At 43.0% G+C, this 56,330-nt stretch carries 62 protein-coding genes and 3 pseudogenes (1 of these 65 running past the window's edge); 44 read left to right on the top strand and 21 right to left on the bottom strand.

Features of this window, described 5'->3' with window-relative positions; genetic code table 11:
• Together ACIPUG_RS13390 and ACIPUG_RS13385 are read right to left on the bottom strand one after the other, a co-directional pair.
• Positions 1-306: the 5' portion of a helix-turn-helix domain-containing protein gene (locus tag ACIPUG_RS13390; protein ID WP_025918867.1), read on the bottom strand. The gene continues 9 nt to the left of window position 1, outside the view; the window shows 306 of its 315 coding nt (coding positions 1-306); its start codon is at positions 304-306; its stop codon lies off the left edge, out of view.
• Between the two features lie 184 nt (positions 307-490).
• Complete coding sequence (locus tag ACIPUG_RS13385; RefSeq protein WP_025918866.1) at positions 491-805, bottom strand: helix-turn-helix domain-containing protein; 315 nt, start codon at positions 803-805, stop codon at positions 491-493.
• Positions 806-951: 146 nt separating this feature from the next.
• Between ACIPUG_RS13385 and ACIPUG_RS13380 the strand changes: the two genes are divergently transcribed.
• Positions 952-1,224 (top strand): helix-turn-helix transcriptional regulator, encoded by a 273-nt coding sequence (locus tag ACIPUG_RS13380; protein ID WP_039468625.1) that lies wholly within the window; start codon positions 952-954, stop codon positions 1,222-1,224.
• Between the two features lie 120 nt (positions 1,225-1,344).
• On the opposite strand, the gene ACIPUG_RS13375 is transcribed toward ACIPUG_RS13380, so the two are convergent.
• Entirely contained in the window at positions 1,345-1,533 is a 189-nt protein-coding gene (locus tag ACIPUG_RS13375; protein ID WP_121268848.1) for a hypothetical protein, read from the bottom strand.
• A gap of 103 nt (positions 1,534-1,636) precedes the next feature.
• Here ACIPUG_RS13375 and ACIPUG_RS13370 point away from each other — a divergent pair, with 103 nt between their 5' ends.
• From ACIPUG_RS13370 to ACIPUG_RS13355, 4 genes are all read left to right on the top strand, one after another.
• Positions 1,637-2,551 (top strand): hypothetical protein, encoded by a 915-nt coding sequence (locus ACIPUG_RS13370; RefSeq protein ID WP_400338758.1) that lies wholly within the window; start codon positions 1,637-1,639, stop codon positions 2,549-2,551.
• Between the two features lie 153 nt (positions 2,552-2,704).
• Positions 2,705-2,899: an AlpA family transcriptional regulator gene (locus tag ACIPUG_RS13365; RefSeq protein ID WP_039285716.1), complete on the top strand. Its 195-nt coding sequence runs from the start codon at positions 2,705-2,707 to the stop codon at positions 2,897-2,899.
• A 15-nt stretch (positions 2,900-2,914) separates the two neighbouring features.
• Complete coding sequence (locus tag ACIPUG_RS13360; protein WP_400338755.1) at positions 2,915-3,499, top strand: DUF2857 domain-containing protein; 585 nt, start codon at positions 2,915-2,917, stop codon at positions 3,497-3,499.
• The gene (locus ACIPUG_RS13355) at positions 3,489-3,698 is read left to right on the top strand and encodes a TraR/DksA family transcriptional regulator (RefSeq protein WP_044203170.1); all 210 of its coding nucleotides are present in this window, start codon (positions 3,489-3,491) and stop codon (positions 3,696-3,698) included. Before ACIPUG_RS13360 ends, ACIPUG_RS13355 begins: the two co-directional genes overlap by 11 nt.
• Positions 3,699-3,969: 271 nt before the next feature.
• On the opposite strand, the gene ACIPUG_RS13350 is transcribed toward ACIPUG_RS13355, so the two are convergent.
• The 3 genes from ACIPUG_RS13350 to ACIPUG_RS13340 all read right to left on the bottom strand — a co-directional run bounded on the left by ACIPUG_RS13350 (position 3,970) and on the right by ACIPUG_RS13340 (position 5,086).
• The gene (locus tag ACIPUG_RS13350) at positions 3,970-4,143 is read right to left on the bottom strand and encodes a hypothetical protein (RefSeq protein ID WP_400338752.1); all 174 of its coding nucleotides are present in this window, start codon (positions 4,141-4,143) and stop codon (positions 3,970-3,972) included.
• A gap of 33 nt (positions 4,144-4,176) precedes the next feature.
• Positions 4,177-4,530 carry a winged helix-turn-helix transcriptional regulator gene (locus ACIPUG_RS13345; protein ID WP_400338750.1) on the bottom strand — a complete coding sequence of 118 codons (354 nt, stop codon included), beginning with the start codon at positions 4,528-4,530 and terminating at the stop codon, positions 4,177-4,179.
• Between the two features lie 130 nt (positions 4,531-4,660).
• The gene (locus tag ACIPUG_RS13340; protein WP_336254793.1) at positions 4,661-5,086 is read right to left on the bottom strand and encodes an ester cyclase; all 426 of its coding nucleotides are present in this window, start codon (positions 5,084-5,086) and stop codon (positions 4,661-4,663) included.
• 448 nt (positions 5,087-5,534) lie between these two features.
• Between ACIPUG_RS13340 and ACIPUG_RS13335 the strand changes: the two are divergent.
• From ACIPUG_RS13335 to mobC, 21 genes and pseudogenes are all read left to right on the top strand, one after another.
• Positions 5,535-5,645 (top strand): annotated as a pseudogene (locus ACIPUG_RS13335) (IS30 family transposase); the annotation flags it as partial.
• A gap of 244 nt (positions 5,646-5,889) precedes the next feature.
• Positions 5,890-6,240 (top strand): As(III)-sensing metalloregulatory transcriptional repressor ArsR, encoded by a 351-nt coding sequence (arsR, locus tag ACIPUG_RS13330; RefSeq protein ID WP_400338748.1) that lies wholly within the window; start codon positions 5,890-5,892, stop codon positions 6,238-6,240.
• 47 nt (positions 6,241-6,287) lie between these two features.
• Positions 6,288-6,650: an arsenite efflux transporter metallochaperone ArsD gene (gene arsD, locus ACIPUG_RS13325; RefSeq protein ID WP_400338849.1), complete on the top strand. Its 363-nt coding sequence runs from the start codon at positions 6,288-6,290 to the stop codon at positions 6,648-6,650.
• Positions 6,651-6,667: 17 nt separating this feature from the next.
• A complete protein-coding gene (arsA, locus tag ACIPUG_RS13320) occupies positions 6,668-8,419 on the top strand; it encodes an arsenite efflux transporter ATPase subunit ArsA (protein ID WP_400338747.1) in 1,752 nt (583 codons plus the stop codon).
• Positions 8,420-8,466: 47 nt separating this feature from the next.
• Positions 8,467-9,756 (top strand): arsenite efflux transporter membrane subunit ArsB, encoded by a 1,290-nt coding sequence (gene arsB, locus ACIPUG_RS13315; RefSeq protein ID WP_400338745.1) that lies wholly within the window; start codon positions 8,467-8,469, stop codon positions 9,754-9,756.
• Positions 9,757-9,768: 12 nt separating this feature from the next.
• Positions 9,769-10,194 (top strand): glutaredoxin-dependent arsenate reductase, encoded by a 426-nt coding sequence (arsC, locus tag ACIPUG_RS13310; protein WP_400338743.1) that lies wholly within the window; start codon positions 9,769-9,771, stop codon positions 10,192-10,194.
• A gap of 477 nt (positions 10,195-10,671) precedes the next feature.
• A complete protein-coding gene (locus ACIPUG_RS13305) occupies positions 10,672-10,893 on the top strand; it encodes a hypothetical protein (protein WP_038667668.1) in 222 nt (73 codons plus the stop codon).
• A gap of 78 nt (positions 10,894-10,971) precedes the next feature.
• The gene (locus ACIPUG_RS13300) at positions 10,972-11,637 is read left to right on the top strand and encodes a lytic transglycosylase domain-containing protein (RefSeq protein WP_400338741.1); all 666 of its coding nucleotides are present in this window, start codon (positions 10,972-10,974) and stop codon (positions 11,635-11,637) included.
• A complete protein-coding gene (locus tag ACIPUG_RS13295; RefSeq protein ID WP_107332632.1) occupies positions 11,634-11,915 on the top strand; it encodes a TrbC/VirB2 family protein in 282 nt (93 codons plus the stop codon). The genes ACIPUG_RS13300 and ACIPUG_RS13295 overlap by 4 nt, the downstream gene beginning before the upstream one ends.
• 9 nt (positions 11,916-11,924) lie before the next feature.
• Complete coding sequence (locus ACIPUG_RS13290; RefSeq protein WP_400338739.1) at positions 11,925-14,672, top strand: VirB3 family type IV secretion system protein; 2,748 nt, start codon at positions 11,925-11,927, stop codon at positions 14,670-14,672.
• Positions 14,673-14,695: 23 nt separating this feature from the next.
• A complete protein-coding gene (locus tag ACIPUG_RS13285) occupies positions 14,696-15,412 on the top strand; it encodes a type IV secretion system protein (protein ID WP_400338738.1) in 717 nt (238 codons plus the stop codon).
• A 10-nt stretch (positions 15,413-15,422) separates the two neighbouring features.
• Positions 15,423-15,647: an EexN family lipoprotein gene (locus ACIPUG_RS13280; RefSeq protein ID WP_205947876.1), complete on the top strand. Its 225-nt coding sequence runs from the start codon at positions 15,423-15,425 to the stop codon at positions 15,645-15,647.
• Positions 15,648-15,658: 11 nt separating this feature from the next.
• The gene (locus ACIPUG_RS13275) at positions 15,659-16,699 is read left to right on the top strand and encodes a type IV secretion system protein (RefSeq protein WP_400338736.1); all 1,041 of its coding nucleotides are present in this window, start codon (positions 15,659-15,661) and stop codon (positions 16,697-16,699) included.
• A gap of 88 nt (positions 16,700-16,787) precedes the next feature.
• Positions 16,788-16,928 (top strand): hypothetical protein, encoded by a 141-nt coding sequence (locus ACIPUG_RS13270; RefSeq protein WP_025918851.1) that lies wholly within the window; start codon positions 16,788-16,790, stop codon positions 16,926-16,928.
• The gene (locus ACIPUG_RS13265; protein ID WP_400338734.1) at positions 16,921-17,604 is read left to right on the top strand and encodes a virB8 family protein; all 684 of its coding nucleotides are present in this window, start codon (positions 16,921-16,923) and stop codon (positions 17,602-17,604) included. Before ACIPUG_RS13270 ends, ACIPUG_RS13265 begins: the two co-directional genes overlap by 8 nt.
• Positions 17,601-18,494 (top strand): P-type conjugative transfer protein VirB9, encoded by an 894-nt coding sequence (gene virB9 / locus ACIPUG_RS13260; protein ID WP_400338732.1) that lies wholly within the window; start codon positions 17,601-17,603, stop codon positions 18,492-18,494. The genes ACIPUG_RS13265 and virB9 overlap by 4 nt, the downstream gene beginning before the upstream one ends.
• Positions 18,491-19,714 (top strand): VirB10/TraB/TrbI family type IV secretion system protein, encoded by a 1,224-nt coding sequence (virB10, locus tag ACIPUG_RS13255; RefSeq protein ID WP_400338730.1) that lies wholly within the window; start codon positions 18,491-18,493, stop codon positions 19,712-19,714. Before virB9 ends, virB10 begins: the two co-directional genes overlap by 4 nt.
• Positions 19,704-20,720: a P-type DNA transfer ATPase VirB11 gene (gene virB11, locus ACIPUG_RS13250; RefSeq protein WP_400338728.1), complete on the top strand. Its 1,017-nt coding sequence runs from the start codon at positions 19,704-19,706 to the stop codon at positions 20,718-20,720. The genes virB10 and virB11 overlap by 11 nt, the downstream gene beginning before the upstream one ends.
• A 42-nt stretch (positions 20,721-20,762) precedes the next feature.
• Entirely contained in the window at positions 20,763-21,065 is a 303-nt protein-coding gene (locus tag ACIPUG_RS13245) for a conjugal transfer protein (RefSeq protein ID WP_400338727.1), read from the top strand.
• Positions 21,066-21,789: 724 nt separating this feature from the next.
• Positions 21,790-23,652, top strand: a complete 1,863-nt coding sequence (locus tag ACIPUG_RS13240; RefSeq protein ID WP_400338725.1) for a type IV secretory system conjugative DNA transfer family protein — start codon at positions 21,790-21,792, stop codon at positions 23,650-23,652.
• A gap of 8 nt (positions 23,653-23,660) precedes the next feature.
• The gene (gene mobC / locus ACIPUG_RS13235; protein WP_400338724.1) at positions 23,661-24,407 is read left to right on the top strand and encodes a MobC family replication-relaxation protein; all 747 of its coding nucleotides are present in this window, start codon (positions 23,661-23,663) and stop codon (positions 24,405-24,407) included.
• Positions 24,408-24,570: 163 nt separating this feature from the next.
• Here mobC and ACIPUG_RS13230 read toward each other — a convergent pair whose 3' ends face one another.
• On the bottom strand, positions 24,571-25,290 hold the full coding sequence (locus ACIPUG_RS13230) for a hypothetical protein (RefSeq protein WP_049264894.1): 720 nt from the start codon (positions 25,288-25,290) through the stop codon (positions 24,571-24,573).
• Between the two features lie 18 nt (positions 25,291-25,308).
• On the bottom strand, positions 25,309-25,986 hold the full coding sequence (locus ACIPUG_RS13225) for a hypothetical protein (RefSeq protein ID WP_205536959.1): 678 nt from the start codon (positions 25,984-25,986) through the stop codon (positions 25,309-25,311).
• A gap of 289 nt (positions 25,987-26,275) precedes the next feature.
• On the opposite strand from ACIPUG_RS13225, the pseudogene ACIPUG_RS13220 reads away from it, so the two are divergent.
• Positions 26,276-26,422, top strand: a pseudogene (locus ACIPUG_RS13220) (mobilization protein mobC); the annotation flags it as partial.
• 93 nt (positions 26,423-26,515) lie between these two features.
• Here ACIPUG_RS13220 and ACIPUG_RS13215 read toward each other — a convergent pair.
• The 3 genes from ACIPUG_RS13215 to ACIPUG_RS13205 all read right to left on the bottom strand — a co-directional run bounded on the left by ACIPUG_RS13215 (position 26,516) and on the right by ACIPUG_RS13205 (position 28,341).
• The gene (locus ACIPUG_RS13215; RefSeq protein WP_400338848.1) at positions 26,516-26,848 is read right to left on the bottom strand and encodes a CcdB family protein; all 333 of its coding nucleotides are present in this window, start codon (positions 26,846-26,848) and stop codon (positions 26,516-26,518) included.
• A complete protein-coding gene (locus ACIPUG_RS13210) occupies positions 26,833-27,069 on the bottom strand; it encodes a type II toxin-antitoxin system CcdA family antitoxin (RefSeq protein ID WP_012769207.1) in 237 nt (78 codons plus the stop codon). Before ACIPUG_RS13210 ends, ACIPUG_RS13215 begins: the two co-directional genes overlap by 16 nt.
• 327 nt (positions 27,070-27,396) lie before the next feature.
• Positions 27,397-28,341, bottom strand: coding sequence for an ArdC family protein (locus ACIPUG_RS13205; protein WP_039558369.1), 945 nt, complete (start codon positions 28,339-28,341; stop codon positions 27,397-27,399).
• A 385-nt stretch (positions 28,342-28,726) separates the two neighbouring features.
• Here ACIPUG_RS13205 and ACIPUG_RS13200 point away from each other — a divergent pair, with 385 nt between their 5' ends.
• The 9 genes and pseudogenes from ACIPUG_RS13200 (at position 28,727) to ACIPUG_RS13160 (ending at position 38,971) form a co-directional block, all read left to right on the top strand.
• Positions 28,727-29,449 (top strand): MurR/RpiR family transcriptional regulator, encoded by a 723-nt coding sequence (locus ACIPUG_RS13200; protein ID WP_400338722.1) that lies wholly within the window; start codon positions 28,727-28,729, stop codon positions 29,447-29,449.
• Positions 29,450-29,626: 177 nt separating this feature from the next.
• On the top strand, positions 29,627-31,054 hold the full coding sequence (locus tag ACIPUG_RS13195; protein WP_010284508.1) for a glycoside hydrolase family 1 protein: 1,428 nt from the start codon (positions 29,627-29,629) through the stop codon (positions 31,052-31,054).
• Positions 31,055-31,098: 44 nt separating this feature from the next.
• On the top strand, positions 31,099-32,460 hold the full coding sequence (locus ACIPUG_RS13190; protein WP_400338721.1) for a PTS transporter subunit EIIC: 1,362 nt from the start codon (positions 31,099-31,101) through the stop codon (positions 32,458-32,460).
• Positions 32,461-33,083: 623 nt separating this feature from the next.
• A complete protein-coding gene (locus ACIPUG_RS13185; protein WP_052051620.1) occupies positions 33,084-33,650 on the top strand; it encodes a TetR/AcrR family transcriptional regulator in 567 nt (188 codons plus the stop codon).
• Between the two features lie 80 nt (positions 33,651-33,730).
• Positions 33,731-34,927: an MFS transporter gene (locus ACIPUG_RS13180; protein WP_039320401.1), complete on the top strand. Its 1,197-nt coding sequence runs from the start codon at positions 33,731-33,733 to the stop codon at positions 34,925-34,927.
• 283 nt (positions 34,928-35,210) lie between these two features.
• Positions 35,211-35,399: pseudogene (locus tag ACIPUG_RS13175) on the top strand (IS30 family transposase); the annotation flags it as partial.
• 1,007 nt (positions 35,400-36,406) lie between these two features.
• The gene (locus ACIPUG_RS13170) at positions 36,407-37,687 is read left to right on the top strand and encodes a tyrosine-type recombinase/integrase (protein WP_400338719.1); all 1,281 of its coding nucleotides are present in this window, start codon (positions 36,407-36,409) and stop codon (positions 37,685-37,687) included.
• 442 nt (positions 37,688-38,129) lie between these two features.
• Positions 38,130-38,444 (top strand): hypothetical protein, encoded by a 315-nt coding sequence (locus tag ACIPUG_RS13165; protein ID WP_400338717.1) that lies wholly within the window; start codon positions 38,130-38,132, stop codon positions 38,442-38,444.
• Positions 38,441-38,971 (top strand): hypothetical protein, encoded by a 531-nt coding sequence (locus tag ACIPUG_RS13160; protein WP_400338715.1) that lies wholly within the window; start codon positions 38,441-38,443, stop codon positions 38,969-38,971. The genes ACIPUG_RS13165 and ACIPUG_RS13160 overlap by 4 nt, the downstream gene beginning before the upstream one ends.
• 506 nt (positions 38,972-39,477) lie before the next feature.
• Here the strand turns inward: ACIPUG_RS13160 and ACIPUG_RS13155 are convergent.
• The 4 genes from ACIPUG_RS13155 to ACIPUG_RS13140 form a co-directional block, all read right to left on the bottom strand.
• Complete coding sequence (locus ACIPUG_RS13155; protein WP_400338714.1) at positions 39,478-41,241, bottom strand: hypothetical protein; 1,764 nt, start codon at positions 41,239-41,241, stop codon at positions 39,478-39,480.
• A gap of 8 nt (positions 41,242-41,249) precedes the next feature.
• A complete protein-coding gene (locus tag ACIPUG_RS13150) occupies positions 41,250-42,359 on the bottom strand; it encodes a dsDNA nuclease domain-containing protein (RefSeq protein ID WP_400338712.1) in 1,110 nt (369 codons plus the stop codon).
• A gap of 491 nt (positions 42,360-42,850) precedes the next feature.
• Positions 42,851-43,060: a hypothetical protein gene (locus ACIPUG_RS13145; protein ID WP_400338710.1), complete on the bottom strand. Its 210-nt coding sequence runs from the start codon at positions 43,058-43,060 to the stop codon at positions 42,851-42,853.
• Between the two features lie 41 nt (positions 43,061-43,101).
• Positions 43,102-43,296, bottom strand: coding sequence for a toxin-antitoxin system HicB family antitoxin (locus tag ACIPUG_RS13140; RefSeq protein WP_400338709.1), 195 nt, complete (start codon positions 43,294-43,296; stop codon positions 43,102-43,104).
• A 242-nt stretch (positions 43,297-43,538) separates the two neighbouring features.
• Between ACIPUG_RS13140 and ACIPUG_RS13135 the strand changes: the two genes are divergently transcribed.
• Positions 43,539-43,715 (top strand): hypothetical protein, encoded by a 177-nt coding sequence (locus ACIPUG_RS13135; protein ID WP_015730165.1) that lies wholly within the window; start codon positions 43,539-43,541, stop codon positions 43,713-43,715.
• Between the two features lie 116 nt (positions 43,716-43,831).
• Here the strand turns inward: ACIPUG_RS13135 and hxsA are convergent, their stop codons facing one another.
• The 4 genes from hxsA to hxsD are packed head-to-tail and all read right to left on the bottom strand — an operon-like array spanning position 43,832 to position 47,256.
• Entirely contained in the window at positions 43,832-44,488 is a 657-nt protein-coding gene (gene hxsA, locus ACIPUG_RS13130) for a His-Xaa-Ser repeat protein HxsA (protein WP_015839878.1), read from the bottom strand.
• Entirely contained in the window at positions 44,485-45,597 is a 1,113-nt protein-coding gene (hxsC, locus tag ACIPUG_RS13125; RefSeq protein WP_400338706.1) for a His-Xaa-Ser system radical SAM maturase HxsC, read from the bottom strand. Before hxsC ends, hxsA begins: the two co-directional genes overlap by 4 nt.
• Positions 45,590-46,984, bottom strand: a complete 1,395-nt coding sequence (gene hxsB, locus ACIPUG_RS13120) for a His-Xaa-Ser system radical SAM maturase HxsB (protein ID WP_400338704.1) — start codon at positions 46,982-46,984, stop codon at positions 45,590-45,592. Before hxsB ends, hxsC begins: the two co-directional genes overlap by 8 nt.
• Positions 46,981-47,256, bottom strand: coding sequence for a His-Xaa-Ser system protein HxsD (gene hxsD / locus ACIPUG_RS13115; RefSeq protein ID WP_015730161.1), 276 nt, complete (start codon positions 47,254-47,256; stop codon positions 46,981-46,983). The genes hxsB and hxsD overlap by 4 nt, the downstream gene beginning before the upstream one ends.
• A gap of 942 nt (positions 47,257-48,198) precedes the next feature.
• Here hxsD and ACIPUG_RS13110 point away from each other — a divergent pair.
• Positions 48,199-48,783 (top strand): hypothetical protein, encoded by a 585-nt coding sequence (locus ACIPUG_RS13110; protein ID WP_400338702.1) that lies wholly within the window; start codon positions 48,199-48,201, stop codon positions 48,781-48,783.
• 5 nt (positions 48,784-48,788) lie between these two features.
• Here ACIPUG_RS13110 and ACIPUG_RS13105 read toward each other — a convergent pair whose 3' ends face one another.
• Complete coding sequence (locus tag ACIPUG_RS13105; protein ID WP_205535866.1) at positions 48,789-48,989, bottom strand: hypothetical protein; 201 nt, start codon at positions 48,987-48,989, stop codon at positions 48,789-48,791.
• 184 nt (positions 48,990-49,173) lie between these two features.
• Complete coding sequence (locus tag ACIPUG_RS13100; RefSeq protein WP_400338700.1) at positions 49,174-50,550, bottom strand: hypothetical protein; 1,377 nt, start codon at positions 50,548-50,550, stop codon at positions 49,174-49,176.
• 148 nt (positions 50,551-50,698) lie between these two features.
• Here ACIPUG_RS13100 and ACIPUG_RS13095 point away from each other — a divergent pair, with 148 nt between their 5' ends.
• The 6 genes from ACIPUG_RS13095 to ACIPUG_RS13070 all read left to right on the top strand — a co-directional run bounded on the left by ACIPUG_RS13095 (position 50,699) and on the right by ACIPUG_RS13070 (position 55,801).
• On the top strand, positions 50,699-51,214 hold the full coding sequence (locus ACIPUG_RS13095) for a hypothetical protein (protein ID WP_400338698.1): 516 nt from the start codon (positions 50,699-50,701) through the stop codon (positions 51,212-51,214).
• Positions 51,183-52,442 (top strand): relaxase/mobilization nuclease domain-containing protein, encoded by a 1,260-nt coding sequence (locus ACIPUG_RS13090; RefSeq protein WP_400338696.1) that lies wholly within the window; start codon positions 51,183-51,185, stop codon positions 52,440-52,442. The genes ACIPUG_RS13095 and ACIPUG_RS13090 overlap by 32 nt, the downstream gene beginning before the upstream one ends.
• Before the next feature lie 320 nt (positions 52,443-52,762).
• Positions 52,763-53,560: a hypothetical protein gene (locus ACIPUG_RS13085; RefSeq protein ID WP_400338695.1), complete on the top strand. Its 798-nt coding sequence runs from the start codon at positions 52,763-52,765 to the stop codon at positions 53,558-53,560.
• A 35-nt stretch (positions 53,561-53,595) separates the two neighbouring features.
• Positions 53,596-53,970, top strand: a complete 375-nt coding sequence (locus ACIPUG_RS13080) for a hypothetical protein (RefSeq protein WP_400338694.1) — start codon at positions 53,596-53,598, stop codon at positions 53,968-53,970.
• 25 nt (positions 53,971-53,995) lie between these two features.
• Positions 53,996-54,253 (top strand): hypothetical protein, encoded by a 258-nt coding sequence (locus ACIPUG_RS13075; protein ID WP_400338693.1) that lies wholly within the window; start codon positions 53,996-53,998, stop codon positions 54,251-54,253.
• A 666-nt stretch (positions 54,254-54,919) separates the two neighbouring features.
• On the top strand, positions 54,920-55,801 hold the full coding sequence (locus tag ACIPUG_RS13070; protein WP_400338691.1) for a hypothetical protein: 882 nt from the start codon (positions 54,920-54,922) through the stop codon (positions 55,799-55,801).
• Positions 55,802-56,330: the final 529 nt, after the last annotated feature.

Below are 56,330 nucleotides of genomic sequence, written 5' to 3'. Positions count from 1 at the left end.
GGTAATCAATAACGTAGAATTAGGGTTACTTTTCTTATAACGATGGTATTGCAAGATTAGCGTTGCGAGATCCTCATCGACAGCATAGAAATACGCTTCTGGCACATCCAACACCGCCGCAAACCGGCAAACCAGACCAAAATCCGGCGAACTGACTTCCCTTTCATATTGGCTTACGCGGGAACTCGACGTCTCTTCATCCAGACCAGCGAGACAACCGAGCTCGACCTGTTTTAATCCTGCATTCACTCGCGCCAGTCTTAATCGTTTACCAATCACGGCATTACCTGCTTCGCAGATTAACATAAGCCGATTATCGCCGTTCCCGCTATGCCTCTCTTAAAGTAGTTCTTCACCTAATAAATTTAAAATTTATTTTTGGTTATTTTAAACCCAAAAATGAAGATTTGATTTATTGAGAGTAGGAATAATTAAATTTAGAAGAGTAAATACACAGGAATTGAACACCAGACGCATTAGGGCACCAACCTTACTGAGGTGTGATGAGCAGCGTGGAGTTTGGGTTGGCTTTCTTGAAACGGTGATACTGTAAGATCAAGGTGGCGAGATCGTCATCGACGGCATAGAAATACGCTTCAGGAACATCCAGCACTGTAGCGAACCGAGAAACCAGCCCAAAATCTGGTGCACTGACTTCTCTTTCATATTGGCTCACACGAGAGCTTGCCGTTTCCTCATCCAGACCAGCTAGGCAACCGAGCTCTGCCTGCTTTAATCCCTTGTTCACTCGAGCTAGTCTTAATCGCTTACCAATCACGGTGTTATCCACGGTACTGATCAACATAGACTGATTATCGCTTCTCTCGGCAAGCTCTTCTTAAATCATTTCTTTCCTAAATAAATTTTATCTTTATTTTTGATTGTTTTTTACACCATAATAAAGATATAGTTTACTGGAAGAAGTAAAGTTTCAATCCAAGAGGAGGACGTATGAACATTGAACAACAGAAACAACGAATGGACTGGCATCCTGCCGATATCATTGCAGCCCTGCGTAAACGAAAGACGACGTTAGCAGCCGTATCACGTGAGGCGGGTCTTAGTTCATCAACGCTTGCAAATGCACTAAACCGACCCTGGCCGAAAGGTGAACGACTGATCGCAGACGCACTGGGCATTCCAGCGAGTGAAATCTGGCCGAATCGTTATTTCGATTCACAAGGGCAGCGCATTCCGCGAGAAATTCGTCATAAAAACAATTAGATCACTTGCTGGGCTTAATCGCCAACAATCAGGGAATAACATTCTGGTCGCCACTCGATTCAACCATTCCGCATCATCAATTGGTTCGTTAACTACCTCGAACCAATTGATATGCCTGATTCAGGGTATTTTCATTCCTTTTTGATGCGGAGCTTTGTCGTATTGCTCTGAATAAAACCAGCAACACACAGAATAAAAATCGACATGAGGAAGTTGACCCATCTGCTGATAGCGTCCCAGTTGGAACATTTTTGTGACCGCCAGCGAAAAGCGATTAATAACACCATCGTTATAATAACAACCGCTCATTAATCCTATTCCTCATTTTTAGAATCCTATCTATACGTCATGGCTGCATAAGGGAATGTTAGACACCTATGCATATATCATTTTCATATAAAGGAGATGAATCATGATAATGAAAAATAGGATGTTCGATACCAAAAGTGATGCATTTAACTGGATTACGATACCAGAAGCTATTGCGATAGCGACTCAGATAAGAAACTCACCGTTAACAGAAGCTGATATTTATCGCCATGCCTTATATGGTGACATCAACCTTTCGATCTACTTCCAATCTCCAGTCATCTTACGAAGAATCAAAACATCAAATGCTAAGGCAAAACTTAAGCCTATAGGCAATCATTTGATTAACCAGCTATGCATTCTCGAAAAAAACTGTTTCATCAATAACAGAAACTTAATCGTCACCACCGAGGGGAAATATACTTACCCCACTCAACAAGTGATTGATACAACGCTTATCGGCTATGAATATGTACTGGTTCAACGTTTATTAGCGAGATCTCTGGGTATTCCACTACCTGTAATCGGAGAAAATCACGTTAACTATGGTCTTACTGTCAATATCGGTGACGATCACTTTCAAATATTTGAGAAAATCAGGTATCGCGAAAGGATAAAACAGCAAATCATGAGACTTCCCAAAAATATCGCATCACACATTACTGAAAAAATCCCATACCAGAAAACAAGGCAGTATAGCCATAGAGAATATTTTCCGATTCATGATTTACCTAAGGATGCCTGTTTCGTCATAAAACATACCGAACTTGAGAAATTAATTAGCATGCCTGCCAAAAATGATACCTCTCAGCCCTCCTCGACACGTATATCCACGCCATTATCCAGACTGTTCTGGCTTGCTTGTAAAAACAATGAGTCTATCAGACCATTAATCAGGCAACCTTATAAGCTTCTGTCCATCTTTGAACAGTGGGCCTCAGATGAAGGCATGACCGATCGATTCAGCGGCGATACGTTAAAAACGGCGCTTGAACGTGGTTCACCGACGTCTGTTTAGGCCCCCAATTAAAATGACATTACACGCTTCAATCTAAAAACCCGTATTAAGGATTGCGGTGTCCGTAATACGGGCTCTTCAACTTTCACTCCTTTCCTCACTGTGTTTTTTTGTCATCTCCGGGCATATCCCATTTCTGCACTGGAGGTATTTATGACAGCTCATCAGTTATTACGCCTGAAACAAGTGGAAGTAAAAACCGGTCTGAAACGCTCGCAAATCTACCTGTACATGAAAGAAGGTACCTTTCCCTCTTCAATAAAGATTGGACCTGCCAGCGTCGCCTGGCTGGAATCTGAAATTGACGAATGGATTAACTTCAAATTAGCTAACCGCTTAACGCGCTGAAGGGAGATACAGCATATGTTCCCCTCACTGAATTACGTAGTGTTAACAAACGCACTTGCCGCGCTCAAGGAAGGCAATTTTCGTTATTGTGAAACGCTAGGATTCACATTCGACGAGTTGAATACCCTCAATCAGCTATCCCTCGACGAACTGTTTATCGTCAGCCGGGCATCGGCACAGTTTATGTCGATCACTGTCCGTCACGACGTTCTACAACAGATCCTGACGTTGTCCCACCAGGAAGCGCAACGCCAGCAGCAGATAAATCGCGCCGTCAGATTGGGAGGATCTATAGCACTCCTTAATCATTTTTTTGGCCTTACCTCGAATGAAGTCTGCGCTCGTCGCCGGTTGCTGGGTGTCACCATCCCTTATGGCCGAACACCTATCCCAGATGAACTCATTGATGCAGAAATTTGGCTGTCATGGAAAAAGAACCGCGCTGAAAACCTTGATACACCTGACGCGCTGGAAGCAATGATGCAGGTGACTGAATCATTGTCTTCCCGCGAAAAAGGGCTTTCCCTGACCGCCGTCTGGAACCGTATCACCCTTTGTGAGAAAGAAGCACTGAACAGGAGGACATCGCATGCCAGATGAGATCGATCGCGATCAGGAATTTAATGAGCAACGTCTGGAAGAGATGATTGAACAGAACCGTTTCAAGCCAGCAACTACCCCCTCATTACATTACTGTCGCTTGTGCGGTGAACCCATTCCCGAGCAGAGAAGACAAACCCTGCCGGGCGTGACAACCTGTACGGAATGTCAAACCATACTTGAGCACAGACAACGCTGATAAAGGGATGACCTACGCGCAGAGAAGTTACCTTCTCTGCGCATTTTTTATTATTAGGATAAATACCATTTGTATCGCAGGCAGTGAAATATTGAACAGGAAGCTACAACCATTATTATTTATCTGTGTTGGCTCAAACTTGCTCTGGAAGTGTTCTGTATTGTTCACGATTAAACCTGACAGTCGGCAATGAGAAAATAACAGATTCCAGAAATACCAAATGGAACTCCGGAATATAAAATCCATTGACTGGGCTACATTATTATGCACTCTATTTTTTATTATCTGCTGCTGAATTTGTGCCATTATGATTTAGTATGAATATCGTCCTGCTGCGTGGTCTGCGCCCGGGGAGTTCTTTAGCCGCCGTTTTCCATTTATCCGGCCAGTCCTTGTCGAGTCGCATTTCAGAAACAATTTTCTGCGCGATACTAATTAATTTCATCTTCTCTCGCCATAAAGAATATCAATTTATTCTTCATGGTTCGTTGTTATCAGTGAGCGTTGACAAAAGCATCTCATCCGGTAAATTTTGTCCCCATGTATTCATCGTCAGTAATATTGGCTCTAAAGACCCTCCTAACGCTGTCAGTTCATAAACAACCCTCGGAGGGGTTTCCGCAAACGCAGTACGCATGACCAGTCCGCTTTTTTCAAAGCGCCGTAACCGATGCGTCAGTGTATGTGCGCTGATGCCAGGGAGCGCTTTTCGAAGCTCACTGAAGCGCTGAGGACCGCGAAGCAATTCCCTCACAATCAATGTTGCCCAGGGGCCATCCAGCAATAAAAGAAATCTCGCAACGCCACATGATGGCAGGTCATAGCCGCCCATATATATCCAGTTTAGTTGGTTAAGCCGACACACGTTGTGTATCACATAATACATGGTCGTTCTGTTCTGAGGTAGCCTACCTAGGTCCGGGCGCGCGAAATCTCTCCTAAGCACTAATCACATCATTTTCTTACTTTCCAAAAGTCGGAATGATGTCGAGAGCCTGTAGCATAGCGAGTTGATCGAATTGCTCCCAGTGCCCGGTAATTTTACCGTCCGAAAGCGAATAGGCCGTAATGCCGTTCAGAGAAAAATGTTTGCCCGTCGCTGGCACATGAAGGAATTGTCCTACATGCTCCACTTCTGCATGCCAGATGGCGACCACAATGTCCCCCTGCTCGATCATCCGATCAACATGGTAGACCTGTTTAAAAGCAGTGTTGATGAACCGCACACTTGCTTCAAACCCGGCTTTACTGGGTTCGGCGCCAAATACTGGTGAATGGTCTTTAAATGAACCGGAAAGCCGTTGTTCAACCAACTGCGAAGCGATCTCGGCATCATTTGAATTATAGAAAGCGGTGAAAAGATCCGTGCCGTAAGGATTGATACTCATTGGTTTTACCTCTGCAAGTAAAAAGGAAGAAATAACATGCCGTTAACGGGTTTCTTTATCTAAAAACATAAGGTTGTTCAGGAATGCTCCCGGCGAACAGCATATCCATACAGGCCGGAATCATAACGAACACACGCTATGCACTGACAACAACGCCCTGCGCTACACTTTGTTTATCGTTTACATCAACTAATTTCACTCCGTGAGTGGTAACTGATGCATTCAATAGTTCATTAAATGCATCAGTTACGTCAAATGCACTATTAGGATTTTTTCATCTTTTTTTAAATTCTGCTAAAACCATAAATGCTCAAATCAGGGGGCGTTATATTCCTTTACGTCAGCAAACTGACTTTATCTGCGGCTCAAGCTCTTGGTGTACATTTTCACTCACCATTCGTTGTGTAATTGTTTGCTTCCTTCTCACCTGGCACAGGCAGATCTGTGCCAGCAAAGACTAAACAGTGTTGCCAGGCAACTCAACGAGAGGCCAAGAAAAACGCTAGACTATGAATCACCCGCAGAGCGTTTTAACCAATGTGTTGCATCCATCGGTTGAACTCACAGAGGGGAGCGGACGTAGAAGATACCTTTTGTTCCCAAGTTACAATTCACGTGGCAAGTATCGTTGGTTAACTTTTAGGCTTATGGGTTCGTACAAGGTCCATTTCCTGATCGGCTATCGCCACAAGAACCGGGTCATATTGTCGATAACTGAAACATTAACATATTCGAATTATCGTATGTGTTCTTGATTTTATTAAGCCAGAGAGTACCATATGCCTAAATGAGAGGGAGGAATCATGTCTCTGACAGCCCTGCAGCTTTTCAAAAACCTGTCCGATGAAACTCGTTTGGGTATCGTCCTACTGCTCAGTGAAATGGGCGAGCTGTGCGTGTGCGATCTCTGCACGGCGCTGGAACAGTCCCAGCCTAAGATCTCCCGTCATCTGGCGATGCTTCGGGAAAGTGGATTATTGCTGGATCGCAAGCAAGGGAAATGGGTTCATTATCGCTTATCCCCGCATACTCCTTCCTGGGCTGCCCAGGTAATTGAGCAGGCCCGGCTAAGCAAACAGGACGACGTACAGGCCATCGCCCGTAAGCTGGCATTAGCCAATTGCTCTGGCAACGGTAGGGCTGTTTGTATCTAAAAAATTTGCCTGAATATATATGTTTTTTCGAATGTGAGGTATTCAGAATCAAAACGTTAACAGTGTTTGACCCGGCAATGTGCTGCAGTACCGGCGTATGTAGTTCAGATGTCGATCAGGTTCTGGTTGATTTCTCTACTGATGTGCAGTGGCTGAAAGGACGTGGCGTACAGGTTGAACGTTACAACCTTGCACAGCAGCCCATGAGCTTTGTTCAGAACGAGAAAGTGAAAGCATTCCTCGAAGCATCTGGAGCAGAAGGGCTTCCTTTGTTGCTGCTGGACGGTGAAACGGTGAAGGCTGGGAGATACCCAATACGCGCTGAGCTGGCTCGTTGGTTCGGTATTCCGTTGGAGAAGGTAGGGTTAGCTCCCACCAGCAGTTGTGGTGGTAATACTTCCTGTTGCTGAGTATGTAAGGAGGACATATGAAATTCTTACAGAATATCCCGCCTTACCTGTTTTTTACCGGTAAGGGAGGAGTAGGAAAAACGTCCATTTCCTGTGCGACGGCCATCCGCCTTGCCGAACAGGGTAAGCGGGTTTTGTTGGTTAGTACCGATCCAGCATCCAATGTCGGCCAGGTATTCGATCAGACTATCGGTAACACTATCCAGCTTGTGGCTGCGGTCCCTGGCCTTTCGGCGCTGGAAATCGATCCACAAGAAGCAGCTCAGCAATACCGTGCCAGAATCGTTGACCCTATTAAAGGTCTTTTGCCTGATGACGTTGTTAACAGTATCAGCGAACAGCTTTCAGGAGCATGTACGACTGAGATTGCTGCGTTCGATGAATTCACTGGCTTGCTGACTGATGCTTCCCTGCTTATCCGCTTCGATCACATCATTTTTGATACAGCGCCGACGGGCCACACGATTCGCCTGCTCCAGCTTCCCGGTGCCTGGAGTAGCTTCATTGAGAGTAACCCGGATGGTGCTTCCTGTCTTGGCCCAATGGCCGGGCTGGAAAAGCAGCGTGAACAGTATGCTCATGCGGTAGAGGCGTTATCCGATCCTGAACATACCCGCCTGGTTCTGGTTGCACGACTGCAAAAATCAACGCTGCAGGAAGTCTCCCGCACTCATGAAGAACTGGCTGCAATTGGCCTGAAAAGCCAGTACCTGGTTATTAATGGTGTGCTGCCTGCAGCCGAAGCTGAACATGATGCCCTGGCCGCTGCGATATGGCAACGAGAGCAGGAAGCACTGGCAAATCTTCCTGCCGGTTTATCTGAGCTACCGACAGATACCTTATTACTACAGCCAGTCAACATGGTTGGCGTGTCTGCATTGAAGGGACTACTGGACACCCGTTCAGGGGCATTACCGCTCCCTGCAACGAACGCCCTGTACACGTCTGAAAACTTATCGCTTTCTGACCTGGTCAATGATATCGCCCCCAGTGAACACGGTCTGATTATGCTGATGGGCAAAGGTGGTGTGGGTAAAACCACGATGGCTGCTGCCATCGCAGTAAGGCTGGCGGATATGGGTTTTGATGTGCATCTCACCACCTCAGATCCCGCCGCACATCTCAGTAACACGCTGAACGGTAGCCTGAATAACCTGCAGGTCAGCCGGATCAATCCACACGATGAAACTGAACGTTATCGCCAGCATGTCCTTGAGACGAAGGGGAGAGATCTGGACGAAGCAGGGAAACGGCTACTGGAAGAGGATTTACGCTCTCCCTGTACTGAGGAAATTGCTGTGTTTCAGGCTTTTTCCCGGGTGATTCGTGAAGCGGGTAAGCGGTTTGTTGTCATGGATACCGCGCCTACGGGACACACGCTTTTGCTGCTGGATGCGACCGGGGCTTACCACCGCGAAATTGCCAAAAAAATGGGGAATAAAGGTCATTTCACTACCCCAATGATGCAGCTTCAGGATCCAGATAGAACCAAAGTTCTGCTTGTTACGCTTCCTGAAACAACACCGGTGCTGGAAGCGGCAAACCTACAGGCTGACCTTGAAAGAGCGGGGATTCACCCGTGGGGCTGGATTATCAATAACAGCCTTTCTATTGCACAGACGCATTCACCACTGCTTTGCCAGCGTGCTCGACAAGAGCTTCCTCAAATCGAGGCTGTGAAAAACCAGCATGCAAGCCGCATAGCGTTAGTACCAGTAATGGCTTCTGAGCTCACTGGCATCAAGAAACTTAGAGAGCTGGCAGTTTAATTTTTTTGTATACACAGGGCGGCAGAGCCGTCCTGTCTGGAGGATTTATGTTACTGGCAGGCGCTATTTTTGTCCTGACCATTATTTTGGTTATCTGGCAACCGAAGGGATTAGGGATCGGCTGGAGTGCGATACTAGGCGCGGTACTGGCGTTGATTTCTGGCGTTGTCCATTTTGGTGATATCCCTGTTGTCTGGAATATCGTCTGGAATGCGACGGCGACTTTTATTGCCGTGATTATTATCAGCCTGTTGCTCGATGAATCCGGCTTTTTCGAATGGGCGGCGCTACACGTTTCACGTTGGGGCAATGGTCGTGGACGTTTGTTATTTACCTATATCGTTCTGCTCGGTGCAGCGGTGGCGGCACTGTTTGCCAACGATGGTGCGGCGCTTATTCTGACGCCGATCGTAATCGCAATGCTATTGGCATTAGGGTTTAGCAAAGGCACGACACTGGCATTTGTCATGGCCGCCGGGTTTATTGCCGATACGGCCAGTCTGCCGCTAATCGTGTCGAACCTGGTTAACATCGTTTCTGCAGACTTCTTTGGGCTGGGTTTTACTGAGTATGCGTCGGTAATGGTGCCGGTTGATATCGCAGCCATTATCGCCACACTGGTGATGCTGCATCTGTTCTTCCGCAAAGATATTCCGCCGACTTACGATCTGGCTCTCCTGAAAATACCGGCAAAAGCGATTAAAGATCTGGCAACCTTCAGAACCGGCTGGATAGTGTTGATCCTTCTTCTGGTTGGCTTTTTCGTCCTTGAGCCGTTGGGTATCCCGGTCAGCGCGATTGCTGCTGTAGGGGCTGTCATTCTGTTTGCGGTGGCGAAAAGAGGCCATGCCATTAACACTCGCAAAGTGCTGCGCGGTGCGCCATGGCAGATCGTCATCTTCTCGCTGGGGATGTATCTGGTGGTCTATGGCCTGCGTAACGCCGGACTAACAGAATATCTCTCTGGCGTGCTGAACGTGCTGGCAGATAAAGGACTTTGGGCCGCGACGTTTGGTACTGGCTTCCTGACGGCTTTTCTGTCTTCCATCATGAACAATATGCCTACCGTACTGGTTGGTGCTCTCTCTATTGATGGCAGCACCGCAACAGGCGTTATCAAAGAGGCGATGATTTATGCCAACGTTATTGGCTGCGATCTGGGGCCTAAAATTACACCTATTGGCAGCCTGGCAACGCTGCTCTGGCTGCATGTCCTTTCACAGAAGAACATGACGATCACCTGGGGCTATTATTTCCGCACCGGGATCATCATGACTCTGCCTGTGCTGTTTGTAACGCTGGCCGCGCTGGCGCTACGTCTCTCTTTCACTTTGTAATGAGATACTGATATGAGCAACATCACCATTTATCACAACCCAGCCTGCGGCACGTCGCGTAATACGCTGGAAATGATCCGCAACAGTGGTAATGAACCAACCATTATTCATTACCTTGAAAATCCACCGTCGCGCGATGGGCTGGTTAAAATCATTGCAGATATGGGGATCAGGGTACGGGCACTATTGCGTAAAAATGTCGAGCCTTATGAAGAACTGGGGCTTGCGGAAGATAAATTTGCTGACGATCAGTTAATCGACTTTATGCTCCAGCATCCGATCCTGATTAACCGCCCTATCGTCGTGACGCCACGGGGAACACGCCTGTGTCGTCCGTCTGAGGTTGTGCTGGATATCCTTCCTGATGCGCAACAAGGCGCTTTCGCCAAGGAAGACGGAGAGAAAGTCGTTGATGAAACAGGTAAGCGATTGAAATAAATATAAATGGGGGCGAATGCCCCTTTAGGATAACTTAGCCATTCATTCCCGCGGCTCTATCTAGAACGGTTCATTATTCTATAAAGATGTTTTGGCAATGTCCGCTCTTGGCACAAACCTGCCTGCCAGATTAGGAATTTCCATGGGCTACAAAGCACCAGTTCAAATCTAATCCAACTCATCCATTAAAAATAATTATCACACTATATATTTTTCTCTCTCATTCCCTTTTTGATTTTCTCATTTTCATCCTGACGCTGATACCGCACGCTAATCGCGTCACCTTCCACTGGCGAGCTTTATGGACGTTCATTCGTCCGGGCGGGTATTGCTCTTTAACAATACGAGTCGGGCTGTCACGCAACCACAATTCAGGGTGCCGCTGAATGTTCTCGCTGACCCGTTGAAACCGGAATGCAGAATCGGGATGTGATCGATGAAGTTAATTCACCATCGCTTTTTATGAAAGGAAATAGCATGAGAAAACCTACCTATCACGTGTTTGTCACGCAGGAAAGCCAACCCGATACCAGCAGAGAGAAGAACACCTACTGGACAAAAGTCGGCGTAGCGTTCGCTCATAACGGCAAACCCGGACTGAACATCGTACTAACACCCGGTATTGCTGTCTCCGGCAAACTGGTGCTTCTTGAACCCAAGGATGATAGCGATACGCCGCAGGCACCCCAGCACGATTAACGCTCAACTCTCCCTCCTTTTCCCTTGCCATCGACTATCTGATGGCTACGTGTGGCTAGACTTGTTACCGAGGCAACCATGCTTTCACCCACTGCTTTTATGGCGGCGGTCATGCAGTGTGCCGCCACTATTCACCCATCCACCGCGTCTGATGTGGCAAAAGTAGAATCCAGCTTTAATCCTTATGCCGTCGCTGAAATTGTGCCAAAGAAAGAGAGAAAACCCGGCAGCGTAGGCATCATTTCTCATCAACCCACCAGCAAGCAAGTTGCCGTCAACATCATCAAGCAGGTGGCAGCAAAAGGTCGTCGTTATTCGGTCGGGCTGATGCAAATCACCAGCACCAATTTCAGGCATTACGGCGTAACGGCTCATGACTTGTTAGACCCCTGCACTAATCTGTCCGTTTTTGAGCGCATTCTTACCGATTGCTACCAGCGAGGTGGCACGCTGAAAAGAGCACTCAGTTGTTACTATTCCGGTAATTTCGATACGGGTCAGCAGCCAGAATCTGCCTTTAACCAAACCAGTTATATCCAACGTATTGGCTATGTGGTCCCGTCAACGCGGGAAGATCTCAAGCGTAGTACCACCAGCCAATCCACTTCAGATATTCATTATCCACCCACCGTCCTACGCGGTGAGCTTACCGATAAATCCATACCGGTTTTGACCTCCTTGCACTATCCCGACGCCATCATTCGCGGCGATGTATCCCTACCTGTAATTAATGAGGATCAATGACGATGCAAAAACGTAAATACTGGCCTGCGTTTTCTTCCCTGTTGATATCGACCCAAACGCTGGCAGCAGGGAGCGGGTTTAACAAAGCCAACGATACGCTGAGTAATACCTCCACCGGTTTACTCGGGTTGGCCGCCGTCACGATCACATTGGCAACCATGTGGGTGGGATACAAGGTGCTGTTTGATGGTAAAAGTTTGCATGACATGCGCAACGTCATTATCGGAGCCATCCTGATTGTCGGTGCATCAGGCTTTGGTGCCTATTGGGCATCATAGGGGGAACCGATGACCACCCTGAACAAAGCACTGACCCGCCCTGCCGCCATTATGGGTATCCCTCTCGTCCCGTTCGTGATCGTCAGCGGGGCTATTGTCCTGCTGTCGGTTTACACAAGCTATTATCTTGCCTTGTTATTAATCCCTGCCTGGCTGGAAATGAAGGCAAAGGCCCGAACGGATATTCATTATTTCGGACTGCTGTGGCTGGCCTTTAAAACCCGTGGGCGATTTGCCACGGATCGCCATTTCGGTACCCATGCCGTGCTGGCAAGCCACTATGACGCCGTCGATGTTTCGGAGTTTACCGCTAAGATGAAATTAAACGAGCGCATCACGCTGGATAAATACATTCCTTACTCCTCGCACATTCACCCTCGCATCATAAGAAATCGCGCCGGTGATTTAGTCGCTAGCTGGGAATTGGGCGGTACTGTATTTGAATGTGAGGACGAACATCACCTAACACTGCTGGCAAGCCACCTCAACAACTTGATCCGCTCGTATGAAGGGCTACCGATCACCTTCTATATTCACCGCATACGAGAGAAATATCAGGATGGCTTTGACACCAGCTCGGGCATCCCCTTTTCGGATGAAGTCACGGAACGCTATTACCAGCCACTAAAAGAGAAACCACTCTGGCGGCATCGACTGTTTTTCACCGTCTGTTATGCCCCTTTCTCCACGCTGGAGAAAAAAGTCATGAAGGCGCAGACCGCCGGAAAAAGGAAAGCGGCGCTGGATGATGCCCTGAAAGGGATGCTGGAGCACCATGAAGCCATCCACACCGCCCTGTCACGTTATGTGGCAACTCCATTGGGCCTTTATGAGGAAAAAGGTCGGGCTTACTCTTCACAACTGGCTTTCTATCATCGGCTAATTACCGGCAAATGGCAGAACGTGCCGGTGACACGCACACCGTTTTATCACACACTCAGCACGCCGGATGTATTCTTTACCACCGATACCGCCGAATGTCAGACGCTCAGCGGCTCCCGTTTCTTCCGCAGTCTGGAAATTAAAGACTATTCACCGGAGACCTACACTGGCCTGCTCGATGCGCTGCTGTATGCCGAAAGCGAGTATGTGCTGACGCAGTCTTTTACCTGTATGGCACGGGATGAAGCGCAAAATCATATCCGACTGGCGGAAAAACGGCTGAACTCAACCGACGATGACGCCATTTCACAGCGTGAGGAATTGATCGTCTTACGCGATCTGCTCCAGTCCGGGCATGTGTCTTGCGGCAAGTATCACTTCTCCCTGCTGGTCTCCTCCACCAGCGCCGATCAAGTGGTAAAGGAGACTAATGCGCTGGCCCAGCCTTTTAACGATCTCGGCATCATGACATCCCTGTCTACGTTGTCGTTACCTGCCGCTTATCTGGCTCAACTCCCCGGCGTCTACTCGCTGCGACCACGTCTGGTAGTGGTCAGTAGCCAGAATTACGCGGATATGGGGAGTCTGCATAACTTTCATCCCCATAAGCGCAACGGCAATCCATGGGGTGAGGCTATCGCCATACTGAAATCCCCCGGTGGTGGCGGTTATTATCTGAACCTGCATGACAGTCAGGCAGGACGGAATGACTTCAATGAGAAAACGCCGGGGAATACTGCCATCATCGGTAAAACAGGTTCAGGAAAGACACTGCTGATGACGATGATGAAACAGTTGATGCAGAAGTACCGCAATCCGGCGACATTCTCCGATTCTGCCACCATCAAACGGCTGACCACCGTTTACTTTGATAAAGACAGAGCAGCAGAGATGTCGATCCGCCAGATGGGAGGTCGCTATTTCCGTATCCGGACCGGTATTCCTACCGGATTTAACCCATTTTCACTTGCTCCTACTCGACGAAATATCAGCTTTATCAAGCGGCTGATCCGCATGCTGTGCCGTCGTGACGGTAAGCCACTTGATCCCCGCGATGAAGAGCGTATCAGCACAGCGGTGGATACCATTATGCTGGACTATCCGCTGGAATATCGCCGTTATGGTATTACCCGATTGCTGGAAGTGTTGCCCGAACCACCGACCAAGGAGGCCCGAACTAACGGTCTGCGTATACGACTGAAGCAGTGGGCGCAGGATGGTGAATTTGGCTGGGTATTCGATAACGAGGAGGACACGTTCAACATCGGCGATATTGATAACTTTGGTATCGATGGTACGGAATTCTTGGATGATGACGACATTCGCGGGCCGATCACCTTTTACCTGCTGTACCGCGTCACCAGCCTGCTGGATGGTCGCCGACTGGTGATGTTCATGGATGAGTTCTGGAAATGGCTAGCTGATGTTGAGTTTTCTAAATTCTCCCTCAATATGCTCAAGGTGATTCGCAAGCTGAACGGCATTTTTATCCCCGCCACCCAGTCGCCCGATGAAATCGTCAGGCATCCCATCGCTCCGGCGATTATTGAGCAATGCAGCACTCAAATCTTTCTCGCTAACCCCAAAGCCAGCCGTGCGGATTACGTGGAGAAAATGAAAGTCCCTGAAAGCGTTTACGACGTTGTTCGTAACCTTGATCCGAGTGAGCACTATATGGTTGTCCTGAAAACACCACTGCGTGTTGGTGAAACGCGCCCATTTGTCGCCATGGCAAGAATGGATTTATCGGGCCTTGGGAACATCACCAAAATCCTGAGCGGCAGTGAAGACAACCTGAAAATATTTGATGCCATTTATCAGGAAGGCATGTCACCCACCGACTGGAAAGAAACGTTCCTTAACCAGGCTATCTGATATTCACCCCGGAGGTCATCACCATGCAAACCAGAAAGATGTGTCTGGCGTTATCGCTATTGGTTTCCACACCCGTACTCAGCGCCGGTATCCCAGTGTTTGATGCCGCCAGTAATACCGAGTCGATTAACCAATGGGTACAGAAACTCCAGCAATGGCAGGAAACGATCACTCACTATAAAAGCGAGCTTGACGCCTATAAGCAGCAATTAGCGACCGCAACAGGCATACGGGATATTCAGGGATTTCTCCACGATGCTAAAAACCTAAAAAACGATATCGAACACCTCCGTAAAAATGGTACTTCACTGGATGACCTGTTGACCAACTCAAACGGTTATTATTCTTCTGACCTTCAGCGCCTATATAACAAATATCAATCGTTCGATATTTGTAATCAGTCCAGTTCATCGCAACGTTATCTGGAAAGTTGCAAACAACTTGTTCTCAATCAGGCGGTCTCGATTGAGAATACCAGCGATGTTCAAAACAAGATTAATAGCACATTAAACGATATATCAGACTTATCCGACCGTATTGCCAACGCCAAAGACTCGAAAGAGTCACAGGACCTAGCTAACGCGGTGGCAGCCAAAAGCGTACAATTGAACGCATTAACCAGCCAATGGGAAATGTCAGTCAAGCAGGCTGAACAGCGAGCCACGATGTTGACTCAACAGCGGCAAAAAGCATTCAATGAACAACAACTCGCCGCTCCGATTCCTGACTTTAATTATTGAGAGGGTAAGAATGAAAACGTCACTTTGCATTTTTCCGATTATTTTAAGCTCATTATTTCTGGCGGGGTGTGACAACCCGAAATCAACGCAGTGGTACAAAGAACACCCGGATGAACTGAGTCAGCGATATAAAGCGTGTGAATCATCCGGCGATGACTCCCAGGATTGCAAAAATGCACGAGAAGCGCGATTTGAACTCCGTCAGGAAAATGCCAAGGTTCCCAATTTGAATTAAAGGGGTCATCTATGTCAGGTGGTATGTTTGTTGGAATGAACAACACGATCACTGACGGTTTACATGCCGTACTGCGGGGACAAACCTCCGTGTACGGCGATATGGTAAGCGTTATCGCCGTCAGCTCCTTCACGTTATTTGTCACTTATCGGGGTTATCAAACCCTGGCTGGAAAACTCCAAACGCCTGTAGAAGATGTCATATGGGATGTCGGGCGAATGCTATTAATCATGACATTCGTTTTAAATCTCGATGGCTGGCTGGATTTAGCCATTTCTGCCATTAACGGATTAACCGACGGCGTCAGCGGTGATGACAATGTCTGGGTGTTACTGGATACCGTCTGGGCGAAAGCGCAAACGATAGGACAAAAGCTTTATCAGCAAGATGATTCCACCTATGTAAAGCTCAACGGCGGTATTGCCCAACTTCTGGTCTGGGGAGGCGCAATCGTCACCCTGCTATTTGGTTCGGCGGTTAACCTGTTAGCCGGAATAATCATTGTATTAATGACCACCACCGCACCGTTATTTATTTTCTGCCTGCTGTATGGATTCCTTATTCCGATGTTTAACAACTGGCTGAAAATTATCTTCACGGTGATCCTGACGATTATGTTTTCCGCGTTATCTATCAGGATTGTCATCAATTATCTTAATGGGCTATTAGATAAAGCGGTTAATTTTGCAGATAGCGCCAATATCATCACACTGGGCGTTCAGTGCTGCGTTGCGGGTGTTATTTCAGGCATCATTATTTGGTTTTCAGCAAAAATCGCGAACGCATTAGGCGGCGTCGCCGTTCAAGCAGCACTACAGGGTGCCGCTATGGGCGGTCTACGTGGGCTGGCGAAGCCCTCTTCTGATGCAGCGAAACCGATCATGAAAGCCGGTGCGGCGGGTGCCCGGTTAGCGGCAAAAGGAGGCGTCAGCGCCGCTACTGCAACAGGTACACTTATCGCCACAGGCACCAGCAAAGCCCTCTCCGCATGGCAAAAACGTGCGGCTTCTATCGACAGCATGAAGCGTTTCAACCAACAGCGTAACCGCTAATTTCCTTCTACCCCCCATCTCTCCATCTCGTACCGTGGCAACCGCCATCGGTAAAGTATTTCTGTCTTCAACAAACACAGGAATCAATATGAAATCCAGCCTCATCTTTCTGATGCTGTGCGTCCTCACGGGCTGCGCACAGCGTCAGCACGATTTGACGCCAGTATCTGGCGAGCCTCAACCGGTTAATTCCCCCGCAATTATTCAGGAGCTGACAAAACATGTCTGAAACAGAAAACATCATTGCGTCATCCCGAACCTTTGAGTCTGTCCTGCTGGAAAAGGATGAACGGGAAAAAAAGATGGCGTGGCGAATAGCGGCCATAGGGTTTGCTTTGGCCGCTATGGCGATCACCGCGCTGATCATTCTGCTCCCGCTGAAAAACACCGAAATAGAATTATGGTCAGTGGATAAACAGACCGGGCGTTATGAATATATGACCCGGATTAAAGAGCAGAATATTTCCACCGAGAAAGCACTGGCTCAGGCGTTAGCAGCGCATTACGTCAGGCTCCGCGAGGGCTATAACTATTTTGCTCTCCAACGCGATTACGACGATGTGCAGTTATTCAACAGCGACAGTGTGAACCGGGATTATCTCGACGGGTTTAACAGCAATCAGGCTCCCGATGTCATTTTCAATAAAGCAGAATATGTCGTGTCTATCGACATTATTTCCAACGTTCACGCGGCCGCGACAGATCCTGACCATCTGGCGACCTTACGCATTAAACGGACTATCCGCCGCATTGTCGATAATTCGGTTAAAACAGATGTCTGGAACATCCGTCTGACTTATCGCTACCTCCCCCGCAAACAACTGACAGACAGCCAGCGAGAAGTGAATCCGCTGGGGTTCATTGTGACCAGCTATCAGCGCGATAAAGAACTGAGAGGTGAATGATGCTGAAAAAAACAGTGATTTTGTGGCTCCTTCTGATGTCATCCACAGCCTGGAGCGCGGCAATACCGCGCAGCAGCACCTATGACAGCCGAATGCAAAATGTCACCTATAACAGCCAAAATGCAACCATCGTCAACACCCGCCCCGGCTACCTCACCACACTCCTGTTTGATGACGATGAAGAAGTCATCGACGCGCAAGCGGGGTTTCCGAAGGGCTGGAAAGTCACCAAAAGCGATAACCGGGTCGGTGTCAGTCCAAATCCTATCACTCAGCCGGTAACCGATGATAATGGCAACAACGTCAATAAGGTGTTTCTGCCAACGGCAAGCGAGTGGAGAACCAATCTCTTTGTCGTAACATCAAAGCGCGATTACAGTCTGGAACTGAACGTGCTGGAAAATGACTCGCCTTCTCAGGCCTTTATTATCCGTTTTCGCTATCCGGATGACGAACGCAGGCGAGCAGACACAGCCAGCACAGCCCGCCTGAAGCTCCTGCGTGAAACACAGGAAAAGCAGCAGATAGCGACAGCCTTTGAGCAGGTTACCACGCCGCGTAACTGGCTTTATACCAAGCGAGTCGCGACGGGTTCAGCCTCCATAGCACCAGATTTTACTTACGATGATGGCCGCTTTATCTATCTGGGTTTTTCTCCCGTCAAAATCCTTCCGTCTCTCTTTCGAGTCGTGAACGGGCAGGAACAGACCGTAACACCCCGCATAACCAAACACGGAAACTATACTGTGGTCGTCGTGCGGGCAATGTCGCCACAGTTGGTATTGCGCTACGGCAGCGCGGTAGTCGGGATTGAGAATACGTCATTTGGCAAGGTCGCTGTCACCAGCGGCGATACCGTTTCGCCAGCCGTCACACTGGAGGCCAGATGACTGATAAAACAAACCCAGAGACAACGGAAAAAACCGTGGCGGAGCTGGAAGCCGAAGCCCGTGAACGCGCCCGTTCAGCGATGGTGAGTCAGGCACCAGAGCAGCATACGCCTCCCGGCCAACCTGAAGTGACCCGCTTCAAAAAATCCTCCAGCCGCCGGACGCTGATGGTCAGCCTGCTGAGTTTGGGGGCACTGATTGCCCTGGCATTGGGTGGAGATCGCTTCCTTGTCGCATTAAAGCAACGCGATGATAAGTCGGTTGAAACCCCAGCCCCGCCATCAGCCAATACAGGACAACATGAGCGTAAAAACCTCGGCATGGACAACAATCCGTTCGGCCTGTTCGGTCAGGGCAAACAGGAACCCGCAACAGATAATCATCCAATACAGACGGCACCACCGTCAGAGCCACCTGCTTTAAATAAGGCGGCGGCACTGGTCGATGGGTCAAGTAGTGCCGCTGAGTCCACACAACGCGGTAATACTCAGGCTTCACAAACTGCACCCTCTGGCAGCACACAGAGCAAGAACACCAGCACAACGCCTAGCACAGAGGCTAACGACACCAATCCCGGTGTCGCAAAAGTGACCAGCGTCAGGCGACTGGGTCTCGATCCCAATCTTTACCTTCCGGTTGATCGTTATATTCCATGCTCAATGATGCGGCGTTTTGTCTCTGACGTGGGTGGTCGTATTTCCTGCCTTATCGGTGAAGATGTCTACAGCGCCAACCATTACGTGAAGTTGCTCCCTGCCGGAACCGTCGCCAGAGGGTTCTACCGCACCGGGGCGCTGCAACATGGCCGGAGCCGGATGTTTGTCATCTGGACGGAATTACGCACACCGGAACCCGGTAGCCTGCAAATCCCACTGATTGATACCGAAGCCACCGGTCCATTGGGTGAGGCCGGGATTAGCGGATGGATTGATACCCATTTCTGGGAACGGTTCGGCAATGCGTTGATGTTGAGCACCGTACAAGATGTGGCTGCCGCCGTATCAGATTCAGCTCCGGGGAAAGACCGCAATACCGATTACACCGAAAACACCCGCTCTGCCGCGTCAGAAATGGCGAAAAAGGCGTTAGAAAACAGCATCAATATCCCGCCCACGATGTACCTCAATCAGGGCGATGTGATCGGCATCATGACCGGTACGGATATCGATTTCTCTTCCGTTTATCAACTACGTCTAAAAAAGAGGTGGTATGAGCGCTGAAAATCTGTCGCTGGATTTTATGAAAAACCAGTTGTTCGGCGATTATCTCAAACTGGATGGCCTGACGGAAATCGCCATTAACCGCCCCGGAGAGATCCACACCAAAATAAACGGTCGATGGCAGAAGCATGATTCTCCGGTTACGTTGCGTCAGTGCCATGCGTTTGCCAAAGCACTGGCCTCATGGAATGAGGATAATATCGATGATACCTCCCCTATCCTTTCCGCCACATTAGGATCAGGTGAACGTGTCCAGACCATTATCCCCCCAGCCTGTGAGCGGAATACCGTATCGATTACGCTGCGAAATCCGTCATTTGAGCAGAAAACACATCAATCCTGGATTGATGCAGGTTTTTATAACCGGATAGCGGGTAAGGAGAGAAACGAAGGCAAAGATGATGAACTGATCCGATGCTACAACAATGGTGATATCCCCCACTTTATCGAAAAGGCCGTTGAGTACGGCAAAACGATCTTTATTGTTGGTGAAACCGGCTCCGGTAAAACCACCTATATGAAGACGTTGCTGCACTATATTCCGCCACATCTCAGGCTAACCACGATTGAAGATAATCCCGAAATCCGTTTTTACCATCACGCCAATTATGTGCATCTGTTTTACCCGGCGGATGCCGGAGACGAGGCGATTATCACACCGGGTCGATTGATTCGGGCCAATTACCGTATGAATCCCGACCGTATTCTGCTGGCGGAAATTCGTGGTCGGGAAGCGTGGGACGCGCTGAAAATTATTGGGTCTGGGCATGAAGGTCTTATCACCTCCCTGCACGCAGGCAGCCCGGAAGAATGTATTGAAGGGATCATTGACCGCTGCTATGAGAACCCTGACTGCAAAAATATCCCGTTCGATGTGTTGTTACGCAAGGTGCTTAAATGCGTGGATATCATCGTCAGCGTAGATATTCACGGTGATATTCGTCGGATGGGGGATATTTATTTCAAACCGATACACCTTCATCAGATGAAGAAATCATTCAGATAGACGAACCGTTAAAGCCCCTCATTCCCAATAAAGGTATTTGATATGAAAATGATCCTATTCACCACCTGCCTTTTCTGCATGAGTTTGCTACTGCCCTCTTTCGTAATGGCCGCTGATGCCTGTGAGATTGTTTTATGCCTGTACGGTAAAAAAACTGGTAACGGCGGAGGAAATGAATGTCAGTCCGCTGAACGATCTTTCTTTAATGTTGTAAAAAAGAACAGACACGGATTTCACCCCAACCGTACTGCCGATGCCCGAAAAATCTTATTACTCGAATGCAAATCAGCTGACCCGAAAATTATCGACCAGATAATTAATAAATTTGGCCGCGTGCATAATTGAATTCAAAGAAAAACGGTAATAGCAATACCGGGATTATTACCGTTCCCCATATCAAATCTGGATGGAAAGCTCGGCACTGGTCGTGACGGTCTTAGGCTTTTAAATTTATGCGAATAGCAGAAATTTAAAAGTGGCGTAAGGCGAGTAAATTCTATTTCGCAGAAATAGCTAATTTGCGTCGCCGAACCCATCTGCAAACAGCCGCGCCCACGCGGATTTTGCAGACTGGGGGAGCCGAATAAATTTCGCCGCCCCAGCGAGCGAAAAGCTATCGCCCACGATAGCGGTTTATTTGGGGGGCTTGCCCCGCACACCGTCGCAGCTAAGTCTCCGGCCAAAAGCCGGTAGCGTGGCGCGACCACCCGCTTTGAAGGCGTTTTCCCATTTTTTCGCTTGGCCGGAACGGACAAAAGAAAAAATAGGCGAAAAACGGCGTCTCAAAGGGGGTGGTCGCGCGTAGCGGGCGACGGTGTGCCGCCTTTGACCTTGGGGGTTTTGGCGCGGCGTCCAGCCGCGACATTACCCCCATGCGCCAGACAATAAGGGCGTCCAGCCCGCATGAACTGGCGCTCACTGTTTCGTGTCAGAAAGCATGCTTCCTGACACATGACCGCTCTGCGGTCACCTTCTTCGCCCCAGACGTTCGCCCCGCCTTTTCGCCCAACACCGTGGGGCGAATTGATGGGGCGATACGTTGGGGCGAGTCGCGGACAAAGGAGGCACCATGATGTTAAATAAGCTTGCCATTTCACTGTCGCCGATAGTAAATGGTGTGCTGTCCTTTATTGATGTTATGCAACAGCATCAATTGATGCTGGCGTTATTATCGGGACTAACCCTGCCGTTTTTCGCTTCAATGAAAAGCGACGATCGGCAGAAAGCCCCGTTATGGAAAAAGCTGATTATCAGTTTTTCCCTGCTGTGTTTCCTGTTTGGCACAGTGGGGCCATTACTTATTAGCGTTTTTCAGTGGCTTAATAACGGTAGGATACTTACCCGCACTCCCATTCTGGACTGGTCAATATTAATTATATTTACCGTGGCAGGGTTTATTTTCCATATTGCTCTTCGCCGAACATTAACGCCTGAACTGGATAAAATAAAAAAACGACTCATCAAAAAGACCAGTCTTGAACGAGAATTACGCACCGATGTACGCACGGTAAAATCCCTGCTGCCGGAAACGCTGCATTATAACCCGCTGGATTATATCAACCTAAATAAGGGTGTTTTTATCGGGATAGACCGTGATGAAAAACCGATGTATCTCCCGTTAAAAAACTGGCAAAGACAACATGCGGATATTATCGGCACCACCGGAGCCGGTAAAGGTGTAGCAACCGGTATATTGCTTTACCAAAGTATCCTGGCGGGTGAAGGTGTATTTATTATGGACCCAAAGGATGATGAATGGGCGGCGCATCTTTATCGCAAGGCCTGCGAGGATGCAGGCAAACCCTTTGCCTTAATTGACCTGCGAAAGCCGCAATACCAATTAAATCTGATTGAAAATATTACGCCTGACGAACTGGAGGAATTGTTTGTTGCGGGATTCAGCTTGGCGGAAAAAGGTCAGGAATCCGATTTTTATCGTATCGACGACCGAAAAGCGGCACGTATGGCGGCACAATTTGTCAGCAGTCATCCCTCTTCGACTATCCGCGATATTTATAACGGCGAATATGTTCAAGGTATCGCGGAGGATATCAAAGCCTTTTTCGGCAAAATTGAAGAGCTGGCGTTGCTCAATGCCATCAACGCGCCGACAGGATTTTCACTCCAATCGGTTTTTGATGAAGGTGGCTGCTGCTATATCATCGGCTCAATGCGCAATAGCAAGATTATCACCGCCCAGCGAATGCTGCTGGTACGACTTTACCAATTAGCAGAAAGGCGCGACCGGGTAAAAGAAACGCCCCGCCCCATAGCCATCTTTCTCGACGAACTGAAATACCACTTATCAAAACCAGCGCTGGAGGGGTTAGGCGCAGCACGGGATAAAGGCGTACATATCATCATGGCCCATCAGTCCATTGCCGATTTAAAAGACTGCCCAGCGGATTTAAAAGGCGATGCAGTTGTCGGTGCAGTCGTTGAAAACGCTAAATTCAAGCTGGTATACCGCGTTATGGACCCGGATACAGCGGAATGGGTAGCGAGAATGTCCGGCACCATCTTAGTGGATGATGAAATCCGCAAAGCCAAAACTGATGCCGTACTGACGGAAACCATCGACGGTGAACGTACTATCAGACAGGCCGAGCGTTTCTTTATCGACAGCAATATGATCCTGAACCTGCCCGATTTTGTCAGCTTTATCTTTACGACGAGAACACTTCCCTCTGCCTCACTGATTTCCCCCATCAAGGTACAAAAACACGAGCTGGAGATCTATTCCGTTTCTCCGGATATTGTCGCGTCGGCAGCACCGGCAAAAATCGCGCTGGACTTCGACGAGGAAGGAGCGACATCCGCTTCAACGACCAATGTCGCGGCAACCCAGCCCGATCTTTTCTTTGAAGGGGAAAGTAAATCAGCAAAATCGAGATCTGATGACGACGAAACACCATCCTTGCTCAATTTTTAGGAGGCATAATGCTTATCGTAACGCATAGCGAGCGCACCGCCCGCAACAGCGAAAAGATAAAAAGGCTGCTGAATTTCCTGAAGGAAGAAACCTACAGCGACTTTAAAACGCTGATGCTGCTGTTTGGCTTCAGGGATCACAAATCGCTGTATACGCTGCTGACAAAAACTGAACGAATGGGGTTAATACAAAAGCATGTGTTTGAATCACGGACGATGAAAATGTCGTTGTGGGGCATAACCAGCGACGGACTGGCTATCGTTTTAACGCCGGACGATGACATTTTCCCGGCACGCTTTGAACCGTCAAAAATCACTGGCTGGACGCTGGAGCACCACCTTGATAATCAGGTGGCTCGGCTGATTCTGGAGAAAAAAGGTGCATCCGGATGGATAAACGGCGATCGCTCAACGTTCTTCAGCCAGTATCAGGTCAAACACCGTCCGGATGGACTCATCACACTCCCTGACGGACAGGTCATCGCAGTAGAAACCGAGCGCCGCCTGAAGACCAAAGCCCGCTATCAGTCAATCATCGCCAGCCATTTGCTGGCCCGGACGCAGAAACACTGGATTTACGTCTTTTATATCGTACCGGACCTACAGAAAAAACTCGCCCTTGAACTGCTGTTTAGCAGTGTCAAGCACGTCATCATCAACCATCAGCACATACCGTTGGAAGCACGTCATCGGAATGTTTTTCGCATTTATACTCTCGACGAGTTGCGGCAACTGGAGTTGAGGCAATATTCATAAGCTGAATCTGGCGTTGCCAAATCTCATGGTCGGCTAAGAGCGAGGAGCGGACGTTACTTTAGATGCCTATTCCTCCAGATGCGACATGACTTGTTTCACGTGTAGCAACTGATTGTAGCGGCCTTCCTTATCATTGAGCACCGTTATAGTTCAAATGAAACAGTCAGTCGTATATATCGGTATTTTTTTTCAGAAGCAAAAGAGCTTCATCCATATGCTTCTTATGAAAGTTAGCCTTCCGCATAAACTCAATGAAGGAATCGGCTTCAAATCGGTTGAAACCATTATCCAACCCATCAAGCAGCCTTGAAAGCTGGGACTGGTTCAGTCGTGCGAGGAAAGCCCGTGCCCTTATTTCAGGAATAGGACGTGTAATATGGCAGGTAGAACACAGCGCCCGAAATGCACTAAGTGGATACTCCCATGGCTCATAACCCAGACTCATCGTCGTGTAATAGCAGTGATGAGCTTCGAGACATACACGCGCTCCACAATCCTCGCACCGGTGTCCAGCCTCATCCTTAACTAGGACTGCTTTCCTTAACCATCTCGGATCCCGAAGTTTGGATGTGTAGGTACCACTTAGCCTGCTGTAATCATAATTGTCAGTAGGGTAAAAGCCCAGGCTCCAGCTATACCCCTGTTCATACCAGAAGCCAAAGGACTCAACTAGATCCTCAAATTCGGTTGTGTCACAACCGTTGTTCAATAAACTAAATAACCCGCTACCGTCAATCACTAGGACCAGTAGTGCATCGTTATGGAGTTTTTCTCCACGGTCGTTCCATTCCTTCTGAGTAAAAAAAGTAGCATCATCAAGCATGCTTTCTTTGATAGCCCATTCCGTAAGGGCATGTTTCATCCTCGCTAAATTTTTAAGCATGTGGGCCTCATAATATATTCAGTTTTGTGAAATTATTATATAACCTTCAGTAGTGAGAAATGGAACCTCTCCGGCATGACAGAATAGATTGAGTTTATCTATATTATTTGCACTGGTATATGTTTCATCTAAAGTAGTAATACATTCTTTGGTCGAAAGCTCGGGTATGTCACGACAGATGTCAGCAATAATATTTGTAATGTTATAAACGCATTTATAAATGTCAAACCCTGGATAGTATTTTTTACCTTTATTAATGAGATGTCGCTCTTCAGAAAAAAACGAAGCCCTCTCTGAAATATGCTCAAAGTTATCGATGAACTCTGATATTTCTTTGATCTCCTTTTCTCCAATAGGTCTTTTTTTTGCGTTAACAATCGCTTTAGCAACTACGAATAACGGGATAATAATCATCTCAGAATGGCTAAATGAAAATTCATTCCTAGTATTAAAAACCCTGAATTCATCAACGTCGCCGACGTGATGATGATAGTTTCTGATTATTCGCAGTAATTTAAACTCTGGGTGCTGTGAAATAGTTTTTCCAAACTGCTCACGGACTCTGTCCTGTAAGGAGTGTAAATTATTTAGAAAGCTGAATAATGTATTAATATCACGCTCACCAGTCTTCCTGAAATCTGTGAGCTCATAGCTGCTGTGGAAAAATCGGTCAACAAAAGTGTTCTGCTCCATCATCGTATACCCTAACTGAACTCTATGAACCATTTTAACCCATTACAAAAAACAGTGTTGTTTCTCAGAAGCAACCGAATGCTATCAGTGTAGGCTCAAAGATTCGACCCAAAAATGAAAGTGAGCACATAAGTCCGTTCTCGACTATGTGTTCTGAGAAGAGTCTGCCAAGACCGGATCTTCAAACTGATTCTCAGTTGGAGTGGAAGGCGGGTTGTTTGTTCCTGACCGACTAATGCAAGCAATGCTTGTAATGTCTGCTCCTGGCACGGAGCGGACAGAGAGTAAAGTCACCAAGCACCTTGAACAGCGCCGTCTGATGCTGCAATGGTGGGCTAATTTTCTGGATGCTAACAGCAGCGGTCTGGTTAGACTGTTTGACAGTATCAGGACGGTGGTAAGGAACGGAATTTCGGTTCCTTTTGATGCGAAAAACTAGGAGATGTTTCTCTTCCGCACGATAGACGAACTTGAACAGATGCCCGCAAGCCACGATTAAAGGCATGCCTGTTTAACAGCATAGAAAGAAACGTCAGAACCCGTCGATGAGGAAGTCTATTGCAGCCTTTACCTGAGAACGGTACTGCGAAGCATCACAAAACACCGCGCCCAGGGCCTGGACAGGGATACTGGCCAGCTCGTGGGTCATTACGGCGTATTCTTTGCCGTCCGTCAGCCTGACGACGGGGACAAGCCGATCCGGTCGGCGGCCTGCCGGATACTTTTCAATAGGGAGCAATGGGATCACTATCCGACGATTCAATTTCCCAATAATATCGCTCGTGACATCGAGCAACAGCGGATAAACGGCGCTTTTCCCAGTATTACCGTATACGGTAAATTGCGTAGTTAAAACGTCCTGTATTCATCACTGAAACAGCCATTTTCATCATGAAAACGATTTAATGCGTCGATAGCCTCCCTGTTTTCTTCCTGCCATTTTTTCGCTTCATGACGGCGAAGCTCCGCATCCAGTGCGGTTGACAGAGTAGCACTCAGGTTAATACCCGCTTCACGCGCTCTTACCAGTAAGGCTCGCTCTACTGTCATTGTCACGCTCTGCGTGTTGCGTTGTTTCGCGGTCATGGTTTCTCTCCTGCATGAAATACGTGCATATTACACGGCATAATACACTTATCATAACACCAAAAACAGGCCCGGCTACCGTTGCAGTCCTGCAAACTTCACAGTCAGTCGTCATACCTGAGCCGCCGTTTACAGCAATCACCGATGTACAAACGCCGCTTGCGGGATGCGCGGGCTCTTTGCCGCCCACACCCGCAACCTGCGAATTTTCCGGGCATCGAATGCCCAGAAAATTCGCAGGGAAATTAATCTCCCTGAGACTTCTGTCATTCTGCCGCTCCGCAATAAGGTTAAAGCCGCACTCCTTTGCGGCTTATCATCTCCGACTCAAATTTTATCCATCAGGTAACGATGTGCTTTTGAGGCGGCGCTGGCCGCTTTGAAAACATAGCGCTTATCGTTTTTCAGAGCCTGGAGCCATGAGGCAATATAGCTTTCATGCTGAACCTCTCCGATGATCCCCAAATCCGCCATCAGAAAAGCACTTCCCAGCTCCGCCACTAATTCCTCCTCCGCATAATCTGCACTGCCAAACTTCCCTTTCATTTCACGGTTAAGTCGTTTTTTATCACCGCTCCAGTGAACCAGCTCATGTAGGCCAGTAGCATAGAAATTGGCTGCATCTGAAAACAGATGGCGCTCCGGTAGCCAGACTTCATCGGTTGAGGGTCTGAAAAAGGCGTTTTGTCCTTTCTCAATGATGTTTGCGCCGCTCTTTTGGAACAGATTTTCAGCCTCCGGCAACGGGTCAAAGGTTGCTTCCGGGCTGACTGTTTCAGTTGTCAGAGGCAAGCCGTCAATTTGCTGAACGTTAAACACGTTGAAAGTTTTCAGCATCGGGATCTGGTCGATTTCACCGTCTTCGTTTTCCTTCTCTAAGGTTGTATAGAAAATGGCTGTCGTGCCGTGTTCGCCTTTGCGAACCTGCCCGCCTACTGCCTGCGCCTGTCTGTAGGTCATCCAGCGTGGATCACCGAAGCCCTGTTCTGACGCACTGCACCACAACAGCATGATATTCATTCCGCTATACGCAATACCGGTTGCAAAGTTGGAAGGTAAACCAGACATGCCCGGCACTCGCTGCCACGGACACGTCCAGGGCTTCACGCCAGCTTCCAGCGCGGTGATGATGCTGTCGGTGACGGTCTGATAAATATCTGTTTTGGTTTTAGAAAATTTCGTTTTTGAGGAGCCTGACTGCTCCAGCGGGGATACGCTGGTCGCCGCTGCGGTGTTAGGGGCGCTAGTCTGGGTATGCAGGGAAGTCGTCATGTTTTTTCTCCGTCAGTGGTGTGAATTTCGTCTTCGTATCGCCTGACGGTTCGCTTTGCCGACATCGTTCCGGCACGCAAGGGCGCAGAATGCGTGCCATTTACCCTTGCGGGACGGGTTGTGTTGGGAAACGATTAGCCGGAAGCTGATACGGGTACAGAAATCACGCGGGAGACAAAACAGACTCTGCATAGGCAGGCGTAGCGCCCCTTACTACGCAGTGGTGAAATGGGTTTGGGGTTGAATTTAATGGTATGAGTTCAGACCTGAACTCATAGTATTTTGAGGTTGAAGACAATATAGTTGATTTTATAGTATCAACATTTAAATTATGTGGTTATGTTGATTCTTTAATACTTCCATTTAATAACATGCGAGATAGCTGATGTTCGAAAAAGATAGGGTCAAAAAATTTTCAGACAAAGAAATGGAAGTGTATGATTTTGTTATAAAAAACCATGCAAAAATTCCATTCATGACTATCCGAGAGTTTTCTTCTTTATGTGGTTATTCCACGACAGTAATAATCAAATTTTGTCATAAATTGGGATGTGGATCATATAAGGAATTTAAAAACAAGTTAAATGAGCATTTCAAAAATAATGATTTTTCTAAAGGTAAAATATTTTCAGAGGAGTTGCTGGGTTTTTTTAGAGTGTCTAATAACTTAGAGTTAGGCAATTCTATAAATGATTTCTATACTAAAATTAATAATAGCCAAGCTGTCTTATTCATCGGTTTAGGCACATCAGGAATTCTTTCAGAGTACAGTGCAAGGGTTCTCTCAAATGTAGGAATCACAGCGCATTTTATTAATGATCCGGGCTTTCCTATTGATGTAAACTTTTATAAAAATTGGTTAGTTGTTTTTCTTTCTGTTTCAGGAGAAACCCCAGAGGTAGTGGGATTAGCTCGAAGATTTACGTTTTCAGGAATAAATACAATGTGTATAACAAGTAATCCATCATCATCAATAGTTACGAATACTTTATCATCTATAAGCTATAACATGAAGCAAACAAAACTTAATGATGATTATAATATTACTAGCCAGATCCCGGTTTTATATATTGTTGAAACTATTTGTCGCATGCGTAATACGCCATAAAAATATATGTTATTAAATAACGAAAAAATGTTTAAATAAAAAACAATTTGTTTTTTCCTTTGCGATAAATGTGATTTATTTCACAACTTAAAATTATTGGATTAGTTTACGCATAACTAACACGATAGTTTCAGGTTTGAATATTAATTACTGCCATGCTCGGCGAAGTGAGGGAAAATGAAATTTGATAATTTAAAGCCATTTCCACAAGATTTCTATTGGGGGGCTGCAACTTCTGCATATCAGTGTGAAGGTGCATGGAATGAAGATGGTAAGGGTCTGTCTGTAATTGATTCAGCTCAGTTCTCTGAGGGTATATCAGATTTTAAAGTTGGTAGTGAACATTATTATCGGTATAAAGAAGATATCGCTCTATTTTCTGAAATGGGAATGAATCTTTATCGGTTCTCAATATCGTGGGCAAGAATAATGCCTAATGGACGTGGTGAAATAAACTATAAAGGAATAGATTTTTATAATAATCTTATAAATGAACTAATTTCGAAAGGAATAACACCACTAGTAACATTATATCACTTTGACCTACCTCTTTCACTAGAAAAAAATGGTGGATGGTCAAACCCAGAGACCATTGATGCATTTTTAGAGTATTCTGAAGTATGTTTTCGTGAATTCGGCGATCGCGTTAAATATTGGCTCACTATCAATGAGCAGAATATGATGATTCTTCAAGGAGATGCTATAGGAACAAGTTCTCAAAATGATGAGAATAAATTCAAGAAATTGTATCAACAAAATCACAATATGACTGTAGGGCAGGCTAAAGTATATAATTTATGTCATAAATTAGTAATAAATGGGAAAATAGGCCCTGCTCCAAACATATCCTGTATTTATCCTGCATCAGCCAAACCAGAAGATTATTTGGCTGCTCAAAATTTTTCTGCTATAAGAAACTGGTTATACCTTGATCTTGCTTGTCATGGTGAATATAACGCTATAGCATGGGCGTTTTTTGAAAAGATGGGATATACACCAGATATATCAGAGAGTGATAAGGAGATTCTTAAGTCTGGTAAGCCTGATTTTATTGCTTTTAACTATTATTATTCTGTTACTGCATCTGAAAGTCGTGATGGCCATGGAGAACAACGTCATTTCCTTGAGGATAATATATCCGGAGTAGACGATTCAACGTTTGTACCCGTTGATAATAAAAATCTAGCTATTAATGATTTTAATTGGCTCATTGATCCTATAGGTTTTAGAATAACTTGTAGAGAGCTACATGACAGATATCACCTGCCTCTCATTGTAACTGAAAATGGAATAGGTGCTTATGATACACTCACTGATGACAATAAAATTCATGATGATATTAGAATTTCTTATTTGAGTGAGCATCTACAGCAACTTCAATTGGCGATAAATGATGGTGTTGATATTTTCGGTTACTGTCCTTGGTCAGCAATGGACCTTGTCAGCACCCATGAAGGTTTTAAAAAGCGTTACGGATTAATTTATATTAATCGAAATGAGAATAACGAAGGTGATCTATCAAGAATTAGAAAGAAAAGTTTCTTCTGGTATAAAAAAGTAATTGAATCAAATGGTTCAGACTTAAGCGCTGAAGTAAAATACTAAATTTCTAAGGCAGCTCACGCTGCCTTTCTTGAAGGTTAAATAATATGAAATACTCAATTCTAGCGAATGATATTATAGAATATGTTGGTGGTAAAAATAACATAGTCTCAGTATCACATTGTGCCACACGCTTACGTTTCACTATCAAAGATGATAGTCATACACACCAGGATAAGATTAAAAATTTGGATGGCGTTATGGCGGTTATCAATAGCGGCGGCCAGTTCCAAGTTGTTATAGGACAACATGTTTCAGAAGTCTTTTCTTTAATTGATACAACCTTAAACAATATTTCATTATCAACTGAAGAAAATAATGACAAAGGAGTAAATAAAGTAAAAGTAATCCCATATATTCTTGATTTAATCTCAGGTGCTTTTACACCTTTGCTTCCTGCACTTTGTGGTGCAGGCATTCTTAAATCATTTCTAACAATGGCAATATTATTAGAATGGTTAACAGAACAGCAACCAACATATAAAGTTCTCTTCGCAGCTTCAAACTCAATATTTTATTTTCTACCAGTTTTCCTCAGTGTTACTATTGGTATGAAATTAAAAGTGAATCCATTCGTTTCTGGTGCAATCGGAGCCGCACTTTTAGAACCAACTTTTACGTCATTAATTACAGCAAGTACCGAGTCTACATTCATTGGGATTTCGATGCTTCCACTTGACTATGCTTATAATGTTTTTCCGGTATTTGTAAGTATTTTTATTTATGCTCATCTTGAAAAATTCTTGAAAAGAATTATACATCAAGACTTACAGCTTTTCCTTGTCCCTATGTTAGCAATGGTGATAGTCGTCCCTCTAACTATCCTCTTTTTTGGACCATTCAGTACTGATGCTGGTAGATTTATTGCTTCTGGCATTACAAAAATCATTGATTTTAACGGTATTCTTTCTGGTGCATTTCTTGGTGCTACTTATCAATTTCTTGTTGCACTCGGGCTCCATTGGGGGCTGGCACCAATCCAATTAGAGAATATTCGCACTGGAGGTGATCCTATAGGTGCTATAGGCGAGGCTGCATCTGTTTATACGCTTATGGGAATCGCAATAGGGGTCTGGATTCGTTCACGTAAAGAAAAACAACTAAATGCTTTATCAGGTTCTGCTGCTGTCACAGCAATGCTTGCGGGTGTAACAGAACCAATTCTTTATGGAATTTTATTAAGATATAAACGTCTTATTCCAATTTATATTATTGCTGGAGCTACAGGCGGTGCTATTAATGGATTCTTTAACGTTAAGATGACAGCACTAGTATTCCATAATTTGTTTTCTATACCCGCTGAGAAACCGATGCATTTCTTTATTATCGGTGCATTTACATCATTATTACTTGGCGCAATTCTTACAGTTATATTTGGTTATGAAAAGAAAATGACTAAAAGCGTATAGGCTATAGAATCTCAATAAACCATGGTATACTATTAATGCTTGGATCCGGTATTAACCCGGATCCAATACTTTCAGTTTGATTACTTAATATTTTAGTCATAATACGAGTTTTATTAATTATGTAGATTATTTTTCAATTTTTTAACCTCTCATAGTCGTCAGTTAATATTTATTTAAGCCTGATAATTTCTTAGTAGAAATCTACTCATTACTTTCACATATAAGATATATAAATTGTTCCACAGTTGGAGAAAATATAGATTTCTCATGCTCTGTGTCTTTTGAAGAATTCTATGATGCAGCTATTCATACTCTTTTCCTGACGATTTTCAACGTTTTTAAATGATCATTTTCGTAGTAATAGGTTGTTTGTTTTAACTAGGAATCATTAGTCTTACGGATAGGTATGCCATCAAATTTGTTAACCGTTCATGATGTTTTTTAATATATGAAAACTCATTGATTCCTACAGTTACCGAAATCTCTTATCAGGGGCTACAGAATAAAACATATAGTATATTTAAATTATCCAATTAAATCAACTAGTTAAATGGATAGACTTTTGTATTAGATTTCTATGGTATGCTTGTTGCTAGTTAATGGCTATGGGGCAGATATATCCAATGAATGGAATTAAAACAGGCTCAACAACTAAAGATCATATTGTTGATGCGGCGCTTGAAGTAATCCTCGATACAGGGGTCATTGGCGCGACCTTCAGGCGTATAGCAACCAAAGCAGGTGTATCCCCTGGTACGATGACATACTATTTTTCCAGTATTAATGAGATACTTGACGCTGCTTTTCGCAAAATGGTTTCTCAGATAGCAGTAGTCTTCCGAAAACGTTTGATGGATGCTCGCAAACCCGATGAAGCCGTCGAAGCTGTAGTTGATTTGATTTGTGGTGACATTTGGGCGACTCCCCGTCACATGCTACTAAGTTTTGAACTCTATGCTTTTGCCTCCCGGCAGCCTCAATACCAGACGGTCATGACTGAATGGATGGATAAATCCCGTGATGCATTATACCAACATTATGATCTTAAAACAGCCAGCTCTCTTGATGCAATGATTGAAGGATTCACTATACATCGTCATTTGAATCCCGATGTGATTTCCAGAGAAGAGGTTCGTCGTTGTGTTTCTCTCATTGCTAACGCTTCCTCTAAAAATAAAGCTGAACTCTAAAAAATAGTTTGACTAAAACCGTACACCTGTACGACGATATGCGTCGTACAGGTGTACGGTATTTTTTTTCAGAGGTCTTCATGAAATTACAGAAACTGAGCTTATTATCCCTGTGCGGACTGTTCCTATTGCCGGGGTTTGCTCTAGCGTCTTGGATTACAAGAACTCCTGCACTGAGGGATACATTATCTGCCTCAACGGAAGAGATGGGGTTTATTCTGTTTGGATTTTCTTCAGGTGCAATGTTAGGTGTGCTCAGTTCTAGTAAGCTCATCTCTATTTTCCACGCGAGAATAGTAATACTAACTGGGTTGCTTATGCTGTCTGCAGGTCTTATGGTTATTGGTGTCAGTAGTACCCAACAGCATATGCTCTCTGTATTTGCAGGTATGGTAATTTTTGGAGTAGGTCTAGGCTGGACAGAGATTGCAATAAATGTTGAAGGAGCAACGACAGAGAAAGCCATTGGCCGAGGCCTAATGACTACCCTTCATGGTTGCTTTAGCCTTGGTACTTTTGTAGGAGCAGTAACTGGCATGATTTTTACAGCATACCAGATACCTATTGAACGACATTTATACTTAGTCTCAGCTTTTAATATGTTACTTGCACTGGTACTAATAATACAGGCACCACAGAATAGCCGATATTCTGGCACAGTGAAAACGGGAAAATCTGGTCTTGCAGCTGCTTTTACAGAACTCAAAGATCCTAAATTGCTTATCATTGGTTTTATTGTTCTTGCTATGGCCTTGGCAGAAGGTGCTGCTAATGACTGGCTACCTTTGTTGATGATAGACGGGCATGGGTTTGATGAAACTTCAGGTACCCTTATATATGCAGGTTTTACACTTGCAATGACTATCGGACGATTATCTGGAGGTCCGGTAATAAGAAAACTGGGTAAGAGTATGGTTGTTCGTCTGAGTGCATTGTTTGCAGCTGCCGGTTTGTTGATGGTAATTTATTCCCCATTTCCTGAGGCTGCGGTAGCTGCAGTGATATTATGGGGATTGGGGGCGTCTCTGGGCTTTCCTATAGCGATTTCTGCAGCAGCTGAAGGGAAAGGAAATAGTCAAATTCGAGTATCAATTGCAGCTACTCTAGGTTATGTTGCATTCTTGGTGGGGCCACCAATGCTTGGTTTTATTGGTGAACATAATGGACTTCGCCTTGCAATGTTGCCTGTAATGATTCTGGTTGTTATTGCCTTTATTATTGCACCGCTGATCATAAATAAAGAAAAAAAACATATAGCCCTAAAGTTTATTAAATAGACATATAAAAACCAATGAAATATATTGCACCCCAAAAGCTCAATATTGACTGAGTAAGGTGCATTTCATATTTTCATAAACAATAATATTTTCTCACAACTCAGTTTCGCTGATCATCAGTTTTTTTCTCGAACGTGGTTATTCTAAAATAGGCAAGTGCAGGCCTGTCTACAGTATGACAGGCTTCCGGTTTATTAGTGCTCGCTCTGAGCTGTGAGTTCAATGGGACGATGCAACGCTATCCTTAACAAAGGGGGACGTTGACATGAAATGAAGAACTAGCATTTACTTCACATCAGAACAAAAGCCAATTATTCGGAACAGATATAAGCAAGGTGATTCCCTGCATAATAGAAGAATGTTCGACAGCTTCCATTCTTCTATTATGCCGACTATCCACCGGACTGGTGGGGATCGTCCTCCTGTTCGAAAGCGGCGCTGGCTGGCTCTAGCAGTTGGTGAAAGAGAGGAGAAGTATGTTGCATCCATCGGTTGAACTCACAGCACAGAGCGGACAATGTGGAGAACTGTTATATCAGCTATGATCGAGGGCGTGTGTTCGGATTATGGTAGAAATGCTCATAGACCGTTAAGTGCCGCCAGCATAATTAAAAAAAAGCTCCCGATAGAGAGCTTTTGGATCTCTTAACTAGTGTGGCATGGCTTACAACAATAGTAGCAACCGTTAATTCTATAGCCCGGCCAGCGGCGTTTAGCATCCAGGACGGCACTTTGGCAGGATGGATGATAGCCCAAAGAAATTTGGTTCTCTGAAGCAGGCATATATGAACAACCATTAGTAGCATCATGTACTTCATGATCACCATTAGCTTGCTTATTTTTGTTGATAACGTAATTAGGCATTCTATCTCCTCGTTTTTTAGTACGAAAATAGTGTACTGCGCTTCTCTTACATCGTTTTTTGTACTGGGAATTTCAAGCTCGTATTCCATTATTTTTAATTTTGTTGATAGAGTTAACATTTCAGATGTAATCGTGCAGTGTTTTCCTCTGTAGAAGTGGAGCGGTATTGAACCGCTAATGTGCCCATAAACATCGTTTGACCAGTGCTACACTTCCGATGGGATAACAGATGAAACATCCGCTTCTGGCACAGAGTAGGCTGCCCTTGTAGATATGACCATAGTAACGATCACCAAATGCACGCAACCGCTCAAATCAGTTTTATATAACCAGCTTCGATTGATGGTCATTCTGGTGGTCTTGACAGGAAGGCAATTCTGATTTAGCTTATTTATTAGCCAGTTACTGGCAAAGGCGATCCCAGTCAGAGGAGCCAATTTAAAGAATGTAGATGCCTACGGGCGTCTACATTTTTGCATTTAATCAATTGCTTGCCCCTCTTCTCTTGTCTACTAACATCCACTGAAAAATACCTGAATCCAACAGTTTTGTTGGTAGATTTCTTGGTAGTCCTGGTTTGATTTTCCTTATACCAACAAAAAGGAAAGAGAATCTATGTCACTTACTGACACCAAAGTAAAAAAAGCTAAACCTCTTGAGAAAGAATACAAGCTTACTGACGGTTTTGGTATGCACCTGCTTGTCCACCCGAACGGCTCTAAATACTGGCGACTTTCCTATCGCTTTGCGCAGAAGCAAAAACTGTTAGCGTTGGGCGTTTACCCTGCCATTTCTTTGACTGACGCAAGGGAGCGTCGTGATGAAGCGCGTAAGCTGATTGCTAATGGGATTGATCCAGGCGCTAAGAAAAAGGCAAGTATCAGGGATCAACCAGGAGCACAGGATGAATCCCGTTCCTTTGCTGTGATGGCTCGTGCATGGGCAGAGACCAAAACCAAGTGGTCAGAAGACTACAAAGTTAAGGTCTGGAGACGCATTGAAAATTATCTTCTGCCTGATCTGGGAAAACGTGATGTATCAGATATTGATACCAGCGATTTACTCATCCCCCTCAGAAAAGTTGAGAAATTGGGCTATCTCGACATCGCCATGCGCCTGAAGCAGTATACAACGTCGATCATGCGATACGCCGTCCAACAGAAGATCATCAGTTACAACCCCGCTTATGATTTGGCAGGCACCGTCGAAAAAGGTGAGACAGCGCACCGCCCTTCTATCGAGATTTATGAAATCCCCGATCTCTTACAAAAGATCGACGACTACCGTGGTCGGGGTCTTTTAACAGAATTAGCGATCAGGCTCACATTATTGGTTTTTGTCAGGTCAAGTGAGTTACGTTTCGCCAGATGGAACGAAATCGACTTCAAAAAATCTCTGTGGGTTATCCCTGAACAACGAAAGGAAGTTAAGGGGGTAAAATACTCTGGCCGTGGTGCAAAAATGAAGCGAAAGCATTTTGTTCCACTCTCTAGGCAAGCCGTGGAGATCTTAAAAGAGGTTAAGCAGATCACTTATGGTGAAAAAGCGGGTGACGGATTTATTTTCACCGGGTTTTACGACAGTGATTCTGCGATGAGTTCAGGCACTATCAATAAAGCCCTTCAGCGCATGGGATATGACACCAAAACCGATCTTTGTGGGCATGGCTTTCGCACGTTAGCCTGTAGTGCATTGACAGAATCTGGACTATGGTCGGAAGACACAGTCGAGCTTCAAATGAGCCATAAAGAGAAAAACACGGTTAGATCTGCTTATACCCATAAAGTCAGCCATCTTGACCAGCGCAAACTGATGCTGCAATGGTGGGCTGATTTTCTGGATGCGAACTGCAATGGTGTGGTTAGCCCGTTTGAGTTTGCAAACAAGAAACAGTAACCACTACCCTTTTAGCCCCTTTATTGTCGTTGGGGCTTTTTCAGGCAGCGCTCTTCAACACAGATGGGCTACATTTTGCAGGAAGGTAGCCCATATCGTGCAAACATTTTCATAAGTGAAGCCGTAATTTTCCTTCAGTAGTTATGTATGATTAGGAATATGAATTCTTCTGTTCAATAGGTCTTGAGCTTTCAAGATAACTCCGACAATAAAAAACCCAAGATATCAATTCAATTACAATAATTAGCACGATATTTATATTGGTATCTATATGCACCTTTTTTAGATATTTATTTCACTAAACCCCAAGTAACATATTGTAATAATGCCTCGCATTCATTAACTTAGTATGACTAAGGCGTCATAACAGAAGTTCGATAGTGTTCATAAAATGAACGCCCAGCCCTCCATTAAATGGTTACTCGTGCAGAAAAAATTGACTATGAAGCTATATATTGAAGATATCAATGGAAATAAACGCTACATAAATTTAGTTGCCACATCGAGGAGTGAGTTGGCTCAAAAACTTGGGGGAGAATATTTTTCTGTTGATGATTTCACGTATCATATTTCGCAAGTGAATGCAGAGAAATCCAGCGATAATAAATCATTTTCAACTATCGTCGGTGGTGCTTTGGGGCTTGCCGGTGGAGTGCCGGGTATTCTGATTGGGGGGGCATTAGGGGCTATTCTTGGTAGTGAAGCAGATAAAAAAGAATTAAACGCAGTAGCCTCCTTTAACCGGAGTCTGTCATGAGAAAATTTGATATAGGCTCTGGAGTTTCAATTTTATTTTTAGGTGTCTTGGTTGTGATTGTTTACTTTTATCAGGAAAATGTTATGGGAACAATGCGATTGATATTTGAAAATAGTTATCTAAAAATAACTCTTAATATAGCAATAATGGTTATTGTTTTTACCCATTCGGTAAAGATAAGAGCACAAGAAGATTCCGTTGGGTTACTTATCAAGGTTGGTTTTTTACCAATAGATATATTTTTAACAATTGGAACTTATATCGCGGTATCCTCTACAGCCTGCTCTTTGTTAGAGGGCGCATTTCTCCAAAAATTTTATCAAACCACTTATTTCTTAAAATTCGATCAATTAGATATATATGTTTTACTTGGAGTATCAGCATTACTTCTTTGGTATGTAGTCTTCCATATGTATCAACTGGTGGTTGATCTGCTGTTTCCAGTAGAAAAAGTTCAGAGGTCTACGGAAGAAATGCATAACAAATCAGGACAAACTGACTCGGGCAAGGCTGGTGCTGCCATATAGGTTTTGATTTTTTATCAGGGAACAGTGAATGGAATATCTGGTCTTTCTAATGAAATAGAATCACATACATTATGAAATTCATCTATAAGTACAATAAATTTTAATAAAAACATTAATACGATAAATAATTAGGATGATATGGGTATCAAAGAACTCAGCGAATCAATTTTTTCATTCGTAAACTATGATGGATATTTTTCGTTGACTGAGAACGAAATAACCCTAATATACGAACTTAAGAAGCAGCTTCTTGGTAGTGAAATTCAACCTCGTGATTTTTTGTTGAAATGTATTTAAAATACTATAGACATTAGACTCTGGATATTAGTCAGATTTAGTGAGCGATAAGTACCAAATGCGGATACAAAAAACACTCCAATAGCATGATTATTAGTATAAGCAAATATATAAAGCGCACTTTTCAGGGATACTCAGAGCGATAATAAAAATTGTAATATTAATAGCTAACAAGGATTCCCCACTTGTCAGCTATTAATGTTATCAAATTATTCGATCAGTTGACACGTATCAACATAAATATCGAAATTTAAATCCAAAGGTTTTGAAAAAAAACTTCTCTCATTTATCCCATCTCCAATGAAAAATAAACTCGTACTTTCAGGAAAGTATTTTTCTTTAATATCTTTAACTTTAGCCCTTCTGGTAATTCTGACTTTCTCACCACCGCCTGTCGATTCATCATCTGTATATTCTGAAATAGATATAAATGACTGAGTATCTGATGAAAGGTTTTTCCCTACAAAAGATAATATGATATCAAAATTTCTATCATCAATATCTTCCTTAAGGATCGCATCAAGCATAAATGGAAGCCTATGTATTTCAGCAGTCTTACCAATGAGATGATTTAATGCAAAGTGATATGACATTACAGTTTTGTGTAACTCAACACCCTGGAAAGGGAAAGAATTTATTTTATATAGTTCTGTGTATCTAGGTTCTTTTACATTGAATAATTGCATCTCATTAAGATACTGTTGAAATATATCTTTAAAATCTTTTTCCTTATTCAATCGAGCCAAAAAAAGGGTCTGTTCTTCTTCCATTCCATCGATTAATAATTTAAGGTCATTAACCCTTGCAGTATGTTCCTCTATTTCTCCATGCATATTAGCTAAAAGCCGTACATTTGCCTTGTTGTCTATCCATGTATCAAAAGAAATGTTTTGTGATTTCTTTTCTATGAAATATGAATACTTAATGGATATATCTATTTCAAGATTTTTAATTTTCGTCAATGAACCATTAATATCAGATTGAATCTCTTGTATTTTAACATTTATTTTTTCTAATAGTTTATCTGTATCATTGATATTTTGATAAAAACTATATAGCCCTTCTAAAGAGTATGGGAGTATTTGTGTACATGCTGGGCAACGGTCAATATTATTATAACTTTGGCTCTTAATATTTCTTTTCGTTCTTCTAAGTATTTTCAGGTGATTTCTAGTCAATGATAACTTATTACACAAACTTGTATATGTATCGCGTTCACCATCTAACAACTCTACTGAGTGAATATAACCATCAATATACTTCTGAGCTTCATCACCAAACTCTTCGTCTAATAATTTAGATACAACCAAACGGGGTTCATTACTATACTTATTTAATGAGGAAATTTGAGATTGAAGCTGTGTTCTTTCTTTTTTTAATTGATAGAAATGTTCTCTGTCAAATTTATTTTCAATACCCAAATAATAATCAAGGTATGTGTCTTTAAAATCTTTATAAAAGCCAAGATTAGAAAATGACTCTCTCAAGTAAACCCATCCTACAGACTGAGATATATAATAAGGAAGAAACATGCATTCTATTGATGCTTTTTTTAATTCTCCTTTTTGCTCTAAAAACATATTAAAATCGAAAAGCAGAGATAATTTTTCCTTGAGCTTTATATGTTCAACTCGAGTGTCAGCATCAATTCCATGAAAGCTAATGACGCCTCCCCCTACTTCTCTTAAGTATATGCTACCTGAGTTTCTTACAATGGTGTACTTCTCTTCCCCTTTACCTTTGTTAATAATAAAATCCAATCTGAATATAGGATTATAATTAATAATTTCACTTAACCCATCCTTAACATCATTTATACCAAAAGTAAATAATATACTCTGCATTAAAGTACTTTTACCAGAAGTATTACATCCGCTAATTATATTTATTGCATGTGAAAACTCTTGGTCAAAATATAAACCATGTGTTTCAGAAGCAACAAAAAGTCTATCAAATCTGATAATTGTCTTCATGGTATTCCTTAATCATAACATTCCACATACGAACAAAGAACTGCAAAGAAAACATCAATATTATTCAGATTTAGTGGGTGATATTTTCTAATATCTTTAGCATATGCATTTAATATATCTTGAATAGTATAATACTGAGTTGTGTAATCGTTATCCCTAATAAAGCTCTTAATGATTTGATAATCATAATTACTCATATCCTTGAGTAACTCAAAAGAATTAATTATATAATCTCTATGTCTTTTCTGTATGTTCATTGGTATTTTAAATTGCACAGAGAATTGTTGAGCGGCAGCTCGCCAATAATCGAATGCTTTTTGCTGTGAGTCAATTATTTCCATAACCTTCTTAACTTCCTCACCTTCAACCCTTTTTGCCGGATCGAGCAAGCGTATCTCCTGCCCTTGGTTGTATACTGTCTCCACGTTCCTAAATAGATTAAGTATTACGTCAATAGCCGCTTTCGGATCAACTATATGCGGAAATTTTCTAGACATTAGTCCTATAAGTGATTCTTTTTGCTTCGCCGCTGTTCTAGGAAAATCTACCCACTGAATAAATAGATTGCCCAGTTCTTGTCGATGGAAGACAGAAGACTCTTCACTACAGACCTCAGCAATTTTCTCTTCGATTTTATTTTTAATATTTTCGTGTAATTTTTCATATAAAAAGAGAGAGTTCTGCTCGTTTATCTTTGATACCTGTTCAACAACACCTTCATTTTTAAGCTTCTTTGTAGGTGCATATTTTAATTCCATTTCTGTATTTGATATAAATGTTAACTGGTGCTTGTAATCTTCACTTTTTTCGAAAGAATCATTTCTAAGATTATCCCCAACCAATAGTATTTTCGATACCACCTCTGAGAATCTGGCATCTATAGTCCATATTCTTCCGCTGAGTTTCTTAGCTTGATAGGCATGAACTTCGTTAATATAACTCAAGCAGTCGGTTTTAAAACAAAAGAGAAAGTCATCATGATGTTCAATACAAATAAAAAAACTCTTATTTACGAAAGCATTGAAATTATCTAATAGAAGGTATAGAGCACAGTTTCTTTGAAATTCGAAACCAGTTAACGCATCAACACCAGCATTTATCGCTTTATTTTTAGCCACCCGCCTCTCCTACAATAGCTAAAAAATCCAATTTGTATCCAGCAATCCTGCGGATACAAATGAAAAAACTTGAACGATATATATCATGAAAACTGGAAAAATAAAATTTAGAAATCATGTTTAGTGATCTAATGCACTGTTTTTTTATACAAGCGAGGGCATAAATTTCTCATTATACCACTCAAACTCAATTCCCAGATTGCAAAGCTCTTTATGGGAGAACTCTTTGAGAAAATTGTCGAAACTAACACCGTCTCTCTCCCTCATCAAGTTGTTCGCATAAATGAGACGAGATCCGAATCAGAAATATTAGAAGTATCAAACGACACACCGATTATATATCAGTATTATTTTTAAAAATCACCAATTGATAAATAAAAGATATTTTTCTAATATCCTATTTTTAGTATACCAACGTGCTACATTTTCAGGAATAAAAATCTGTTAAACAGCATAAAATTAAGGCAGATAATAATTAATTCCTATCTTTCCTATTTAAAGCCGTGATGCTTCATCCAATCTCCCCATTGACGGGAGTGAGTGCTTATCCCTTTTCTATCTGGCTCTCGTTTGTTTATTTCCTCATAGAATTGCTTCAGAGTGGGAGGATTGCCGCCAAGTTTCTCATACAGGTAGTGACAGCAATCCCATACTGCGCGTAGTTTCTCACCTTCTGGATAACCTGTTTTGCTCAGCATCATTTCAATATCCTCTGAAGATAACGGTAATGGGTTAGAAAACTTCATCCCTTCGGCTCAATCCCCTTCTTCCGAAGCTCTTTACGGGCGAGTTCCTTGAACCAATTGCCGAGACTGACGCCTTCTTTTGCTACGACTTCATCTAACTGTTCACGTAACTCAGGCGAGATCCGAATCTGGAAAGTCGGTGATTTTCCCACTGATGAAGATTTTTTCGTATCGCGCTTTATCATTGACATGTACGTACCTTTTTAACTATGCTGGGTTTTATAGGTACGTACCCTATCACAAGTCTCACACTCATCACCAGTTTCGCCCCTGAAAGGTATGCGACTACCAGACAGGGGCTGACCACAACGTTATAGGACTAACGACATGGCTATCAGCAAGTCTAGCAATTCCCACCTTGAAGATCAGCACATTAAGCAATCAGGTAAGTGTTATTTTAATCAGTTCCATCAAGAGATCGTGGAGGTGCGTCATGTTCGATAACACACCTCTGGAACAAGAAGAAATCATCGACCAGTGCAGAGCGTTGATCTACGCCGTGATCGAGACCAAGCAACCACAGGTGAAAGAAATTTTGACGTTCATCCTCTGGGAAAGACTCGACTGGCTATATCAGGATTTTCATTCGACAGAAACTGCACCAATCTAATGATATAAATTTGTCTCAATTCCTGCTGTTAAATGGATCTGTCTATATTTAGCCAGATCCTTTTGCATCAATACGGTCATCAGTTGTTAGGCATAAATGACCTTCTCTAAAAAGAATTATCGTGCAAGCACATTCAATGAATTCAGTAGCTGGGTATCTAACGTTTCAGTGGCTGGTAAAGGAAGACCTTTATTAATTCGATATGTTCTTATAGCAGATCGGGTTCCTGGTCCCATGACACCATCAATGATGCCCTCATAATAGCCTTTATCAAACAAGGCAAATTGCACACGCATGATAAGCCTGCGTCTCTTTTCCTGATCGGAAGAGACACCATTCATGGAGGAATTGGTATTTTGGCTCGTTCCCGATCTCGAAGAGCTTACAGAGTTCCCACTATCTGAACGTAGTGCTCTCGTCGAAGGTGAAGATGCCGCTGGCGAAGACGGTGATGACGTCACTCCTGAGTTACTACTCCCGGAAGATGAATCACTGCTGCGGGGGTAGTATGGTGTAGCGCTACCGCCGTAATATCCACCACCTGATGAAGAACGGTGAGAGCTGTGAGAACTGTGGCTACGATGAGAGCTGTGGCTTCGGTGACCTGCAATATAAAAAGGCACTTCGGTATTGAGTGGTGCAAGCACAAGATCGTGATCATTTAACGGAGAGGTGCCAAACTCTTCAATATTCATCGCTGCATCACTGGCCCAGACAGAGTTATTGAGTGCTAAAAACCCAGGTAATAAAGCGGCTAACTTTAATCTTTTCATAGGATTGGTCTCGGCATTTGATGAAAACGGCCTTTTGATGAGGAAAAATAACCTGCACAGGATGATTTTTTACTGCATGAATCACACGCTTCTGGGTAGTAGTTTTTCCAGTCAGAAATAGATTGTGTTGAATAATCCCACAAAGACTCAGGCAGGTGACACAGCGGGTAATTGAATATCACCAACGGGATACCCGCTCTGTTAGCCGTGTCGGTAGCTAAGGACAGAGAGGTCGCATACGAGTCGTGGCTAACAAAAATCTCATCCCAGTTCTTTCTTGCCCAGCCAATAGATTCCAATCCCATAATAGAAATCTGGCTGATGTTAGAAAAAACCCTGCCAATATATTCCACCACATCAGCAAGATCGTGATAATTCGCTTTTGTTGGGATGATCCTTAATTCAATGTTGATACCTGAATTTCCCGCGTTAATTAAGCCCTTAACGGTATCTCTGAAAGCTCCATCACTCCCTACAAGATGATCATGAATTTGCTGTCGTGAAGAATAAAGCGGGATACCAAAGGTAATATTCATTCTTTTGCTTCGTTCCCTCACCTTTTCGGCAAAACGTGCATCAGCAAACTGTCGGCCATTGGTTAATACATGCAGCGAGGTATCAGGAGCATTATCAATAACAAAGTCTAGAAACGAGAGAAATTCTTCGCCATATAACAGAGGCTCACCACCACTGACCCCGACAAGCCCATTAAAGTTAAATGCAGCAATTGCAAGGGCAGATTGTGTAAGAAGCCAGTCATCATTGGGCGTTTTTGGCGGCTGAGAGCAGAACAGGCATCGGTTATTACATCTTTCCGTCACAAGGACCGTATTATGATTTGCTCGGCGAGACAAAATCACTCTGAGCATATTGCCATTATTCACAACGCCAATATCGCCATCTTCTACGGACTCGTATAGCTGGTTACTGACGATAGAGCCAACATAATAAGGTACAACCGCACCATCATCAAAAGAAGGTTGTATCAGTAAATTTGGCAGAAAAAACTGTGGATCAACGGGCTTGTTTTTGCACAGCCGATAGAAACCCATTTCAACCGTGCTCTCCGCTGTAAAACGGAAAATATCGTTTCTCAGCACCTCAGACATAAGCCCACCTTTTCAGCATCGTTGCAGTAGGCCCATCCTGAGCAATGGCATTCATCAGGAACCGGAACATTCCCTTATGATATTGGCAGAATATGGAGCGGCTTCTGTCGCCTACCGGCTCTCCCTGAACACTGATATTCTGACAAGGGTCTGCGCCGCAAAACGGCTGGTAGGCGCAGGTATCACAACCAGGCAGAGCGAAATTGAACGATGAGCTCAGGACTGACTGATAGTAGGGACTTTGAGAAAAAGATAATCCTGAGACAGCCCCGGCACTAAAATCAGCATCGGCATTCACTTTCTGAAGCATTCTGCTTTCGTCGCTGCCATAAACACGGCCATCATAGTTAAAGAGAATACAGTTCAATACGACGCCACTGGGGGATTTCAGATCGGCATAGCCACTAAAACCAGGATTAAAAATCCGCTTTACATGTATCGCGGCTGAGTGTTCAACCACAGCAGTGCCTTTCTGGTTATGCCACAGGATCTCTTCAATCAGCGTGGCGTAGAAGTCGAAATATTCCTGCATAGAGAAAGTAAAACTTTCTTTATGGGCAAATCCGTAGGGGCTAACAGGTCTGACAAAGATATCAGTCAAGCCTAATCCCAGATGGGCATCAATGATTGAACCCGGATGTTGGATCAGTGCCTTGGTAACGGTCGTGACTGTCGCCACGCGACCTGCACCAAGCTGCTCCCGAACCGCCAGCATCCCCGCAACAGCTTTGGAATAGGATTTACCTTCGGCAAGGAGGCGGTTTTTATTGTGGATACCCTCACCACCGTCCAGAGAAACGGAGAATGTGATATTGCGATCTTTAACCCAGTCCACCATGGACGGTTCAAGCAGTGAGAGCGTCGTGGCAATCACCATTTCAAAGCATTGCTGGCCCAGCGTTCTCTCACACTCAGCGTATATTTCCTGGATCAGATCAAACCGGAGTAAAGGCTCTCCACCCTGCACTTCTATCTTATAGGGAGGCGAAGACAGTTTTTTAATGGTCTGAACAATGTCAGGGATGAGATGCGGATCAAGATCGTAACCTTCAGCACCGATTGCCGCCCGGCTGACCTGACAATACTTGCAGGTATGATCGCATCTTAATGTTGGCACAATCATGAAAATCGGTCTGACGGCCAGATCACTCATCAGCCGTTTAGCAAATCCTGAACTGAGTGAAGCAGAAGCGAGATCTTCCGAAGCATCGTCGGCAAGGAAAAGCTTACTTTCCAGAATTTCACTAGACCGGGACTCCAGCGACCATTTGTTGCAGGAAAGGCTCTCTAATTCATCGTTAGAGATGAAGTGATGAAAACCAGCCAGATTGCTGATGAAGACCCTGCCATCATTCAACCTGTCAAAGTTAAATGGCATTGACTTCATTCGGTCAGCCTCGCATCAATGCTTCTCAGCACCGTGGAGATGATTGAAGCCCTGATATGTCCGGTATGGCTTTGGTGGGCTTCACGAAGCTTGTAATCATTCAGGAGTCGTTCAAATTCAAACTTGATGGTATCGTCAAAGGATTCAAAAGAGACGATCCAGTCGTTGTCATCTGCTCCCAGTTGCCATCTTGTGTAAGCAGACATCCAATACAAACTGTTTCTCACCACCCATTCAGAATGGTTTGTTTTTTCTATAGTTTTTATAAACATTGCTGTCCTGTCTAATTAATAACAATTAAAAAATTACAGACGTAAAATATTTTTATGCTAATGATTTTTAAAATACTGCTTATACGATATAGCCCTACTATCGAAAAAGATCCACCTAAGAGATAAAAATCAACCCAATAGTCTTGAATCACAAAAAGATAGCAAGATAATAATCTCACTTTGTTCCATTTGACTTAAATCGAATTAAATTAGTGGATATGTTACATACAGATAGATGGACCATGGATCAATGCGGAGTGTTGATTTACGCAGTTATTGAAACCAAACAGTCACAGGTGAAAGAAACTCTGACATTCATCCTCTGGGGAAGCCTGGACTGACTGCATCAGGATTTTCATTCGGAATATTCTACTCACGAGAAATAAATCATCTAATAAGATTCTTTAATGAAACGCAAAAGAAGCATGATTATAGTTACAATCAGTGAACATGATCAACACCTCTTGTTTTCCCAACTTTTTTGGAGCATGTTTCTATCACACAAGTTGTTGAAGAAAAAATTTAGATAGAAGAATAATCATTTTCAAACTAACCATTTTGATAAGAGGTTATCTCTATGGATATGTGTCCTGCTTATCAGAACTCTCTGCATGAATCTGTAATTGCAGAGTTTGGTAATGAATACTATAAAAGTTGTCCTTCCTGTTCATGTAAAAATGGTTCACATGTTTTTTATCACTATCAGGACTTTGGTATGAGATACATGGGAGACGGTCGTTATATCGTTCAGTCCTGGCGTCCAGGATGCAGATTACACCAAGGAGTATATCCTGACATTTTTTTGAATGTGAATAAAAACCTAAATAAATTTTAGAATCAAATTTTAAAATAGCATTATTTACTTTTAATGCTAAAAATAGCAATATGGTTTGTATAGCAAGGCTATACAGAAAATTTATAAACAGATGAATAGGATATAATATGGATATTGAAAAAGATGCAGAAGTTAAAGGGTTAAAAATAAGAATAAATTATAATGACGATGCAGGAAGCATCAATATAAAACTCAAGAACAAATCTAATATACATGTAAAAAGTGAATATGAAATAGATACAGATTTTAGAACAAAAGAAAAAATTAGCAGCGTAGATAAAAATGACAAAAAATCAGCTCTGTTAATAAATTTTGCAATAACCGTTGCCTTATTAATTGCTTTAATATTATTTACATGGGACTCTATTCAAATCACCCCATGGCTATTATTGGTACAAATTATAATAGTAACTCCTTTTTTTTACCAACTCATTAGAACAAAAGAGAAGATAGAAAGAGATGTAATCAAAGCAGCTAATGATACCTTTTTATTTCTTGTTACTGCTGCGACAACTGCTTTACTTACTTTAAAAACAATCCCAAACTACAACATTGACCCATTTGCTGTTTTAATGACAAACCCAATCGGTTGCCTTATGATATTTTGTTATACATTATTACTTATAATTAAAGCAATCATTGCATCATTAGAATTCTTGGAAAATAAAAAGAAATATAAATCGGAAAAATAAAAACGCTATTTTTTTTCATTGAAAAATGCCGGAATTATAAAAAACGTTAGTGGTGAAAAAAACAATGACATAGCAACATAACCATAAATAGCATATTCAACCTTACCTGATGCATTAATATCTTGAATAGAAAATGCATCAGAAACATTTAGAAATACCATAGATAAAATAATAGACATTGCATACGAAAATAAAATACCCTTCATAAGGCCTCCAAATTTTATATATTATACATTTAATTAACATATCTATTTCTGTTGTCAACCTCCATTAAGCAAGGGCTAACTCATAGAAGCTACGCTTCCATGAGTCCCTTGTTTTTCTCCCTTTGGTTGAAAAATGAAAGAGTTATTTAGCCAAGAATGAATAACTATCAAGCCTAAATATCAATTAAATTTTAAAATCAAAATCATTTAGCTTCCACATTTTTATCATTTGACCAACTCCACACAACATACTCTCGCGTCCTTTAAGGTATACGTTACTCAGACAATTATCGCTAATTGCTTCTGGAGAACATACGGAACAGGTGCTGTAAAGAGAACAAGAACTCTTACCTTTTCTAATAATTTCAACGAATTCACTTAACATAGGGAAAAACATAAAGTATTCATTATATTCACCACCAGAAACTGAGTTTCCGATATATCCATTATTATTAAAAATTGGAGGAATTGCTATCTCATTCATCATTTTAGTAATTTCTACGACAGCATCCGACGGATTCATAAATAATAACTCAGATATCATCAATGGATTACCATCACGGTATTCCTTAATCCTTTCTTGTATATGATAAATCAAATTTGTTATCCCGATATAATCATCCAATCCAGAAAATATCTGCTTGTACTCCTGTAGTGCCTCATCCGAAAACTTATTCAATAGGCCGATTTTATCGTATGATTCTTTATTTCCACCCACTTCAATAATATATTCCTCTTTGAAGCATGTATTTATAATATCTGTGGTTAGTAAATTGAAGTCAATTCTTTCTTTTTTTAAATTCTTTAAGGTTTCATAAAATGTCTCTCCAGGAGAACGGCTTTGAAGAGAAAACTCACAGATAGAAGAAAGTACGTTATCATTTATCTCCATTCCTAGCATAAACTCAGAGACGTCTTTAACAACTAAATATGGAACTTTTGGTGAGTTGATTTTTTCCTCTAAGATATGTTTTTCAATAGAATATGCCATAAACTCATATAGACAGACAGCACCTAACATAACATTTATTTTCTTGGAGTTTTTCAGGCCTATATTTTCAGGATCAAAACGATATACAACCTTTACTCCTTTTGAGTATTTAACTCCGTTAGGTAATTCCATATAGTCTTCATCAAACCATTCAGACTCGGATAATGAACAGCTAACAACATCATCAACTATATAAAAACTTGATTTTGAATTTAATTCCTGATGTTCTCCGCTACACCCCAAATCACCTTCAAGTAATTGATGAAGCGTAGTGAGATTTTCTATAACTTGGTCATCTTCGCCTCCAATTTTCAAATAAGGGAAATTGCGTTCTTTGCTGTTATCTTTATTATATATGGCATTTACAATATGTTGCGTCAATATAGGCAAATTCCCTATCGTATACCATCCATACACCGTTGAAACGCTTTGAATAAAATGAATGTATTCATGTACTAATGTGGCATTCTCTTGCTTAGTCAACTGGTCAAAGTCATTATCAGTATTGACTGTCAAATTAAAGCTATCCATCGCGTAACTTCCCAAAAACTCAAAATAATCATCAGTCATTACAAACACCAAATAAAATCCAATTGATAATTTTAATTTTCATTATAACGCATTACTAGAAAGCTTCAAATGAAATACCGAATAGATAAACTAAAACTTACATGTACCCCCTCATTAATATATGCCTATAACATGATGGTTTATAATCATGATAAATATTATATGCAAAGATATAAATATCAACTTGACTTTTAATTCAAAAGGGTTATTAACATCATTAATTTATCACTTCAATATATTCCCTATTGATAAGGACAAAAAAATAAAAGGAAAAAATGAAATTAAAATAAAAAAAACGCCCTTGAAAAACAAACTAATAAGAAATAAATGTATAAGTATTAGATTAAATGAAAAAGAAATTTCATTATTAGATAGTAAGCGAAAACATATCAGCAGAGCAGAATGGCTCCGTATGGCATCTCTACATAAACTACCGTCCGTCATTCCCCAGATTAATATTGAAGCTTGGAAAGCCCTTGGCGAAATCTCGCAAAAACTGAACAGACTGGTCGTCCATCTGGACAACAAAGGCAATGACAGCCCACTCTCGCAAACTGAACTCTTCGCTGTGAAACGCCAGATCGTAGAGATTCGCCAGCACTTAATTACTGATAATTTGTGGAGTGCTTCCCATGAAGGGAATGCAAAAAATCCGCAGGGGTAAGAGCTTCGCTGGTGTCGTTCTCTATGCATTAAGACCAGCCTCCCATCATCAATGCATACCTTATGTCATTGGTGGGAACATGATGGGGGATGCAGCCAGAGATCTGATCGCTGAGTTTGATACCACAAAAACGCTTCGCCCGGATGTCGCTAAACTGGTGTGGCACAATTCGCTTCGCTTGCCGAAAAACGAAACGTTAACAAACTCAGAATGGGTAATCATCGCTGATGACTATATGAAGCGCATGGGCTTCTCTGAAACGCATCTGAGATGCTATGTGTTACATGATGATGTTGACGGCCAGCACATTCACATTATTGCCAGTCGTATCGATCTCGTTAATGGAAAACTTTACTTAGGTAAAAATGAAAACCTCATCAGCACCCGTATCATCCAGCAGCTTGAACGCGACTATTCACTGACCAGAACCAAAGGACCGGAATTGGTAGCATCACCATCCCCAGCTTCGCCCTATCCTAAGCCCAAACGCAAAAAATCACGTAACGAAGCGATGATGGAGAAAAAGACTGGTGAGCTATGTCCAAAAACCATCATTCAGGAAACCCTTGATACATTATTAATCAGAAAGCTATCAATCACTGAATTTGTGCAGCAGCTTGCAGCCCACAATATCAAAGCACTTCCCAATATCGCTTCTACCGGAAAGATGAATGGGTTTTCATTCGAATACCAGGGAATTGCTTTCAAAGCTTCACAGCTAGGTAAATGTTACTCCTGGTCTGCCTTACAAAACAGACTCGACTACCAACCTGAACGCGATAATGACTTTCTGTTCTCACTGAAGGCCTCTGTCAATGAAGCACCTGATATGGCCATAACTACCGCTCCTGAAGTCACAACAGAAGACGTTAACAGCCCTACCGAAACGCTTACCCTTAATAAAGACGCTGGTCAGGACGAATACGCTATCACTTATCCCACAGCGCTTCGCAACGAAGCTGTTGTAAGTAACAAAGAAGTGTATGCAACCGAAGCGTTAAAAGAATCTCCCAATCGAAGCTATGCGATTTCAACGTTCAGATGGTTGGAAACCATCCCCTACCTCAACATCATCATTGGTATGTTAAAAAAACTGAAAATCCCGACACTCAAGCGCCCAGGAAAACACAACACCATTACGGGCGTGAAGGTGATAGAAATTACGACAACACCAAAAAACACGGCTGAAATCCCTTCAATCCACAGTAACCGCTCCCCTTCGATGTAGGGCTGGCAAGGCTTACATCAAGCTCTTCTTCATACAAAAAAGACAAGATAAACGATCGATATAACCGATCTATAAATAAATTATGATAGATTATATCTATCATAAGTAAACCATCGATCGTTACAAGCGATTTGCTTTGTTTAATCACAACTGTTCAAAATGTAGCTTTGCGGAATTCTCTATAACAGACTGATTTAACAGTTCTATTTACTTATTCAACTAACGAAAGGTTCAGTAATGACACAACTCGTCTCATGCATAGTTCCTGATTTCTTCATACATCGAATATGACCTTCACTTTCAGACACTAAGGAATTTGTATGAGCATTTTACTCATGAGACGCTTTTGGATTGCGTTATTGCTACCTTTATTTATTGACTGGTTTTCCAGGGGAAATGCCATCGGGGTTTGGTGGCTCTGGCTGCCCATCAGTGCTCCCCTGTTGATCTGGACTTTTTTTGCCTACAAGAAAAACCGGAAAGAAGACGCTGATTCCGTAGACTGGGTACGTCAACAATGGAAAGAACAAATTACTACCGAGAAATTTGAGCTTTTCGGCAAGGCATATACATTTCAGGAAACCTTTTCCGGCACGGTCATCAGCTACGACCCGAACAACGATACCCTGTGGGTAAAAAAAGATGACGGAGCCGAAACACAAATCTCTGCGCATAGGTTAGCGTTCAGAGAATCGCATCGTATTAAAAAATACGCATTTCACTGCTATAGCGATCATAACGCTTATACATCATTTGAAGATGCAGTGATTGTTAACAAAACCACCAAAGAGCGACAAATTAACCTCCCCAGAAGATGTTTTATTGTATCTGGGCCAAGTGCCATTACGCTGCTTCTGGGGCCCAGGTTTCAATTTACTGCTGCAAGCTATAGTTCTGCTATGCCTGTCCCACCTTTTTTTGCTGCTACTTTTATCCTGCTTAATATTATTGCTAACGCTTCACTTTGCATTTTTCTTTTCAATTTCGACAACGTCGAACTCTGGCATACCTATTTGCTATCAACACTAGTCTGTCACGCTCTGATCAGGTTGTTAAACATCAGGGTTGACAAGTTTGATATCGAATTCAGACATCTTGTTAAATCATTAACACGTTAAAAATTAATTAATAATAAATCCCAAGGCATATAGTAATGAAAAAAATCATTATCGTCGCATTCGTATCACTCACTCTCTCTGGATGTTATTCATTCGGTAATCAAACACTGAAAAATGTAACGCAGGAAGACGTAAAAGCTAAAGTCGTAAAAGGAAAAACCACTAAGTCAGAAGTATTAACCGCATTTGGTGAGCCGGATAAACGCATTGCCTCAGATGATGAGGAAAAGTGGTCTTATTCGATGCATAACTACCGCAGTAAACCAACGTCATACATTCCCCTTGTCGGAGTGCTGATTGGCGGAACGGATATTGAAGAAAAATCTATCCTCATTACGTTTAAAGGTGAAAAAGTCAGTTCCTATGAGTTCAGTGCTGGTGCCAGTGAGATTAAACACGGAGCCTTTTAACAGCAGTAATCAGCTAACGAGAGCTATGATGAATAAAAAACTATCTTTAGGTTTACTACTGGTGCTGTCATTTTTTCTCACTGGTTGTGACAGCGAACCGGCTGATGCCGATATTACAAAAGCAATGCAGTCTTTTACGGAAGAGATGAATAAGGGCGCACCGTCTGAATCAGCGAGAGTGGTCTTTAACTCCGCGAAGAAAATCGCCTGTAAAGAAAAAGACAGCGACGGGGGGTTACAAATGCACGGTCGAATACAGTGCAAAACTACCATTTTTGGGTGAAAAAACCTCCACTATGGAGTTTAAGTTCTTTAAATTTGAAGGCAAGTGGAAGGTTTCACCCTCAAAATAATTGATACGCCATAAACAGCATTAGGGAAAGCAGCCCGTAGTTTCACCACTACGGGCTTTTTCATCTGCATTACCTTAGACTGAACTAACAGTTTTCGCGGACAGAACACAATCAAATCTGACAGGCCGCATTGAGCGAAGAGCGGAAATTCGCTCATAGTTGTATTCATTTGGGTAACAACTGGGAGCAGGTCAATGCCTCTACAATCGACTGATTTGTAGTGCCGGAAATTTCGGCACTTCCGGCGTCGGATCTTGGAACAGGGTAAAATTTATCTGTCGCGATCGGGGCAGTTTATCGGGTGGCTTGTTGTCGATTTAGCCTTACATTCGTCCCTGGCACGGCGACCCCGTCCGGAGCGGTGCGTCGAAAGACATGTTATGGCCATTCCGAAAGCTGAATCTACACTGGATTTAGTTTGACTCTATTTGTGAATCACTTTAGATTAATTAATGATTCTAAATTCTGTTCGGTTACCCTTATCTGTAGCTTGAGAACCGTTATCCAGGTGAGGTGACAAAAAATAATATACATAAAAAACGCGTATTCATGTTCGCAGTATCTAGAAGTATACATTTTCATATAAAAGGATTCGTATGTCAGAAGTTCCTAAGCGATTAGCTCCAACACAAGAAACTATAAGACGATTATTTTCTCTATCTGGAAACTTATGTTACTTCCGAGGTTGTCATAACATAATGATAAATTCTTCCGGTGATTTCATAGCTCAGATTTGTCATATTGAAGCAGCTATGCCTGGCGGCGAAAGATTTAATGAGAACATGTCAAACGAACAAAGACGTAGCTTCGATAACTTAATTCTCTTATGCTATGAACATCATGTTACAACAAATGATGTGGAAATTTACGACGTTAAATCATTAAAGGATATGAAGCATAACCACGAGAGTATTTTCGCCGAAGACTTAGTTGTTAACAAGATGCTATTAAGTTTGAAAGATTATACAAGAGACAATTCATTCAAAGAGGTATCAAATCTAAAAAATTTATTTATAATTATTTGGGGAGAAAATTATGATGTGGGGCAGGATGAATTGGATGATGCTATAAAATCATTTAACTCTTCTATCAGAAAATATTTAAATTTAACACCATTTTCTAGAAAGGTGTTCGCTTGTGGGATAGCTAGGTCTAATCATCCTGTTAATATCTATCGAATAGATAATGAATCGTTGTATGTTGACTTCCATGAGATTTGCAAAGCATTTGGCCGTCCCACTAATGATGTTGATGTTTGGAGTTCTGTTGACGAAATTGTAGCTAAAAATCTAATGATTCTCACTGAAGTTAATATTAATGAATACGCAGAAGTTAATAGGCACGTATATAGTAACTGCCTTGATAGTAGTGAGTACGATATAAACATATGGCTCTGGCTAAAAATTTATTGTGAAAAATCAGGCATTGATATTCGAGATTACTTGGAGGAATTTAATTTTGATAGTTTAGATAGCTGATTGCCGATTTTAATATTTTTTAAAGTAGATTTAGACCTGTTCCGTTCAAGATTATCCAATAAACCTGACTACACAGACGATATCCCCACATGCTTGTGTATTATCAATAGAGCAATAGTGAAGAAAGCCTGTTATATTTAACTAAACGGAATGAATCACAAGTATTACATGATTTTGATGTTCGGGTCTGATGCCAAGTCGAACGAAAACTCATGTTAGGCGAGTAAAGTTGTCTGAAAAATTGATTAATGGACAGCAGTGTCTGTTAAATACCATTTAACGATTAAAAACACACTGCTTAGGCGTGTTTTCTCTGAAAAAATATTAATATATATCATATAGTTGATTCACTAATGTGCGTTTTCGTTCCATTGGACTTCAGACCTTATGAGGAAGATTGCAATCAGATAACGCACTTCTACTGCTTAGATGAATAAGTAATGTAGCGCATTAATGTCCGCTTCTGGCTGTGAGTTCAATGGGTCGATGCAACGCTATCCTTAATCAAGGGGGACGTTGCCATGAAACG

The sequence above is a fragment of the Pectobacterium sp. CHL-2024 genome (assembly GCF_044751765.1).
GTDB lineage: Bacteria > Pseudomonadota > Gammaproteobacteria > Enterobacterales > Enterobacteriaceae > Pectobacterium > Pectobacterium brasiliense.
This window is presented reverse-complemented; position numbering and strand designations above follow the sequence as displayed.

Bases quoted from the DNA above. Each gene is read 5' to 3' on its own strand.
- ACIPUG_RS13385 (WP_025918866.1), bottom strand. From the start codon at position 805: ATGTTGATCAGTACCGTGGATAACACCGTGATTGGTAAGCGATTAAGA.
- ACIPUG_RS13380 (WP_039468625.1), top strand. From the start codon at position 952: ATGAACATTGAACAACAGAAACAACGAATGGACTGGCATCCTGCCGAT.
- ACIPUG_RS13375 (WP_121268848.1), bottom strand. From the start codon at position 1,533: ATGAGCGGTTGTTATTATAACGATGGTGTTATTAATCGCTTTTCGCTG.
- ACIPUG_RS13370 (WP_400338758.1), top strand. From the start codon at position 1,637: ATGATAATGAAAAATAGGATGTTCGATACCAAAAGTGATGCATTTAAC.
- ACIPUG_RS13365 (WP_039285716.1), top strand. From the start codon at position 2,705: ATGACAGCTCATCAGTTATTACGCCTGAAACAAGTGGAAGTAAAAACC.
- ACIPUG_RS13360 (WP_400338755.1), top strand. From the start codon at position 2,915: ATGTTCCCCTCACTGAATTACGTAGTGTTAACAAACGCACTTGCCGCG.
- ACIPUG_RS13355 (WP_044203170.1), top strand. From the start codon at position 3,489: ATGCCAGATGAGATCGATCGCGATCAGGAATTTAATGAGCAACGTCTG.
- ACIPUG_RS13350 (WP_400338752.1), bottom strand. From the start codon at position 4,143: ATGAAATTAATTAGTATCGCGCAGAAAATTGTTTCTGAAATGCGACTC.
- ACIPUG_RS13345 (WP_400338750.1), bottom strand. From the start codon at position 4,530: ATGGGCGGCTATGACCTGCCATCATGTGGCGTTGCGAGATTTCTTTTA.
- ACIPUG_RS13340 (WP_336254793.1), bottom strand. From the start codon at position 5,086: ATGAGTATCAATCCTTACGGCACGGATCTTTTCACCGCTTTCTATAAT.
- arsR (WP_400338748.1), top strand. From the start codon at position 5,890: ATGTCTCTGACAGCCCTGCAGCTTTTCAAAAACCTGTCCGATGAAACT.
- arsA (WP_400338747.1), top strand. From the start codon at position 6,668: ATGAAATTCTTACAGAATATCCCGCCTTACCTGTTTTTTACCGGTAAG.
- arsB (WP_400338745.1), top strand. From the start codon at position 8,467: ATGTTACTGGCAGGCGCTATTTTTGTCCTGACCATTATTTTGGTTATC.
- arsC (WP_400338743.1), top strand. From the start codon at position 9,769: ATGAGCAACATCACCATTTATCACAACCCAGCCTGCGGCACGTCGCGT.
- ACIPUG_RS13305 (WP_038667668.1), top strand. From the start codon at position 10,672: ATGAGAAAACCTACCTATCACGTGTTTGTCACGCAGGAAAGCCAACCC.
- ACIPUG_RS13300 (WP_400338741.1), top strand. From the start codon at position 10,972: ATGCTTTCACCCACTGCTTTTATGGCGGCGGTCATGCAGTGTGCCGCC.
- ACIPUG_RS13295 (WP_107332632.1), top strand. From the start codon at position 11,634: ATGACGATGCAAAAACGTAAATACTGGCCTGCGTTTTCTTCCCTGTTG.
- ACIPUG_RS13290 (WP_400338739.1), top strand. From the start codon at position 11,925: ATGACCACCCTGAACAAAGCACTGACCCGCCCTGCCGCCATTATGGGT.
- ACIPUG_RS13285 (WP_400338738.1), top strand. From the start codon at position 14,696: ATGCAAACCAGAAAGATGTGTCTGGCGTTATCGCTATTGGTTTCCACA.
- ACIPUG_RS13280 (WP_205947876.1), top strand. From the start codon at position 15,423: ATGAAAACGTCACTTTGCATTTTTCCGATTATTTTAAGCTCATTATTT.
- ACIPUG_RS13275 (WP_400338736.1), top strand. From the start codon at position 15,659: ATGTCAGGTGGTATGTTTGTTGGAATGAACAACACGATCACTGACGGT.
- ACIPUG_RS13270 (WP_025918851.1), top strand. From the start codon at position 16,788: ATGAAATCCAGCCTCATCTTTCTGATGCTGTGCGTCCTCACGGGCTGC.
- ACIPUG_RS13265 (WP_400338734.1), top strand. From the start codon at position 16,921: ATGTCTGAAACAGAAAACATCATTGCGTCATCCCGAACCTTTGAGTCT.
- virB9 (WP_400338732.1), top strand. From the start codon at position 17,601: ATGATGCTGAAAAAAACAGTGATTTTGTGGCTCCTTCTGATGTCATCC.
- virB10 (WP_400338730.1), top strand. From the start codon at position 18,491: ATGACTGATAAAACAAACCCAGAGACAACGGAAAAAACCGTGGCGGAG.
- virB11 (WP_400338728.1), top strand. From the start codon at position 19,704: ATGAGCGCTGAAAATCTGTCGCTGGATTTTATGAAAAACCAGTTGTTC.
- ACIPUG_RS13245 (WP_400338727.1), top strand. From the start codon at position 20,763: ATGAAAATGATCCTATTCACCACCTGCCTTTTCTGCATGAGTTTGCTA.
- ACIPUG_RS13240 (WP_400338725.1), top strand. From the start codon at position 21,790: ATGATGTTAAATAAGCTTGCCATTTCACTGTCGCCGATAGTAAATGGT.
- mobC (WP_400338724.1), top strand. From the start codon at position 23,661: ATGCTTATCGTAACGCATAGCGAGCGCACCGCCCGCAACAGCGAAAAG.
- ACIPUG_RS13230 (WP_049264894.1), bottom strand. From the start codon at position 25,290: ATGCTTAAAAATTTAGCGAGGATGAAACATGCCCTTACGGAATGGGCT.
- ACIPUG_RS13225 (WP_205536959.1), bottom strand. From the start codon at position 25,986: ATGATGGAGCAGAACACTTTTGTTGACCGATTTTTCCACAGCAGCTAT.
- ACIPUG_RS13210 (WP_012769207.1), bottom strand. From the start codon at position 27,069: ATGACCGCGAAACAACGCAACACGCAGAGCGTGACAATGACAGTAGAG.
- ACIPUG_RS13205 (WP_039558369.1), bottom strand. From the start codon at position 28,341: ATGACGACTTCCCTGCATACCCAGACTAGCGCCCCTAACACCGCAGCG.
- ACIPUG_RS13200 (WP_400338722.1), top strand. From the start codon at position 28,727: ATGTTCGAAAAAGATAGGGTCAAAAAATTTTCAGACAAAGAAATGGAA.
- ACIPUG_RS13195 (WP_010284508.1), top strand. From the start codon at position 29,627: ATGAAATTTGATAATTTAAAGCCATTTCCACAAGATTTCTATTGGGGG.
- ACIPUG_RS13190 (WP_400338721.1), top strand. From the start codon at position 31,099: ATGAAATACTCAATTCTAGCGAATGATATTATAGAATATGTTGGTGGT.
- ACIPUG_RS13185 (WP_052051620.1), top strand. From the start codon at position 33,084: ATGAATGGAATTAAAACAGGCTCAACAACTAAAGATCATATTGTTGAT.
- ACIPUG_RS13180 (WP_039320401.1), top strand. From the start codon at position 33,731: ATGAAATTACAGAAACTGAGCTTATTATCCCTGTGCGGACTGTTCCTA.
- ACIPUG_RS13170 (WP_400338719.1), top strand. From the start codon at position 36,407: ATGTCACTTACTGACACCAAAGTAAAAAAAGCTAAACCTCTTGAGAAA.
- ACIPUG_RS13165 (WP_400338717.1), top strand. From the start codon at position 38,130: ATGAAGCTATATATTGAAGATATCAATGGAAATAAACGCTACATAAAT.
- ACIPUG_RS13160 (WP_400338715.1), top strand. From the start codon at position 38,441: ATGAGAAAATTTGATATAGGCTCTGGAGTTTCAATTTTATTTTTAGGT.
- ACIPUG_RS13155 (WP_400338714.1), bottom strand. From the start codon at position 41,241: ATGAAGACAATTATCAGATTTGATAGACTTTTTGTTGCTTCTGAAACA.
- ACIPUG_RS13145 (WP_400338710.1), bottom strand. From the start codon at position 43,060: ATGATGCTGAGCAAAACAGGTTATCCAGAAGGTGAGAAACTACGCGCA.
- ACIPUG_RS13140 (WP_400338709.1), bottom strand. From the start codon at position 43,296: ATGTCAATGATAAAGCGCGATACGAAAAAATCTTCATCAGTGGGAAAA.
- ACIPUG_RS13135 (WP_015730165.1), top strand. From the start codon at position 43,539: ATGTTCGATAACACACCTCTGGAACAAGAAGAAATCATCGACCAGTGC.
- hxsA (WP_015839878.1), bottom strand. From the start codon at position 44,488: ATGAAAAGATTAAAGTTAGCCGCTTTATTACCTGGGTTTTTAGCACTC.
- hxsC (WP_400338706.1), bottom strand. From the start codon at position 45,597: ATGTCTGAGGTGCTGAGAAACGATATTTTCCGTTTTACAGCGGAGAGC.
- hxsB (WP_400338704.1), bottom strand. From the start codon at position 46,984: ATGAAGTCAATGCCATTTAACTTTGACAGGTTGAATGATGGCAGGGTC.
- hxsD (WP_015730161.1), bottom strand. From the start codon at position 47,256: ATGTTTATAAAAACTATAGAAAAAACAAACCATTCTGAATGGGTGGTG.
- ACIPUG_RS13110 (WP_400338702.1), top strand. From the start codon at position 48,199: ATGGATATTGAAAAAGATGCAGAAGTTAAAGGGTTAAAAATAAGAATA.
- ACIPUG_RS13105 (WP_205535866.1), bottom strand. From the start codon at position 48,989: ATGAAGGGTATTTTATTTTCGTATGCAATGTCTATTATTTTATCTATG.
- ACIPUG_RS13100 (WP_400338700.1), bottom strand. From the start codon at position 50,550: ATGACTGATGATTATTTTGAGTTTTTGGGAAGTTACGCGATGGATAGC.
- ACIPUG_RS13095 (WP_400338698.1), top strand. From the start codon at position 50,699: ATGATAAATATTATATGCAAAGATATAAATATCAACTTGACTTTTAAT.
- ACIPUG_RS13090 (WP_400338696.1), top strand. From the start codon at position 51,183: ATGAAGGGAATGCAAAAAATCCGCAGGGGTAAGAGCTTCGCTGGTGTC.
- ACIPUG_RS13085 (WP_400338695.1), top strand. From the start codon at position 52,763: ATGAGCATTTTACTCATGAGACGCTTTTGGATTGCGTTATTGCTACCT.
- ACIPUG_RS13080 (WP_400338694.1), top strand. From the start codon at position 53,596: ATGAAAAAAATCATTATCGTCGCATTCGTATCACTCACTCTCTCTGGA.
- ACIPUG_RS13075 (WP_400338693.1), top strand. From the start codon at position 53,996: ATGATGAATAAAAAACTATCTTTAGGTTTACTACTGGTGCTGTCATTT.
- ACIPUG_RS13070 (WP_400338691.1), top strand. From the start codon at position 54,920: ATGTCAGAAGTTCCTAAGCGATTAGCTCCAACACAAGAAACTATAAGA.